The organism is Streptomyces sp. NPDC054847, from assembly GCF_053610925.1.
The window spans coordinates 1-43075 of sequence record NZ_JBSGZJ010000009.1 but is presented as its reverse complement, the minus strand read 5'-3'; the positions used below and the strand labels follow the sequence as shown (position 1 = coordinate 43075).

Sequence of the window (43075 nt, the reverse complement as noted above, 5' to 3'; positions counted from 1 at the left end):
ATTTACCTGTTCGTTGGGCCGCGTTTGGGCTGTGCACCCCCCACCCATGAGGGGGGGTAGGGCGGGGGGCTTTTGCCCCCGGGCCGGGAGCCGCGGTACTGGCAAGCCCGAGCGGAAGCTCAAGCGTTCCCTCTCCACACACTGGTACGCCTGGGCGATGGTCGCCCCGGTGACCGTCGTGATCGCCGTGATCATCGGCTACCCGCTGTTCCGCGGCATCTACCTGTCGCTGACGGACGCGAACGAGCGGAACGTCGCCCGGAGCATCGGCGTCAACGAGATCCCCGCCACCTACGAGTTCGTGGGCCTGGAGAACTACACGGAGGCCCTGACCGGAGACCAGTTCCTCGGCACGCTCGGCTGGACGCTGCTGTGGACGGTGGCGTGCGTCTCGGTCACCTTCGTCCTCGGCCTCGGCCTCGCCAACATGCTCAACCGCAGGATCGCCGGCCGCTCCTTCTACCGGATGCTGCTGATCCTGCCCTGGGCGGTGCCCGGCTTCGTCTCCGTCTTCGCCTGGCGCTTCCTCTACAACCAGGACAACGGACTCCTCAACAAGATCCTCGCGGGCGGCGGCATCGACGCCGTGCCGTGGCTGAACGACCCGACCTGGGCCAAGTTCTCGGTGATCGCCGTGAACGTCTGGCTGGGTGTGCCGTTCATGATGGTCGCCCTCCTCGGCGGCCTCCAGTCCATCCCGGGCGAGCTCTACGAGGCCGCCGAGATGGACGGCGCGAGCGCCTGGCAGCGGTTCCGCAACATCACGCTGCCCGGACTGCGTTCCGTGAGCACCACCGTGATCCTGCTGAGCACCATCTGGACGTTCAACATGTTCCCGGTGATCTTCCTGCTCACCCGGGGCGGGCCCGGCGAGGCGACGCAGATCCTGGTCACCCAGGCGTACAAGTTCGCCTTCGAGATCAGCCCGCGGGACTTCGCCCAGTCGTCCACGTGGGGCGTGCTGATCCTCGTCCTGTTGATGCTCTTCGCCGCGGTCTACCGGCGAGTCCTCCGCAAGCAGGGAGAAGTCTGGTGACCACCGCCGTGAACACGTCCCGACGCGGCCGCCGTTCGCCGCTGGCCTCCGTCGGTCTGCACGCCACACTGATCGTGGCCTCAGTGATCGCCGTCTTCCCGGTGCTGTGGGTCTTCCTCACCTCCCTCAAGCCGGCGAAGTACGCGATCACCACGGACTTCGTGAAGGAAACGACCCTCGCGAACTACACCGACCTGCTCGAGAACACCGAATTCCTCACCTGGTTCGGCAACTCGCTGCTCATCGCGGGCCTCACCACCGTCCTCGGCGTCTTCGTCTCCGCGACCACGGGCTACGCGGTCAGCCGCTTCCGGTTCCCCGGCAAGCGCGGACTGATGTGGACCCTGCTCATCACCCAGATGTTCCCCGTCGCGGTCCTGATCGTGCCGATCTACAACATCATGGCCACGATGGGGCTGCTCAACCAGCCGGTGGGCCTGGTCGTCACGTACCTGACCATCGCCGTCCCGTTCTGCGCCTGGATGATGAAGGGCTTCTTCGACACGATCCCGATGGAGATCGACGAGTCGGGCCAGGTCGACGGGCTCACCCCGTTCGGCACGTTCTGGCGGCTGATCCTGCCGCTGGCCAAGCCCGGCATCGCGGTCACCGCGTTCTACTCGTTCATCACCGCCTGGGGCGAGGTGGCGTACGCCTCCGCCTTCATGGTCGGCGACGAGAACCTGACGCTCGCGGGCGGTCTGCAGAAGTTCGTCAACCAGTACGGCGCCCAGTGGGGCCCGATGGCGGCGGCCTCCGTGCTCATCGCCATCCCGGCCGCGCTCGTGTTCCTCTTCGCCCAGCGGCATCTGGTGACCGGTATGTCCGCCGGTGCCGTCAAGGGCTGACCACTCGTATGAAGCGGCGACGCCGGTCCGCGCCTGATCCCCGGGCCGGCGTCGCACCCCACCCCATCACCTCCAGGGATGACATGACCCAGCACCTTGCTGCCCCCGCCGCCCCCACGTCCGGCACGCACACGGGCTGGTGGCGCGACGCGGTGATCTACCAGGTCTATCCGCGCAGCTTCGCCGACGGGAACGGCGACGGCATGGGCGATCTCGAAGGCGTGCGCAGCAGACTGCCGTACCTGAAGGACCTCGGTGTCGACGCCGTCTGGCTCAGCCCCTTCTACGCGTCCCCGCAGGCCGACGCCGGTTACGACGTCGCCGACTACCGTGCCATCGACCCGATGTTCGGCACGCTCCTCGACGCCGACGCGCTGATCCGTGACGCCCACGAACTGGGTCTGCGCATCATCGTGGACCTCGTCCCCAACCACTCCTCCGACCAGCACGAGTGGTTCAAGCGCGCGCTGCGCGAGGGACCCGGGTCCCCGCTGCGGGCCCGCTACCACTTCCGCCCCGGCAAGGGGGAGAACGGTGAACTCCCGCCCAACGACTGGGAGTCCATCTTCGGCGGCCCGGCCTGGACGCGTACCGAGGACGGCGAGTGGTACCTGCACCTCTTCGCCCCGGAGCAGCCCGACTTCAACTGGGACAACCCGGCCGTCGCCGACGAGTTCCGCTCGATCCTGCGCTTCTGGCTGGACATGGGCGTGGACGGCTTCCGCGTCGACGTCGCGCACGGCCTGGTCAAGGCCGAGGGCCTGCCGGACCTCGGCGGCACCGACCAGGTCAAGCTGCTCGGAAACGATGTCATGCCGTTCTTCGACCAGGACGGTGTGCACGAGATCTACCGCAGCTGGCGCACCATCCTCGACGAGTACCCGGACGACCGGATCGCCGTCGCGGAGGCATGGACGCCGACCGTGGAGCGCACCGCGAACTACGTGCGCCCCGACGAGCTCCACCAGGCGTTCAACTTCCAGTACCTCGGCACCCCCTGGGACGCCGCCGAGCTGCGCGCCGTCATCGACAGCTCGCTCGCCGCGATGCGCCCGGTCGACGCCCCCGCCACCTGGGTGCTCTCCAACCACGACGTCACCCGGCACGCCACCCGCTTCGCCAACCCGGCGGGCCTCGGCACCCAGCTCCGCACGGCCGGGGACCGCGAGCTCGGCCTGCGCCGGGCCCGCGCCGCGACGCTGCTGATGCTGGCCCTGCCCGGCTCCGCCTACATCTACCAGGGCGAGGAACTCGGCCTGCCCGACGTCACCGACCTCCCGGACGAGGTGCGCCAGGACCCGTCGTTCTTCCGCGCGGCCGGCCAGGACGGATACCGCGACGGCTGCCGGGTGCCGATCCCGTGGACCGTGGAAGGCTCCTCGTACGGCTTCGGCAGCGGCGGCAGCTGGCTGCCGCAGCCCGCCTCCTGGGGCGGGCTGAGCGTCGAGGCGCAGACCGGCGACCCCGGCTCCACGCTGGAGCTCTACCGCAGCGCGCTCGCGGTGCGCCGTGAGCACCCGGGCCTCGGCGCCGGGACGGCCGTGGAGTGGCTGGAGTCGCCCGAGGGCGTGCTCGCCTTCCGCCGCGACGGCTTCGTCTGCACCGCCAACACCACCGGTGCGACGGTCCGCGTCCCGCTGCCCGGCCGCACCCTGCTCGCCAACGAGACGGTGATGATCGTGGACGACATGGCGGAGCTGCCCGCCGACACCACAGTCTGGTGGGCGGTGTGACGATCCCGCTGCCTCGGGGCGACGGAAACGGCGCCCCGAGGCTCGCCGACCTCGCCCTCCAGGCGGAGGTCAGCGAAGCCACGGTCAGCCGGGTGCTGAACGGCAAGGCCGGCGTCGCCGCCGCCACCCGGCACAAGGTGCTGGCCGCCCTCGACGTGCTCGGTTACGAGCGGCCCGTGCGCCTGCGGCAACGCAGCGCCGGGCTCGTCGGCCTGATCATCCCCGAGCTGACGAACCCGATCTTCCCCGCGTTCGCGCAGGTCATCGAACAGGTGCTGGCGGGCCACGGCTACACGCCCGTGCTGTGCACGCAGATGCCCGGCGGTTCGACGGAGGACGAGCTGGTCGAGCAGCTCGAGGAACGCGGCGTCACGGGCATCGTGTTCCTCTCCGGGCTGCACGCCGACACGACGGCCGACCCCTCCCGTTACCTGAAACTGGCGGGCCGTGGCATCCCGTTCGTCCTGATCAACGGTTACAACGAAGCCGTGGAGGCGCCGTTCGTCTCGCCGGACGACCGGTCCGCGGCGCGGATGGCCGTGCGGCACCTCGTCGAACTCGGCCATGAGCGCATCGGTCTGGCCATCGGCCCCACCCGCTACGTGCCCTCGCTGCGCAAGGCCGAGGGCTTCACCGAGGCCCTCCAGGCGATGCTGGGGCTGGGCGCGGACGAGGCGCAGGGGTTCATCCAGCGCACGCTTTTCTCCGTCGAGGGCGGCCAGGCGGCCGCCGGCCTGCTGCTCGACCAGGGGTGCACCGGCATCGTCTGCGGCAGCGACCTGATGGCGCTCGGCGCCATCAGGGCGGTGCGGGCGCGGGGGCTCGAGGTGCCCGGGGACGTCTCGGTCGTCGGCTTCGACGACTCGCCGCTCATCGCCTTCACGGACCCGCCGCTCACGACGGTGCGTCAGCCGGTGCAGGCCATGGCGACGGCGGCGGTCGACGCGTTGGTCGAGGAGATCGACGGAAACCCGGTGCAGCGCACGGAGTTCGTCTTCCAGCCGGAACTCGTGGTGCGCGGCTCGACGGGCGCGCCGCGGCGCTGAGACGGCGCCGGGCAGACGCCGATCGGCCGGGAGCGCGTCGGCGGTAGGGGCGGTGCCGGGGCGCTTCGGCGGGAACTGACGGTGCGTGGCGGCGCTGAGACGGAGCCGATCGGCCGGGGCGCCGTCGCGGTCAGGTGAACGCGGCGGCGCCGTAAGGCGGGTCGGAAGCCCGGGGCCTGCCCCTGGTCGGGGCTGCGGCGGGGTCTGTCTGCGGCCCCGGGCCTCCAGCTTGTGGGGCATCGGCCGGTGAGTGGGGGTGGGGGGCCGGTACCCGTGACTCCGGGGCCTGTTGAGGCGTTCCGGCCCCTGAGCCGGTGACCGGCCCGGCCGGCCGGGCGCGTAGGGCCCCGGCACTGACCGGAACCCCCGGCCGACCGGACCGGAGTCATGGTTGAACGTAACACCGTTGCAATGGCTTGCGAAAGAGTTTGCGGCCAGGAAACAGTGGGTTTTCAAGCATGTCACCGGAGTCTGCCCGAAGGGTTGACCGGCGGCCGGACGGGCCATACGGTCTCGTCCGCAACGAGTTTCAGACTTCTTGCAGCAAGAAATCCCCAAGGCCTTGCGGGCACGGCGCGTTGCCGCACGAGGCTGACCCCTCGCATCCGCACCTTCCTGTGAGCCCAGGAGGAATCATGGCCAGCAGAACCGTGGCCGCGGCACTCGCCGTTGTGGCAGGAGCCGCCGTCGCCGTCACGGCCCCCAGCACCGCCCAGGCCGCCCCACCCGGCGACAAGGACGTCACCGCGGTGATGTTCGAGTGGAAGTTCGACGCGGTCGCCCGTGCCTGTACCGACTCCCTCGGCCCCGCCGGCTACGGATTCGTACAGGTCTCGCCGCCCCAGGAGCACATCCAGGGCAGCCAGTGGTGGACCTCTTATCAGCCCGTCAGCTACCGGATCGCGGGTCGTCTCGGTGACCGCGCCGCCTTCAAGAGCATGGTGGACACCTGCCACGCGGCGGGCGTCAAGGTCATCGCCGACTCCGTCATCAACCACATGTCCGCCGGTTCCGGCACCGGTACCGGCGGATCCGCGTACACGAAGTACAACTACCCCGGTCTGTACTCCTCGCCCGACATGGACAACTGCACCTCGCAGATCAACAACTACCAGGACCGCGGGAACGTGCAGAACTGCGAGCTCGTCGGGCTCGCGGACCTGGACACCGGCGAGGAGTACGTCCGGGGCCGGATCGCCGGATATCTGAACGACCTGCTGTCGCTCGGCGTCGACGGCTTCCGCATCGACGCCTCCAAGCACATGCCCGCCGACGACCTGGCCGCCATCAAGGCCAAGCTCGCGAACCCGGGCGTCTACTGGAAGCACGAGGCCATCCACGGCGCGGGCGAGGCCGTCTCCCCGAGCGAGTACCTCGGCAGCGGCGACGTCCAGGAGTTCCGCTACGGACGCGGCCTCAAGCAGGTCTTCACCGGCGGGAGCCTCGCCCACCTGAAGAACTTCGGCGAGGGCTGGGGCTTCATGGAGTCCGGGACGTCCGCCGTCTTCGTCGCCAACCACGACACGGAGCGCGGCGGCGACACCCTCACCTACAAGGACGGGGCCAACTACACACTGGCCCACGTCTTCATGCTCGCCTGGCCGTACGGCTCGCCCGACGTCCACTCCGGCTACGAGTTCACCAACCACGACGCCGGCCCGCCGAACGGCGGAGCGGTGAGCAGCTGTTACAGCGACGGGTGGAAGTGCCAGCACGCCTGGCGCGAGATCTCCTCGATGGTCGGCTTCCGCAACACCGCCCGCGGCCAGGGCGTCACCAACTGGTGGGACAACGGCGCCGACCAGATCGCCTTCGGGCGGGGCGACAAGGCGTACGTGGCCATCAACCAGGAGGGCGCCGCGCTCACCCGCACCTTCCAGACCTCCCTGCCGGCCGGCACCTACTGCGACGTGCAGAGCGGCAGGAGCGTCGCCGTCAACGGCTCCGGGCAGTTCACCGCCACGCTCGGCGCCGGCACCGCCGTCGCACTGCACGCCGGCGCGCGGGACTGCGGCGGCGGCTCGACCGATCCCGGACCGGTGAGCGCGGGCGCGTCCTTCGCCGTCAACGCCACCACGGTCGTCGGCCAGAACATCTATGTCACCGGCAACCAGCCGGCGCTCGGCAACTGGAACCCCGCCGGCGCGGTCAAGCTCGACCCGGCCGCCTACCCCGTGTGGAAGGCGGACGTGAACCTCGCCGCGGGCACGCCCTTCGAGTACAAGTACATCCGCAAGGACGGAGCAGGCAACGTCACCTGGGAGAGCGGCGCCAACCGCACCGCCACCGTCCCGTCCTCCGGCAAGGTCACGCTGAACGACACCTGGCGCAACTGACGCCACCCCCGTGCTGCCCCGCGTCCCTCCCCGGGCGCGGGGCACCGCACTCGCACCACAACCCACCCTCATCCAGGAGAGACCCGCCTTGATACGCCCCCGTGTCCCGCTGCGCCACATCGTGGCCGCCGCCGCGGCGACGGCGACGGTCGCGGCGCTCGTGACCGCCCTTCCGGCGGCCGCGGCGCCCGAACCGCCGAAGCCGCCGTCGGACAGATCGCTCGCCGCGGAGCCGGCCCGCCACGACCTCACCCGCGAGCAGTTCTACTTCGTCCTGCCCGACCGCTTCGCGAACGGCGACAGGAACAACGACCGCGGCGGACTGACCGGTTCGCGCCTCACCACCGGCTACGACCCCACCGACAAAGGCTTCTACCAGGGTGGTGACCTCAAGGGGCTCACCGAGAAGCTGGACTACATCAAGGGTCTCGGCACCACCGCCATCTGGATGGCGCCCATCTTCAAGAACCAGCCCGTGCAGGGCGAGGGGAAGGATGCGGGCGCCGGCTACCACGGCTACTGGATCACCGACTTCACCCAGGTCGATCCGCACTTCGGCACCAACGCCGACCTGGAGAGGCTGATCGACAAGGCCCACGCCAAGGGCATGAAGGTCTTCTTCGACGTCATCACCAACCACACCGCCGACGTCGTGGACTACAAGGAGAAGTCGTACGGCTACCTCTCCAAGGGCGCCTTCCCCTATCTGACCGAGGACGGCGTGCCGTTCGACGACAGCGACTACGCCGACGGCACCAGGCGCTTCCCCCGCACCGACGAGGACTCCTTCCCGCGCACCCCCGTCGTGCCGGGCGCCAAGAAGAACCTCAAGGTCCCCTCCTGGCTCAACGACCCGGAGATGTACCACAACCGCGGTGACTCGACCTTCGCCGGCGAGTCCTCCGAGCACGGCGACTTCGTCGGCCTGGACGACCTGTGGACCGAGCGTCCCGAGGTCGTCGAGGGCATGGAGAAGATCTATCAGCGCTGGGTCCGCGACTTCGACATCGACGGCTTCCGCATCGACACGGTCAAGCACGTCAACACCGAGTTCTGGACACAGTGGGCGACCTCGCTGGACGAGTACGCGGCGAAGCGCGGCCGTGACGACTTCTTCATGTTCGGCGAGGTCTACTCCGCTGACCCGGCCATCACCTCGAAGTACGTCACCCAGGGCCGTCTCGACGCCACGCTCGACTTCCCGTTCCAGGACGCGGCACGCACCTTCGCCTCGCAGGGCGGATCCGCCGAGAAGCTGGCGAACCTCTTCTCGCAGGACTACCGCTACACCACGGACAAGGCCAACGCCTACGAATCCGTGCCCTTCCTCGGCAACCACGACATGGGCCGCTTCGGCACCTTCCTGGCGCAGGACAACAAGGACGCCGACGACGCCGAGCTGCTGAAGCGCTACCGGCTCGCCAACGAGCTGATGTTCCTCAGCCGCGGCAACCCCGTCGTCTACTACGGCGACGAGCAGGGATACACCGGGGCCGGCGGCGACAAGGACGCCCGTCAGACGCTGTTCGCCTCGAAGACCGCCGACTTCCTGGACGACGACCAGATCGGCACCGGCCGCACCCACGCCGAGGACGCGTACGACACGTCGCACCCGCTCTACCGGCAGATCGCCGCACTCGCGAAGCTCACCAAGGCGCACCCCGCGCTGCGTGACGGCATCCAGCAGCAGCGGTACGCGCAGGGCTCGGTGTACGCCTTCTCCCGCACCGACGCCCGGGCGGCGACCGAGTACGTCGTCGCGGTCAACAACGCCACGGAGCCGAAGACCGTCCAGGTGCCGACAGGTTCGGCCGCCATGGACTTCACCGCGATCCACGGCGCCGACGGCACCGTCCGCAGCGGAGCCGACAAGAAGATCGAGGTGACCGTCCCCGCGCTCGCCTCCGTCGTCCTCAGGGCGGCCGGGCCGCTCGCCGCGCCCGCCGCCGTGCCGTCGATCACGCTCGAGGCACCGGAGGCCGGCGCCACCGGCACCGTCGAGATCTCCGCGGACGTCGACGGCGGGCAGCTGAACCGTGTCGTCTTCGCGGCCCAGACCGGCAACGGCAGGTGGCAGGTCCTCGGCTCCGCCGACCACGCCCCCTACAAGGTCACCCAGCACATCACGGCCCCGGCCGGAACGGCCCTGCGCTACAAGGCCGTCGTCGTCGACAGCTCCGGCCGTACCGCGAGTGCCACGGCCGCCACCACCAGCGGCGCCCCGGCCGTCGAGCAGCCGCCGAGCGCCACCCAGCGCGACTACGCGATCGTCCACTACAAGCGCGCCGACGGGAACTACGACGACTGGGGCCTGTACACCTGGGGCGACATCGCCGAGGGCGAAGGCACCACCTGGCCCGCGGGCAAGCCGTTCACCGGCCGTGACGCCTACGGCGCCTTCGCCTACGTCAAGCTCAAGCCCGGCGCCTCCTCCGTCGGCTTCATCGCCGTGAACAAGGACGGCGTGAAGGACACCGACGCCGACCGCAGCATCGATCTGTCCAGGACCGGCGAGGTCTGGATCGAGCAGGGCAAGCCGGAGGTGCGGAACACGGCCCCCGAGGGCGCCTACCCGCCCCAGGACACCGGCAAGGCGATCCTGCACTACAAGCGGGCCGACGGCGACCACGCCGGCTGGGGCCTGCACACCTGGACCGGCGCCTCGAACCCGACCGACTGGTCGAAGCCGCTGGAGCCGGTGCGGACCGACGCGTACGGCGCGGTCTACGAGGTGCCGCTGGCCCCCGGCGCCACGTCGCTCAGCTACATCCTCCACAAGGGCGACGAGAAGGACCTGCCGTCCGACCAGTCGCTCGACCTCAAGGCCCACGGCCACGAGGTGTGGCTGCTCGCCGGCCAGGAGAAGTACCTGCTTCCGCAGCCCAAGGGCGGCGGAGCGGCACTGGACCTGACCAAGGCGCAGGCGGTCTGGATCGACGAGAACACGGTCGTCTGGAACGGCAGCGAAGCCGCCGCCTCCAGCGCCCTGCTCTACTCGCGCGACGGCTCGATCGCGATCAAGGACGGCGCGCTCACCGGTGACCGCCGCGTGCTGCGCCTCGCGAGGACGGAGCTCACCGACGCGCAGAAGGGCAAGTTCCCGCACCTGTCGAAGTACACCGCCCACACGGTCGACCCGCGTGACCGCGACCGCATCCGGGAAGCGCTGAAGAGCCAGCTCGTGGCGGCCCAGTACGCCGCCAACGGAGCCGTGGTCACGGCCACCGGGGTGCAGATCGCCGGAGTTCTCGACGACGTGTACGCGGCCGGGGCCACCAAGGCCGACCTCGGCACCACCTTCGACCGCAAGGGCGTGCCGACACTGCGGCTCTGGGCGCCCACCGCCCAGCACGTCTCCCTCGAACTCGAGGGGAGGACCGTCGCGATGCGGCGCGACGAGGCGAGCGGCGTCTGGTCGGTCAAGGGCAGCAGGAGCTGGAAGGGGGACACCTACCGGTACAACGTGAAGGTCTGGGCGCCCTCCGTCCAGAAGGTCGTCACCAACAAGGTCACCGACCCGTACTCGCTGGCGCTGACGGCGGACTCGGAGAAGAGCGTCGTCGTCGACCTGGCCGACAGGTCTCTCGCGCCCAAGGGCTGGTCGACGCTGAAGAAGCCCGCGGCGGTGCCCCTGAAGGACGCCCAGATCCAGGAGCTGCACGTCCGCGACTTCTCCATCGCGGACGCCACCGCAGAGAACAAGGGCACCTACCTCGCCTTCACCGACAAGGACAGCAAGGGCTCGCGGCACCTGCGCGAACTCGCCGGCGCCGGCACCTCGTACGTGCATCTGCTGCCCGCCTTCGACATCGGCACCATCCCCGAGAAGAAGTCGGACCAGCAGCAGCCCGAGTGCGAACTGAAGGTCTACGCACCCGACTCGGAGGAGCAGCAGGCCTGCGTCGCCGCGGCGGCCGCGAAGGACGCGTTCAACTGGGGCTACGACCCGCTGCACTACACCGTTCCCGAGGGTTCGTACTCCACCGACCCGGACGGCACGAAGCGCACGGTCGAGTTCCGGCAGATGGTCAAGGCGCTGAACGAGGACGGCCTGCGCACCGTCATGGACGTGGTCTACAACCACACCGTGGCCGCGGGACAGTCGGACAAGTCCGTACTGGACAAGGTCGTGCCCGGCTACTACCAGCGGCTGCTGGCCGACGGCAGCGTCGCCACCTCCACGTGCTGCGCCAACACCGCGCCGGAGAACGCGATGATGGGCAAGCTCGTCGTCGACTCCGTCGTGACCTGGGCGCGTGACTACAAGGTGGACGGCTTCCGCTTCGACCTGATGGGACACCACCCGAAGGAGAACATCCTGGCGGTGCGCGCCGCGCTCGACGAGCTGACGCTCGAGCGGGACGGTGTGGACGGCAAGAAGATCATCCTCTACGGGGAGGGCTGGAACTTCGGCGAGATCGCCGACGACGCGCGGTTCGTCCAGGCCACCCAGAAGAACATGGCCGGCACCGGCATCGCCACCTTCTCCGACCGGGCGCGCGACGCCGTCCGCGGCGGCGGACCGTTCGACGAGGACCCGGGCGTGCAGGGCTTCGCCTCGGGTCTCTACACCGACCCGAACACCTCGAAGGCCAACGGCACCGAGGCCGAGCAGAAGGCGCGGCTGCTGCACTACCAGGACCTGATCAAGGTCGGGCTGTCCGGCAACCTCGCGTCCTACTCCTTCACCGACACCAGCGGCCGGACCGTCAAGGGCTCCGAGGTCGACTACAACGGCGCCCCGGCCGGTTACGCCGCCGTGCCCGGTGACGCGCTCGCCTACTCGGACGCCCACGACAACGAGTCGCTGTACGACGCCCTGGCCTTCAAGCTGCCGGCCGGCACGTCGCCGGCCGACCGGGCCCGGATGCAGGTGCTCGCGATGGCGACGTCGGCACTGTCGCAGGGTCCGTCGCTGTCCCAGGCGGGCTCGGACCTGCTGCGGTCCAAGTCGCTGGACCGCAACTCGTACGACAGCGGAGACTGGTTCAACGCCATCCACTGGGACTGCCGCGACGGCAACGGCTTCGGCCGCGGACTGCCTCCGGCGGCCGACAACAAGCCCAAGTGGGGCTTCGCGAAGCCGCTGCTCAGCAACCCGTCGCTGACCGTGGGCTGCGCCGAGATCGACGGCGCCTCCGCGGCCTACCGGGACCTGCTGAAGATCCGCACCGGTGAACCGGCCTTCGGCCTGTCCACCGCCGGGCAGGTCCAGTCGGCGCTGTCCTTCCCGCTGTCCGGCAAGGACGAGACCCCCGGCGTGATCACCATGCGGCTCGACGACCTGGTCGTGGTGTTCAACGCCGGTCCGCGGCAGCAGACCCAGCGGGTCGCGGCACTGGCCGGCGAGGACTACGCCCTCCACCCGGTCCAGCGCGCGGGCGCGGACCCGACCGTCAAGTCGGCCGCGTACGAGAAGGGTTCGGGCACCTTCACGGTCCCGGCACGCACGGTCGCCGTCTTCGAACGCGGCTGAGCATCTGCCCCTGATCCACTGATCCCCTGGTCCGGACTCCGGGCCAGGGGATCGCTGTGTTCCGGGGCGCCCTCACGACCGGGGCTCCGGCGCCGTGCCCGCGGCGGGCACGGCGCCGGGCGGGTTCCTGTTCCTCCATCCGTGTCGCTGTTGGGCCGAACGGGTGAGGGGGGTGAGGATGGACCCATGAGTAGGTACGAGAGGTACGACGTCACCGACGAGCAGTGGGAAGGTCTGGCCCAGGTCGTCCCGCTGCGCGGCCGCAACGAGTGGCCGTCGCGGGTCGACCACGTCACGGTCCCACGGGAGTACGAGGCCGCCGAGCACCGTCGTTTCATCGTGCTGCGCGTACAGGTCTTCGGTGACGCGCGCGAGGTCGCCGAGTACCTGGTCGCCGGGATGCCGGTGCTGCTGGACCTCACCGGCGCCGACACCGACGTCGCCAAGCGGATCCTCGACTTCAGCAGCGGTGTGGTGTTCGGACTCGGGTGCCAGATGCACCGGGTCGACCGGAACGTCTTCCTGCTCGCACCCGTCGGCACCGAGGTCGAGGGGGCCGCGGCCGCGGCCGTCCCTCATTCGTAGGAAGGTCCCTCAGGCGGAACGGTTCGGCGTGTCCAGGGCTGCGTACCGTCCCGATCATGGACACGAAAACGCAGGTCATGGACGTGAGAACGCCGATCGGGAGCCGAACGCCGGTCGTCGGTCCCCAGACGTCGCCCGGCCGCGGGACCAACGCCCGGCCCGCCGTCACGCAGTTACGGCTCTCCGCCTTCCGATCGCACCGTGCCGCCGTCTTCCCGCTCGGCCCCATGACACTCTTCGCGGGGCCGAGCGGCAGCGGCAAGTCCAGCGCGCTCCAGGCGTGCGAGGCGCTGGCGCTCCTGGGCGCCGGCCGCGACCTGGCCACGGCCTTCCCCGAGCCGGCCGAATGCGTCCCGGAGCGGGCGGTCGCCGACAGACAGGGGCGGCGCGGATTCCGTATCGGCTGCACGGTCGACGGCCCGGCCGGGCCGGTCCTGCTCGACCTGGCCGTGCAGACCGAGCCGAGCCTGCGGGTGGCGGGCGAACGGCTCACCGGCGGCGGCCGGACCCTGCTGACCACGGCACTGCGTGACCCCGCACGGTCCGTCGTGGAGGCGGCGTGGCACACCGCGGGCTCCGCGACCGTCACCCGTGGTCCGCTGCCCGACGACAGGCTCGGCACCGCGCTGCTGCCGTTGCGCGTCGCGGGGAGCACCGAGGCGCAGTTACAGGTGCTCGCCGCGGCCGAACAGGTCGTGGTGGCACTGCGGTCGGTTTTCGCCTGCGACCCCCGGCCGGAGCGGATGCGCCGGCCCGTGCCGGCGGGGGCCGGGCGGCTGCGCCGCGGCTGCGACAACCTGGCCGAGGTCCTGCACCGCACACGCAGCGAATGCGCCAAGCGGCACGCGAGGCTTGCGACGGCGGCACGGATGGGGTGCGCGGGAGCGGTGGCCGACGTCGCGGTCGAGGAACTGGCGGGCGGGCGGGTGCGTGCCCTGCTCGCGCGGGGCGGTGGGCTGGGTTCGACACCCGTGGGACGGCTCGGCGAAGGGGAGCTCAGGTATCTGGGGCTCGCCCTGGTGCTGCTCACCGGGCCGGGCGTGCTCGCCATGGACCAGGTGGCGGAGGTGCCCGTGGCCTACCAGTCGCTCACGGTGCTCGCCGACGGCTTCGACCGCAGCCTCGACCCCGAACAGATCCGCCAACTGGTGGCGCTGGGGGCGGAGATGTGCGCGCGGGGGCACATCAGGCTGGTGGGGACCGTCACGGACGCGTCGTGCGCGCGGGGGATCGACGGCGTGACGGTGGTAGACCTGGTGCCGTGACGAGAGACGACGGGCTGGATGTCGAAGGGCTGCAGCGCAGACTGGCCGGGTTCGCGGCGGCGCGCGGCTGGGAGCCCTACCACACGCCGAAGAACCTGGCCGTGGCGCTGAGCGTCGAGGCGGCCGAACTGGTCGAGATCTTCCAGTGGTTGACGCCGGAGGAGTCGGCGCGGGTGATGGAGGAGCCGGAGGGGGCGCACCGGGTGCGCGACGAGGTCGCGGACGTGCTGGCGTACCTGCTGCAGTTCTGCGAGGTGCTCGGGATCGACGCCCTTCAGGCGCTGTCGGAGAAGATCGACCGCAACGAGATCCGTTTCCCGCCGAAGTGAGAACCGGGGAGGAACAGCCGGTACCACCGGGCACGCAACGCTACTTCGTCACTCTCCGGAGTTGTTGACTTATCCACAACGGCCTTGCTGTCCACAGATTTCCGAATTCCCCTGGCTTTCCGGCTCAATGGGCTTCACTCTGGGTAATGAACTCAGTGAGCAGAATTTCGTACGAACGGGGGTGCGTACATGGATGCGGAACGGCTCGTCAGAATGTGCCGTCATGCGCTGGCCCAGAGCCGCGCGGTGCCGGAGATCGTCGCTGAGGCATGGCAGGCCCAGGCTCTCGCGCAGGCGATCGGCGCCCGTCTGGCGCTCGTCGGCCCGCCGGAACTGCGGGGCGAGGCCAGAGGCCTGAGCGAGATCGGCGGTCGCGGATGCGGCGTGCTCGACCATCCGATGGTACGCAGCGGCACCGTCCGGGCCACGGGACTGACCGAAGTGGCCGACCCGGAGGCCACGTTACTCGCTCTGAACGTGCTGCTCGGAGACGTCGGCATCGCACTCGTCGGCGTCGCCTGCGCCACGGACGACGAGGGGCTCTACTGGCAGTGCATCGAGACGATAGACGCCGCCGACGAGTCCAGCGACCGGGTACGCGGCATGCTGCGCCGGCTCGCCGAACGGGAACCGGACCGGCCGCCAGAAACCGTCCGCGGCCGCGCCGGGCCCTGACGCTCACAGGGAGCCTTCGGCCGCCGGGCCGGGAGTCCAGGGTGCAGGATGGAACCATGGATCTTCGAATCTTCACCGAGCCCCAGCAAGGGGCGAGCTACGACACCCTGCTGGCCGTCGCCAAAGCCACCGAGGACCTCGGCTTCGACGCCTTCTTCCGCTCCGACCACTACCTGAGCATGGGCTCCTCCGACGGGCTGCCCGGGCCGACCGACGCCTGGATCACCCTGGCCGGACTGGCCCGTGAGACCAAGCGCATCCGCCTCGGCACCCTGATGACGGCCGGCACCTTCCGGCTCCCCGGTGTGCTGGCGATCCAGGTCGCCCAGGTCGACCAGATGTCGGGCGGCCGGGTCGAACTGGGCCTGGGCGCCGGCTGGTTCGAGGAAGAGCACAAGGCGTACGGCATCCCCTTCCCGAAGGAGAAGTTCGCCCGGCTCGAGGAGCAGCTGGCGATCGTCACCGGACTGTGGGCCACGGAGGTGGGCAAGACCTTCTCCTACGAGGGCACGCACTACCAGCTGTCCGACTCGCCCGCGCTGCCCAAGCCCGCCCAGCAGAAGATCCCCGTGCTGATCGGCGGCCACGGAGCGACCCGCACCCCCCGCCTCGCCGCCCAGTACGCGGACGAGTTCAACCTGCCCTTCGCGTCGATCGAGGACACCGAGCGGCAGTTCGCCCGGGTGCGCGCCGCCGCGGAGAAGGCCGGCCGCGCCCCCGGCGACCTCGTCTATTCCAACGCGCTGGTGGTCTGCGTCGGCAAGGACGACGCGGAGGTGGCCCGTCGCGCGGCATCGATCGGCCGTGAGGTGGACGAGCTGAAGGCGAACGGACTGGCGGGCTCGCCCGCGGAGGTCGTCGACAAGATCGGGCGTTACGCCGCCACCGGCTCGTCCCGCCTCTACCTCCAGGTCCTCGTCCTTGACGACCTCGACCACCTGGAACTGATCTCGTCGCAGGTCAGCTCGCAGCTGAGCTGACCGGAGGGGGAGCACCGTGAAACCCGCCCGTACGCTCGCCGCCGCCATCGAGGAAGGCCCCGTCGTCCTGGACGGCGGCCTGTCCAACCAGCTCCAGGCACAGGGCTGCGACCTGACCGGCAGCCTCTGGTCGGCCCGGCTGCTCGCCGACGACCCGGAGCAGGTCGAGGCCGCGCACACGGCGTACGTACGGGCGGGGGCCCAGGTGCTGATCACCTCGAGCTACCAGGCCACGTTCGAGGGCTTCGCCCGGCGGGGACTCGGCCGGGAGCAGGCGGCCGGACTGCTGGGCCGCAGCGTCGGCCTGGCCAGGTCCGCGGCGGACGCCGCCGGCCATGAGGTGTGGGTCGCCGCATCCGTCGGACCGTACGGCGCCATGCTCGCGGACGGCAGCGAGTACCGCGGCCGGTACGGGCTCGGCGTGCGCGAGCTGGAGCGTTTCCACCGGCCGCGGATCGAGGCGCTCGCCGCCGCCGGTCCGGACGTGCTCGCCCTGGAGACCGTGCCCGACACGGACGAGGCGCGGGCGCTGCTCGACGCCGCCGAAGGGTGCGGCGTGCCGGTGTGGCTGTCGTACACCGGCGCGGGCGGCCGCACCCGCGCCGGGCAGCCGCTCACGGAGGCGTTCGCGCTCGCCGCCGGCCGTGACCAGGTCATCGCCGTGGGCGTCAACTGCTGCGACCCGCGCGAGACCACGGAAGCGGTCGCACTCGCCTCGGAGGTCACCGGCAAGCCGGCCGTCGTGTACCCCAACAGCGGCGAACGGTGGGACGCCGTCTCCCGGTCCTGGCAGGGCGGCTTCGGGTACGACCCGGGCATGGTGCGCGCATGGCGTGACGCCGGGGCACGCATGGCCGGCGGCTGCTGCCGGGTCGGCCCTCGCGAGATCGCGGAGCTCGCGCGGCTGCTGCGCCCTTGAAGCTCCGCGCCGGGCACGCCCGGTGGCGCCCCGGACACGGGCCGTCCCCTGACGAAAACCCCTGGTCGGGGCGGCCGATGAGGACGATACTCAAACGCGTGTTCCTGACGATCAGTACCACCGGCACCGTTGAACGCCCCGCGACCGACCTCGGATATCTGCTGCACAAGCATCCCGACAAGGCGCAGGCGTTCTCCACCTCGCACGGCACGGCGCACGTCTTCTACCCCGAGGCGTCCGCCGAGCGGTGCACGGCCGCACTGCTCCTGGAGGTGGATCCGGTGGCCCTGGTGCGGCGCGGCAAGGGCAAGGGCCGCGGCGGCGCCCCCGACTCGGCGCTCGCCCAGTACGTCAACGACCGCCCCTACGCGGCGTCGTCACTGCTGGCCGTCGCCCTGACCACCGTGTTCAAGAGCGCCCTGCGCGGCGTGTGCGCCGCACTGCCCGGGCGGGCGGAGGCCCCGATGCCGCTGCGTGTCGAGGTGCCCGCGCTGCCCGCCCGCGGCGGCGCCGAGCTGGTGCGGGCGCTCTTCGGGCCGCTCGGCTGGAGCACGGTGGAGGCCGAACCGGTCGCGCTCGACACGCAGTTCCCCGAGTGGGGCGACTCCCGCTACGTACAGCTGGTGCTCGAAGGGGAGCTGCGGCTCGCCGACGCGCTGCGCCAGCTCTACGTGCTGCTGCCCGTCCTCGACGACGCCAAGCACTACTGGGTCGCGCCCGACGAGGTCGACAAGCTGCTGCGCGCCGGTGAGGGCTGGCTCGCCGACCACCCCGAACAGAAGCTCATCACCAGCCGCTACCTGTCACGCCGCTGGGGACTGACCCGCCGCGCCATGGAGCGCCTCGAACTGGTGCGGCTGGCCGAGGCCGACGACCTCGACGTCGAGGACGTCGACAACGCGGTCGACGAGACCACCGACACGGAGGAGCGCCCCGTACCGCTCGCCGAGCAGCGCAGGGCCGCCGTCCTGGAGGCACTGCACACGGCCGGCGCGAGCAGGGTGCTCGACCTCGGCTGCGGCCAGGGCCAGTTGGTGCAGGCCCTGCTGAAGGACACGCGGTTCACGGAGATCGTCGGCGTCGACGTGTCGGTGCGTGCGCTGACCGTCGCGGGCCGGCGTCTCAAGCTGGACCGCATGGGCGAGCGGCAGGCGTCCCGCGTCAAGCTGATGCAGGGATCGCTCACGTACACCGACAAGCGGCTGACGGGATACGACGCCGCCGTGCTGAGCGAGGTCATCGAGCACCTCGACCTGCCGCGGCTGCCGGCTCTGGAGTACGCGGTGTTCGGCTCGGCCCGGCCCCGGACGGTGCTGGTGACGACCCCGAACGTCGAGTACAACGTCCGCTGGGAGAGCCTGCCCGCCGGACATGTGCGCCACGGCGACCACCGCTTCGAGTGGACCCGCCAGGAGTTCCGCACCTGGGCCGAGGGCGTGGCGGAGCGCCACGGCTACGGCGTACGGCTCGTGCCCGTCGGGCCCGACGACCCCGAAGTGGGCCCGCCCACGCAGATGGCCGTGTTCGAGATCACCGAGAAGGAGGCGAAGGCCGCATGACCAGCACGACACTCTCCGAAAGCACGACCGCACCCGGCCGCCGGCTCCCGGTGACCGACCTGTCGCTCGTCGTCCTCGTCGGGGCCACCGGTTCCGGCAAGTCGACCTTCGCGCGCAGGCACTTCAAGCCGACCGAGGTCATCTCCTCCGACTTCTGCCGGGGACTGGTCGCCGACGACGAGAACGACCAGAGCGCCAGCGGCGACGCGTTCGATCTCCTGCACTACATCGTGGGCAAGCGGCTCGCGGCCGGACGGCTCACCGTCGTCGACGCGACGAGCGTCCAGGCGGAGAGCCGCCGGCAGCTGGTGGGCCTGGCCAGGCAGTACGACGTCCTGCCGATCGCGATCGTGCTCGACATGCCCGAGGACGTGTGCGCGGAGCGCAACGCCGGCCGGCCCGACCGGGCGGGCATGCCCCGCCATGTCATCGCCCGCCACCGCCGCGAGCTGCGCCGTTCGCTGCGGGGCCTGGAGCGCGAGGGCTTCCGCAAGGTGCACATCCTGCGCAGCGTGGAGGAGGTGGAGAGCGCCGAGATCGTCCTCGAGCGCCGCTACAACGACCTCCGCCACCTCACCGGCCCGTTCGACATCATCGGCGACATCCACGGGTGCAGCTCCGAGCTGGAGACCCTGCTCGGCAAGCTCGGCTATGTGGACGGCGCCCACCCCGAGGGCCGTACCGCCGTCTTCGTGGGAGACCTCGTCGACCGCGGCCCCGACAGCCCAGGCGTACTGCGGCGCGTGATGGCGATGGTCGCCGCCGGCAACGCCCTGTGCGTGCCCGGCAACCACGAGAACAAGCTCGGCCGCTGGCTGCGGGGCCGCAACGTCCAGCACACCCACGGCCTCGCGGAGACCATCGAGCAGCTCGAGAAGGAGGACGACGCCTTCCGCGAGCAGGTGAAGGAGTTCATCGACGGCCTCGTCAGCCACTACGTGCTCGACGAGGGCAAGCTCGTCGTCTGCCACGCGGGCCTGCCCGAGAAGTACCACGGCCGCACGTCGGGGCGGGTGCGTTCGCACGCGCTGTACGGGGACACGACGGGGGAGACCGACGAGTTCGGACTGCCCGTCCGCTACCCGTGGGCGGAGGACTACCGGGGCCGTGCCGCCGTGGTCTACGGCCACACACCGGTGCCGAACACCTCATGGATCAACAACACGATCTGCCTCGACACCGGCGCCGTCTTCGGCGGCCGGATGACCGCACTGCGCTGGCCCGAGCGCGAACTGGTGGACGTACCGGCCGAGAAGGTCTGGTACGAGCCGGTCAGACCGCTCGTCACGGAGGCCCCGGGCGGCCGTGAGGGCCGGCCGCTGGACCTCGCCGACGTGCAGGGCAGGCGGGTGGTCGAGACCCGGCACATGGCGCGCATCGGCGTGCGCGAGGAGAACGCGGCGGCGGCGCTCGAGGTGATGAGCCGCTTCGCCGTCGACCCGCGGCTGCTCACATATCTGCCGCCCACGATGGCCCCGACGGCCACTTCCAGGGAGGACGGCTACCTGGAGCACCCGGCGGAGGCGTTCGCCCAGTACCGGTCCGACGGCATCGCCAGGGTCGTGTGCGAGGAGAAGCACATGGGTTCGCGGGCGGTCGCGCTCGTCTGCCGTGACGCGGACGCGGCGCGTGCACGCTTCGGTGTCGAAGGCCCCACCGGAGCGCTGCACACCCGCACCGGGCGCCCGTTCTTCGACGACCCGGCGGTCACGGAGGAGATCCTGGGACGCCTGCGCACGGCCGTCACCGACGCCGGGCTGTGGGACGAACTCGACACGAGCTGGCTGTTGCTGGACGCGGAGCTGATGCCCTGGTCGCTCAAGGCGTCCGGGCTGCTGCGCTCGCAGTACGCCGCGGTCGGCGCGGCCTCAGGGGCCGTGCTGCCGACAGCGACGGCCGCCCTGGAGGCCGCCGCCGCACGCGGCGCCGCCGTGGAGGGCCTGCTGGACCGGCAGCGCGAGCGCACCGCCGACGCGGCCGCGTTCACCGAGGCGTACCGGCGCTACTGCTGGACCACCGACGGGCTGGAGGGAGTGCGCCTCGCACCCTTCCAGATCCTCGCGGCCGAGGGCCGCTCGCTCGCCGCGGTCCCGCACGACGAGCAACTGGCCTGGCTGGACAAGCTGGTGGAGCACGACGCCACCGGCCTGCTCCAGGTCACCAGGAGGCTGATCGTCGACACGGGCGACGAGGCGTCGGTGCGCTCCGGTGTCGACTGGTGGCTGGAGATGACCGGGCGGGGCGGCGAGGGCATGGTCGTCAAGCCGCTCCAGGCTCTCGCGCGGGACGGCAAGGGCCGTCTCGTGCAGCCGGGCATCAAGGTCCGAGGCCGTGAGTACCTGCGGATCATCTACGGCCCCGAGTACACCCGGCCGCGGAACCTGGAGCGGTTGAGGGAGCGGTTCCTGAACCACAAGCGCTCCCTCGCGCTGCGCGAGTACGCCCTGGGCCTCGAGGCGCTGGACCGGCTGGGCGACGGGGAGCCGCTGTGGCGGGTCCACGAAGCGGTGTTCGCCGTGCTGGCCCTGGAGTCGGAACCGGTGGACCCGCGGCTGTGAGCCGCCGTTCCTGAGGGCGGGCGGCGCACGGACGATGCGGCCGCGACGGCCGTGTGACGGCCTCGGACGCCCGGCGGGCGCCCCGAGGCCGTTCGTACGTCGGGGGGCTCGTTCAAGAGGTACGGCTGAGGATCATGCGCCTGCGCGTTGATGAATGCGCCCCCTCGTGCCCCAGAGCTCCAGCGAGATCATATTGACCGACCAATGACCGGCCCATAGCGTCATTGCCCCGACGCAGTGTGACGGTTGGTCAACTCTGTGGCACGGAGTGCCGTGCGAGACCACTGCGCGGGAAGGAACGCCGGCGAAGGACGTGGTCCCCCGAAGGGCCAGCACATCCGCTGCGGGGGGCGAGTCGATGAGTCTGTTCGGAGGGGGCCGTTCGTTTCTCGACGCCCTCACTCCACAGGACCGCGCCACGCTCACCGCACTCGGAGCGCCCCGCGTCTACGCGTCCGGTGACGTCATGATCGAGGAGCGCGACACCAGCACCTTCGTGCTCCTGGTGCTCTCCGGCTGGGCCGTGGTCTCCGTGGGCACCGACCGCGGCGGCCGTCTCATCCTCGCCCTGCGCGGGGCCGGCGAGGTCGTGGGCGACCTCGCGGCCGTGGACCGCGGCCCGCGCAGCGCCACGGTCACCGCGCTCGGCGAGGTGCGCACCGTGGCCGTCTCCGGCGAGCGTTTCCGCAGCTTCCTCGCCGCCAGGCCGCAGGCGACGGCGCTGATCATGCGCCAGCTCACGGCCCGCCTGCGCAGCTCGGACGTGGAGCGGCGCTCACTGGCGTCCGGTTCCGTGCTCCAGCGGCTCGCCGCCCGCCTGGTCGAACTCGGCGGACGGGTCGGCCGCACCGACGGCGAAGGCACCGTCATCGACCTGCCCCTGCCGCAGCACGACCTGGCGGCGGCCATAGGAGCCACCAGGGAAGCCGTCGCCAAAGTGCTGCGGCTGCTGCGGGAACAAGGGGTCGTCCGCACCGCGCACCGGCGGCTGATCGTCACCGACATGGACCTGCTGCGGCTCCTCGCGCAGGGCCGCGAGCAACCGCCGCAGCGCGGACCGGGGAAGAAAAGCCCGCCACTTGTGTAAACGGCTACATCGCCCGTCGCACGACGCACCGAGTCTTGTTCCCGAGACGACAGCACCCAGGGGGTCCGAGTGAGCAGTGCAGCAGCCGTGAACAGACTGGTGGTCTTCGGGGACGCCTGCGGCTCGGGGCGCATGGGCCTCGACGCCAAGAGGCGTATGCGGGCCGCCATGTACGGGGCCTTCGCCGAGGCCTACGCCTCCGTGGGCGTCGAGGTGGACCGTGTCCACCAGGAGGACCGCGGCGACGGGATCCTGGCCGCGCTCGACCCCGGTGTACCGCCGACGCTGATGGTCGGCACCTGGCTCGACACGCTGTTCCAGAGCCTGCGCGAGCACAACGCGGGCAGCGCCGACCGCCTGCGGCTGAGGATCGGGATGAACGCCGGCCCCGTGCTCGACGACGGCAGGGGACTGGTGGGCCGTGCCGTGGACGTGGCGGCACGGCTCTGCGACAGCCCGGTCGCCAGGCGGACGATGGAGCTCGCCCCCGGCAGCGACCTGCTGCTGGTCGTCTCCGACTGGCTCTACGCCAACGTGGTGGCCGAGGGGGGCCGTTACGTCGAACCGGAGACGTACCGCAGCGCGCGGGTCCGTCTCAAGGAGACCGACGAGACCGCCTGGTTCCACATCCCCCGGTTACCCGCGCCCCCACTGCCCGAGGACCGGCCCGCAGCGGAGCCGGGCGCCGAGCACCGGAGCACGGGCGGCGCGGGCGGACCGGGGACCGAGACCGGCGGTGGGCCGGTACAGGGGGACGGCCCACCGCCTCCGGACCCGTCGGGGTCCCGCACCACAGGCACGAAGGGCACCACCGGCGCGGCCGGCACGAGGGACCGGGCAAGGACGGCAGGCACGACCGTCACCCACATCAACGCCCACGGCGACGTGGCCTCGTTCGAGAACAACGTGTTCCACGGTGAGGTGACCGGCATCCGCAAGGACCGCGGCCCGGCCGCCCCCGACGGGGACGGTGCCGCATGAGCAACGACCAGCCGGAAGCCCCGCCGCCCGACGCCCCGGCGGACGAGCAGAAGCCGGCCCCCGCACCCGACCGGAAACCCGCGGAACCGGACGCGGAGGCCGCCGCGCAGGACGCCGCGGAACCGGCTCCGGAACCGCCCAACCCCTTCGCCACGGCGGGCCGCAGCCCGATGGGATCCGCCGGCGGCACCGGCGGATCGGGCACCGCCCACGCGGCACGCCGGACCTTCGCACCGCGGCAGGCGGAGCGGGTCGTTACCTTCGGCGACGACGGCCAGTACTTCCACGGCAACTACTTCATCAACCAGTTCGGCGCCGGCACCGGCCCGGCCATGCTCGACGGCCCCGTCCCCGCGGAGGAACTGCGCCGGCTCGCCGGGGTCTACTGCGAGACCCCCGGATACGGCCGGATGCGGACCAGGCTGCGCGAGTGCGGGCTGCTGGTCCTGTGCGGAGAACGGGGGAGCGGCCGCACCGCCACGGCCCTCGCCCTGCTCTCCGAACTCACCGACAACCAGGTCACCCGGCTGGATCCCAGCGAGGCCGTGCACCGGATCTCCGGCGACATGCTCAAGGAGGAGTACGGGCACCTGCTGGAACTCCCGTCCGACGAGCTGCACCGGGAGGCCGGCCGGAGCACCCGCGGCGACGGCCGGGACGAGGGCCGCCACCCGGGCCGGCTCACGGAACTGCACCTGGACCGCTTCAGCAGGCAGCTGCTCACCGCCAAGGCGTTCGGCGTCGTCCTCGTGGAGAGCGGGGACCTGGCCGACCGGCTGCTGCGCGGCCGTTACGGGATGCAGCTGCGCCCGCCGGGGACGGAGGACGTGCTCCACCGCCATCTGCGCATCCAGCTGCTCGGCGAACCACCGGAGGCCCTCGACGCCTGCCGCGCACTGGCCCGCCGCGAGGACCTGAAGGGCGCGCTCGGACTCGACGAACTGCGCCCCAAGGAGGCCGCCGGTCTCGCGGAGCTGCTCGCCCGCCACTGGCGCGGCGAACTGGGCGACGACGAACTCCTCGACCGCTGCACCACCTTCGTACGGGCGCAGGCCCGCGCGTGGTTCGCCGGCGCCGACCGTCCCGGCACCCTCCCCGAGGCCGGTCCGGCCCTGGGCGCCGCGGCCTTCCGTATCGCCGTCGCCGTGTTCAACGGCTCGCCCTACGGCCTCGCCGCGGAGGCCGCCGAGCAGCTCGCCTGGGAGATGTCCGTCACCCTGGATCCCGAACAGCCCGTCGGACGGCGGCTGTTCGGCACCCATGCCGACGACCGCCCGGCCCTGGCCCGGGCGGTCGTGGAGGACGCGGAGTTCGACCTCGGTGACGCGCAGATCCCGGTGCGCGCCGTCCGCTTCCAGGGCGAGGCCCTCGCGACGGCCGTCCTGCGCGAGGTGTGGAACGGCTACCACAACGCGCGCGGTCCGGTGGTGCGCTGGCTGCGGACCCTGTGCGACGACCCGCGGCCCCAGGTGTGGGTGCGGGCTTCCGTCGCCGCCGGCGTGCTCTGCTCCTGGGACTGGGTCCACGGGGCGGGCGAACTGATCGGCCCGATGGCCGCCGTGGACAGCCCCGTCCAGCAGATGTCGGCCGCGACCGCGCTGGCGGAGGCGTCCAGGGACGCGTCCGTACGGCCCGCGGTCGGCGCGCTGCTGAAGGAGTGGGCCACGTCGGGGGACGAGGCACTGGTGACGACGGCCCTGCTGGCCCACGGGTACGGCATGGCCGCCGGTTCCGTCCGCGCCTCCCTCGACGCGCTGGCGAAGGCGGTCCGGGCCGGCGATGTGACGACGCTGTCCAACGCGGCGTTCAGCGTCACCCGGCTGCTGGCCGGCGCGGAGCCGGCCACGGTCGTCGCCCGTCTCGGCGCCTGGCTGCGCGGCGGACAGCGGGAGCTCGCCGACCTGGTGCTGCTGAGCGTGCTGGGCACGCTGACCACGCGCACCACGTATCTGTGGGGTCTCGACGAGACAGAGGCACTGGAGGAGCACGCCCGCCGGCCGCTCCTCGTGGCCCTGCTCGCCACCCATGAACCCCTGGTCGGCAAGCTCGCCGACCTGGTGAGCCTCACCCTCGGCACCGCCCGCTCCGGCGAGGTGGCGCTCGAGGCCCTCGGGCGGGTCCTGCGCCAGTGCGCGGACGACCCCGCCCAACTGGAGGTGGTCCGCGGCTTCCTTCCGCTGATCACCGTGGAACGCAGGGACCGCGACCGGGTGCGGCACCTGCTGGCCCGGCTGGTCCGGGACGAGGACGACCCCTTGGACAAGAACACCGCCCGCCAACTCTGGGACGCGGCGGCGGAAGGAGCGATGCGATGACCCCGTCAGGCGCCGGAGAACCGCCCGCCCAGCAGCCGTTCCGGCCCGACGAGCGAGCAGGCGCGGACGGGCAGGCCGGTGCCGCCGAGCCGCGCAAGGGGCCGCTGCTGCGGGAGTGCGTCCTGCCGTACACGCCGCGCAGCGGCCAGGTGGCGGCCGTGTACCTGTATCCCAACGGGGGCCACAGCGTGCTGTGGCCGAGCCGCAGGGAGGACCACGACAAGCCCTGGTTCGGCGGACCCCGCGCGGTCTTCGAGGTGATCCTCGGGCGCCATGTCACCGCCTTCGACCTCGCCCTGCCGGCGGCCGGCGACGCCCAGTCGTTCAAGACGCGCGCCGAGGTGCAGTGGGAGGTGGACGACCCGCGGCTGGTGGTCGAGAAGGCTGTCTGGGACGTACGCGAGATGCTGCACGGCGATCTGCTGTACGGGCTGCGCCAGGTGTCCCGGCGGTTCCGGCTCACGGAGGCGCAGCGCGCGGAGGAGGCCGTCCAGGCCGAACTGCGGGCCGGCCGGATGGATCTGGGCGCCGATCTCGGCCTGCGTACCCGGGTGCATGTCTTCATCGACCTCAGTGACCAGGTCAGGGACCGGGTCGCCGAGCGTGACGACGTCGCCTTCGAGATGGAGAAGGACCGGGCGCAGGCCGAGGCGGACCGGCGGAAGGACCGGTACGAGCGCGAACGTGTCGCGGAGCGCGCCGCCCGGCTGGAGGAGGTCCTGCGGCGCGGCGAGGAGGCCGAGATCACCCATCTGATGGCGAGCAACCCCGACAAGGTGTGGGAGATCCGCCAGGCGATCCGGCAGGAGAAACGGGAGGGCCAGGCCGACTATCTGCACCTGTTCAACCGGCTGCTCGACGCGGGAATGCTGGAACGGCACGACGTGGGCGAGCAGATGTACGAGGTGCTCCGGTATCTGCGGGACAACAGCAGCAGGGTGACCGGCAGGGTCACCGACCGGGTGCTCACGTCCCCCGAGGGGGGCCGGCCCGCGCTCACCCCACGCAGGGACGAGACCCCGGAGCCGAGGCGGCCGTTCTGGGACGAGGAGCCGGAGGACGCCGCCGGCCCGGCCCCCGACGACGGGCACGTCTACGAGCCCACCCGGGTGCAGTCGTCCGCGGAGCGGGACCGGGACTCGCGGCCGGCTGCCGGCTCGGGCGGCGCCCGCCCGAGCGCGGACTTCGACGACTGGGGGGACGAGTGAACGGCGGCGCACCGCCGGGCCCGGGCGCCGGTGCGCTTCCGGGCCCCGGCAGCGGGTCAGGCGCCGACCCCGGCGGCGACGTACGGTTCGTCGCCGAGCGGCTGCTGAACTCCGTACGCGAGGACATCGGCCGGGCCGACGCCAAGGCGGCGATCCTGCTCTCCGGAGCGGTCGCCGCACTGGCCGTCGCCTTCTCGCGCAACGAACTCCCGCTGCCGGCGTCCAGGGCGGCGGCAGCCGTCGTGACCGCCGGGCTGCTGCTCTACGCGGCGGGCGTGCTGATGCTCGTCGGCGTGATACTGCCGCGCACGCGGACCGGCGCGGACACCACCTTCCTTCGCGATCTCGCGGTCGGCACGCCGACCGATGAACTGCTCGTCCGGCTCTCGGAGTCGGGCGAGGACGTCGTGCGCTGGCTGGTCGGCCAGGCACGGGTGCACGGGGCGGTCCTGGCCGCCAAATACCGGTGGCTGCGCACGGGGGTCTGCACGCTGACCCTCGGCGCGCTGCTGGTCCTCTTCGGCGAGCTGTGGTGAGAGACGATGAGAATGTTCCGCAAGACAGGTGTGCCGGTGCTGGTCTGCGCACTCCTGATGCTTCCGGCCGCGGCGCCGGGACAGGCCGCCGGCCCCCTGGGCAGGGCGGCCGCGCCGGCGTCCGACGGGCCCGACCCGATCGACTTCGCGGTCGTCGTGGACCAGTCGGAGAGCCTGTCCGACGAGGACCTGGCACGTGAGGTGGAAGCCGCCTCGCTGATCACCCAGGGCGAGATCTCCGCACGTTCCCGCGCCGCAGTCATCGGCTTCGGAAGCTCGGAGAAACCGGGCCAGTCACCGGTCAGCGAAGTGTGCGCCCTGACCACCGCCGACACCGCGGGACGGCAGCGGCTGAGCGACTGCGTGCAGCAACTGGCCCACCGCGACGACAAGAAGACCGGACCGGGCACCGACTTCCCCGCTGCCGTACGGCAGGCCGTCGACCGGCTGGCGGAGAAGGGCGACAAGGAGATCCCCAAGGTCGTCTTCCTGCTCACCGACGGCCGCCTCGACGTCTCCGACAGCCCCGAATACGGCACCGACGAGGCGAGCCGCCAGGCCAACGGCGCGAAGCGCCTGACGGAGGAACTGGCCAGGGCGCGGCGGGAGTCCGTGCAGATCTGGCCGCTCGGCTTCGGCGACAGCATCGACCGGGCCGCGCTGACCAGGATGGCCGACGGCGGATTCCGAGGCGGCTGCGCCGACCTGCCCGACGCCGCCCCGAAGATGCGTGTGGTCGACAGCTCGTCGCAGATCGACAAGGCGCTCCAGGAGACCTTCGCCGCCGCCCGCTGCGCCCGCCTCGCACACGGCACGGTCGGCAAACCGCCCGCCGACCTGTCCGTCACCATCCCGCCCATCGCCACCGACGGCTCCCTCACGGTCAGCAAGCACGACCCCAAGGTCACCGTCACCTACTACGACCCCAAGGGCCGGCGGGTGCCGACCCAGGGCGAGTTCGACGGCTCCGCCTTCGAGACCAGCGGACAGGACGGGCCGGTCGAGGCGCTGCGGGTGAGGAACCCGCTGCCGGGCAAGTGGCGGATCCATATCGAGGCGCCGGAGGGCCACCGCGACCGCGAGGTCGCCGTACGCGCCATCTGGCAGGGCAGGCTCCGTTCCGCGGTCACGCTCAGCCCGGCCTCGCCCCGCCCGGGGGAGGAGGCCGTCGTCGAGGTCCGTATGCAGACCCGGCGCGGTGTGGTGATCACCGACCCTGAGCAGCTCAAGGGCATCCGGGTCTCCGCCCGGATGACCGGCGAGGGCTTCGACCCGGTCGTCGTACCGCTCGCGGACGGGGGCAAGAAGCCCGACGAGCGGGCCGAGGACGCCCGCTACGCCGGACGGTTCACCGTCCCCGCCACCGCCTCCGGGGAACTGCGGCTCACCACCGAGATGACCGCCCCCGGCATCACCAGCGACCGCCGGCCCCTGCACGCCCGCGTTTCGCACGGCACCCCGGTGCTCACCGCCGGGCTGAGCGTCGACCGCGGCGACGTCCACCCTGGGCAGACGGTCAGCGGCACGCTCGACGTCACCAACAACGACTCGGGACCGCACACCCTGCGGCTCTCCCTCGCCGACCAGCCGCCCGGATCCGCACTGCGCATCAGCCCGGCGACGGTGAACGCCGCACCCGGCGGCAGTTCCACCCCGTTCACCGTCACCCTCGGCCCGGACGTCCCCCTGGGCGAGCTGTCCGGACGGATCACGGTGACCGACCTCGGCGACGGAGGCCGGGTCGTGGACAACGTCTTCCTCGGGGTGCGCGTCACCGCCGAACCCACCCTGTGGGACCGGTGGTGGTGGGCCTTCAGCGGCGCGGCGCTCCTGCTGTGCGCGCTGGCCGCCGTGGTCGCCGTGCGGCGGCGGGCAGGGGCGAAACGGCGGGACCTCTCGGGCGTACGGCTCGAACTGCGGGCGGAGGGGCAGCGCCCCGACACGCTGACCATCAGGGCCGGCCAGAGCCCCGGCGGGGAGTTCCTCTTCTCTGTCGGCCGCTCCGGCGGCGGGGCACCGGCGCTGAGGCGCGGCGGAGGATCCCAGGCGTACCGTCTGCGGCGCACCACGGCCGGACAACTGCTGCTCAAGCCGCCCGGCGGACCGGAACGGGCCATCGGGCAGGGCCAGCCGGCCGGTCTGGCCGACGGGTTCGAACTCGTCGTCGGTGACGCCCGTACCGCCGCCGGAACGGGTCGGAGCGGCCGTGACGGACAGGGCCGGGGCCAGGGCGGCGGCCCCTTCGGCGGCCGGCGGGTGCCGGGACCTCGCGGCGCGCGGCCCCAGGGCTCCTCCGACCGCACCGCCCGCGGCGGACGGACCCGGGGCGACGCCTCCGCCGCCCCGCCGCGACGCGGAACCACCCCTCCCGACCCCAACTTCTGACCCACCTCTCGGCCACGAGCGCCCGTCCACGGCGGCGCAAGGGGAGACAGACATGAAGATCTACCAGCCCATGCTCTACGTCGGTCTGGGCGGCACGGGCGCCAGGATCGGCGCGGACCTGGAGCGCGGACTGCGCCGGGAGCTGTGCGGGCCCGACGGCAACAAACTGGTCACCGACGGCCGCCGGCTGCCGTTCCAGCTGCCGGACTGCCTGCAGTTCGTCTACGCGGACTTCAGCGAGTCCGAACTGGACCGGCTCCAGCCGGCCGGCCTCAAGGCCGGTGAGACCGCCGCGCACGCCCGCACCTCACGGATCATCCACGACCTGCTGCCCAGCGACTACGACAGCTCGCCCGAGGTGGCCCGGATGCTGCGGGTCGCGCTGCACGAGGAGACCCACCACTGGCTGCCGCCCCAGGAGCGGCAGCCCCGGGTCGCGCCCCTGCACACCGGGGCCGGGCAGCTGCCGACCGTGGGCAGGTCGGCGCTGTTCGCGACGCTGCGCAGCGGACTCGAGCCGGTGCTGCGCCAGTTGCGTGAGGCGATCGGCGCGATCAGCAACTCGCAGGGCGACCTGCGGGAGATGGGCGGCGGACAGATCCGCGGCTGCGACGTTTTCGTGGCGTTCTCCGTGGCCGGCGGCACCGGAGCCGGCATCTTCTACGACTTCATCCATCTGATCGGACACGAGTTCCGCAGGTCCAAGGTCAAGGGCGTCAAGATCTACCCGCTGGTCGTCATGCCCTCCGCCTTCCCGCCGGAGGCCGGCGGCGGCCGTGAGGCCGAACTCAACTCGTCCCGCGCCCTGGTCGACCTCTCCCGCCTGGTCGACGACCAGAACGTGCCCAGTGCCCGGTCCGACTTCGGCGACGTGGAGGAGCAGGGCTCGCTCGGCGTCCGCTACCCGGGCGAAGGGCTCGTCACGCTGCGCCCCTCGACGGTGCAGACCGCGTTCCTGTTCAGCCGCACCGCCGGCATCGAACCGGAGGACCTGCGCCGCTCCATCACCGCGATGGTGATGTCCCTCATCGGCACGGAACTCGGCGACGACAACAGCCAGGGCCGCACCGAGGGCGACTACCAGTCCTTCGCGGCGAGCTTCGTCAACAAGAGCGTGGAGCGCTCCAAGCCGTCCAGGTCGGGCATCGGCCACCGGTCCATGTCGACCAGCCTGGCCGCCTCACTGACCGTGCCGGTCGACGACCTCGCCGAGATAGTGGCGGGACGGCTGCTGGCGCAGGCCGTGCGGGCGATGGACGAGGAGGCACGCAAGCCGGCCGACGACGGCACCGAGCGGGTCCGCGACCTGTTCGACCGCTCCGCCATCGGCCGGCTGTGGACCAGGGAGGCGCCGGTGGTGGTGCCGCCCGACCCGCTGCCCAAGGGCACCAGGGCCATCATGCAGGCCCTGCGGAACCGGCTCGGCGACATGGACGACGCGCTCGGCAGGCTCCAGCGCGAACTGGACGCCGAGATCCCGCGGCTGGTCGAGGAGTTCCGGCCGGGCTCGGGCTGCCGCGAACTGCTCGGCGTGATCGACCCCTTCAGGCTGGAGAGGCTGCTCGCCGGACTGCCCGGCCATCCGCAGCGGGTCGCGGAAGCCGGGTTCGTCGGCATGCTGGACAACCGCAGGAACGACCCGGAACGCGGTGAGGGCGTGGACGTCCACCCGCCGCAGATCCCGCTGATCAAGCGGGCGGTCGGCGGGCTCGTACCGGCCCGCTGGGGCGACCCCGACGTGCAGAACGCCCTCGACGAGCAGGACGCCTGGTACCGGTGGCGGGCCCGGCAGAAGTGGCACCGCGGCTGGAAGGACCAGGAGTCGCGCTGGCGGCCCCCGCTGCTGCGCACCACAAAGGAGATCGGCGAGCTGGTCAAGGCGCTGCGCGGTCACGAGGAGGACGAGCGCAAGTTCTTCGCGGAGCGGCGCAAGGAGCTCTACCGCAAGGACCGCAAGGGCGTGCTGTACCTGCTCCCCCCGCAGAACACCCTCGCCGCCTTCTACGACGACGTGATCCGCCGGCTCTACCAGCACGAGGACCTGCCGGAGAACCCGGGCGCCGCCCGCCTGGTGGCCAAGCTGATCCGGCCCGACGACTGGATGCGGGCCCTGGAGTCCGTGCGCCGTTCGCCGCAGGCCGGCGTCAAGGAGATCAAGCAGGTCATCGAGCGGCGGGTCAAGGGACTGTTCGTGGAGTCGAGCGTGCTCGGCGACCGTCCGCTGCTGCCGTCGCTGGGGGTGCTGCTGCAGGCCGCGGCCGGTGACGAGGACGCCGCCGCGAAGGTGGACACCCGATGGCTGGAGCAGTTCCGCTCCCAGCTCGTCGGGCTGCTGCCGGTCGGCTTCGAGCCGGACGGCAGCGGCCCGCTCAAGGTGCTCATCGTGCACCCGCAGAGCGAGGCCGGCTCGGGCGCCGCGGCGTTCCTCAAGCGTGAACTGCGCCTGCCGTACGGGACGGTGCCCGAATTCCGGGCCGTGGACACGGAGTCGATCACGGTCGTGCTGTTCCGCAGCGGCATGAGCCTCACCGACGTCTCGGAGGTGCGGCACGTGCTGCGGCTGTGGGCGGAGGCCCGGGACGCCGCCGGCGTGGACGACTTCCTGCACTGGCGCCAGCGCCTCGGCTACCGCGACGACTGGCTGGCCAGCACCGAGGAGGACCGGCGCCGGATTCTGCACCGCATCCTGTGCGCGGTCTGGAACGGCCTCGTCGAGGTGAAGGGATCGCCCGACTCGCCCGAGCAGATCCGCATCCGCCTCCAGGAGGGCGGCGCGGCCACCATGACGCTGCGCCTCGAGGCCTTCGACAACAGCGTCTCCAGCTGGGCGGGACTGCTGCGGGCCTACGAGCAGTGGGCGCTGCTCGACGAGGGCCGGATCGTCGAGGAGGTGTGCGAGCGGCTGATGAGCGCCCAGCCGGTCGGTCTCGCCACCACACCGGAAGCCCCCTCGCCGCTGTTCCGCCGGCTGGTGCACGAGGTGGCGCCCCGCCAGCTCGCCCTGATCAAGGAGCTGAGCGGGCAGTTCGGCGCCGAGGACGAGGAATGGCTCGTCCCGCTGCGCGACTTCTGGGAGCAGACCTTCCCCGGCGCACTCGACATGCGCTTCCCCGGCGCCACCCGCCCCACCCGGCCCAACCTGCGCGCGCTCGACCAGCGCGTCGCGCAGAGCGAGGCCGCACGCCGCCAGGAGGACGCGCCGGTCCCGGGGCCGCGCAACGAACCGCGCAACGAACCTCGTAACGAGCCGCGCAACGAGCCGCGACCCGACCCGCGCACGGACCCCCGCCGCGAACGGACGTACGCGGACGGACAGGACGACGGCCACGGACGGGGCGACGTGGGCCACGGCCGACGGGACCCGGGCCAGGACCGTGACGCGTACCCCTACGACCACGAACCGGCCGCAGGCCCCCGCCGGGACGAGGACGCCGCCCGCACCCAGTCGCCGGGCCCCACCGACCCCTGGGACGAAGGCGAGTGGGGCCGGCACGGCCACGACCAGGACGGCGACCGATGGTGACCATGGAACAGAACCGCCCGGGCCGTGCCGTCGTCGTGGACCTGCGGCACGGGGCGCCGGTGACCGCGGCACTGAAGGAGACGGAACACGACCGCACGCGGCGGTTCCTCGTCATCGACGGCGCGGCGGACCTCGTGGACCACCAGCTCCGCTACGAACAGCTCTACTCCTACGGACCCGCACGGCTGCTCTGCCTCGCGACCGGTGCCCCCGGGCAGCGGCAGCTCCACCGGCCGCTGCCGCTCGGCCCGCCGGAGGCCGGTGTGCTGTGGCTGCCCGACACGCTCGTGGGCGCCGCGCCGGGGACCGACAGGTTCGACGCGTCGCTGCGGCCGCTGCTGGAACTCCTCGTGGAACCGGCCGTGTTCGACTGCGTCCTCGGCCAACTGGCGGACGTGCCGCACGGCGTCGCCGTGCCCGCCGTGCACGTACTGGAGCACGACCTGACGGAGGAGGCGCGGTCACGGGCCTGGCGGCAGGCGCTGGAGCACCTCACCGGCCAGGACCTGCCCGTATCCGTCACCCCGCCGGAGAGCGGCGCCGCGTCCGGCGGGACCCGGCAGGACGGCCTCAGTCCCGAACTGTCGCTCCTCCTCGGCCGGTCGGTACCGCGCAGCCTCGCCGACCGGCCGTGGCTGACCCCCGGTGGCCGGATCGACACCCGGCACGAGGAGTGCGTGGAGGCCCTGCACGACACCAGGGAGACCTACGAGGCGATCCGGGGCGCGGCAGGTCTGTTCGGCAGGGCCGGCAAGGAGGCCGACCTCCCCGCACGGTTCGAGGGCCTCGCCGACGCGCTGGCCGCGTACCGCACAGAGGTCGCGGGTGCGCTCGGCGACGGCGGCGGCGACCGTGTCCGCCCGGAGCAGCGCGGTCGCCTGCTCGATCGCGGCATCGAACTGACGGAGGTGCCGGAGGTGACCCGCGCGAGCGTGGGACCGGCGCTGCGTGACCACACGGAGCGCCTCCTCCGGCAGCGGCTGCCCCTGCGGTCCGTCGCGGCGACGCTCAACGCGCTCTCCGGCCGGTCGGCGCCGGCGGGCAGCACGGCGAGACTGCGCCGGCTCGACGAGACCTGTCCGCCGGAGCGGGTCGCGGAACTCCCGCTGCCGCCACCGTTCCTGATGCGCCGCCCGTGGGCGGCCGACGCGGGCCTGGCCCTGCTGATCTGCTGCGTCGCCGGGCTCTGGCCGGGAATCGGGTGGTTCGCCGGACCGCTCTGCGCGGCTGCGGGCGCGGCTCTCGCCGCACTGATGCTGCGGCGCCGTCCCGGTCGTTCCCGGGACGGGCGTCTGGACGGGGGCGGCGACACCCGCGCCCTCACCCGCCTCGCGGCGGGCGCCGTCGGCGGGGTGGCCGGGGCGTTCGCCGGCTCGGCGCTGTCCCTGCCGGTCTGGGCGGGCGCGATCGCCCTGGCCCTCGCGCCGACCGCGCTGGTGCTGCTGGCGATACGCGACTGGACGGCGGCGGTCGACGACTGGTGGGGGCAGACGGACTGGGCCTTCGCCGCGGGAGCCGTGGAGGGGGTCGACGAACTGCTGGCGGACACCGTCGTGCACGACTGGCTGCTCGCCGACGCCCGTTACCACTGCTCCGACGCGGCACGCGCCGTCGCCGTGCTGGTGGGGTCACTCGCCGACACCGTGGAGGAAAGGCTGGGCGCCGGTCCGTCCGTGGACCGGGCGCTGCCGGTGGACGAACCGGCCGGTCCCTCCGCAGGGCCGGCGGGCGGCTTCGACTGGGACAGCTGGGGCGACGCCGACGACGACCGGGCCGAACCGACCCTCCCGGACCCGGCCTCGCACACTGCCTTCTCGGACGACAGCACTGTTCACGGCCCGTCCGGAGCAATGGACTTCGGCCCGGATACGGGGCGGGGCCCCGGCGCGTACCTCGGCCCGGACCTCCGCCCGGGTTTCGGCGACGCCGCGCCCGGGACGGGTGCCGGCTTCCGCCCGGGCTTCGACGACGGCCACGCCGCGGACGCCGTCGCGGACCCGGCCGCCGGCGGCCGCCCCGTGCCGCAGACCGCCGGGACGCGACCGCACGCCGCCGAGGAACGACCGTCCGCGGTCGAGGAGCAGCCGCTCGCCCTGCGCAGCCTTTGGCCGTCCCGCTCCGACGGCGACGGCCCGCCCTGGCTCGAACGGGAGACCGGAGACGGCGGCCCGGAACTGGTCGACACGCTGGTCGGCGATCTGACCCACGGCGCTGCGCTGATCCTCGCCTCCCGCTGGGCAGCCGTGGAGCGTGAACCGGCGACCGCGGCCGGCGTGCCGCTGCGCCCACTGATGAACGAACTCCTCGACGAGGAGCACCGGAGGCTGATCAAGGACGCGGTCGCCGCGCCGCCCCCGTACGCCCCTGATCCCGGGAACCGGCCCGGCATCGCCGGTCTGCTCGGGGTCTCCTCCGACCGGGTGCGCCGCCTCCTGGCAGACGGCGGCACGGAGCACGCCGTCCCGCTGTGCGGGGCCGAGCACCGGCGGCTGCTCTCCAAGGACCCGCACGCGGCAAGGCGGTTCCGGTTCGCGCCGGAGGCCCTGCGGCGCGGGGCGGAGCCGGAGACCGGCCAGGACGCGTGGCCGGGCGCCGCGGAGGACGTCGTGTGGACGGCGGGCGGCAGGCACGCCGGGGTGCTCACGCTGATGCCGATGCGCCCGGACACGGTCAGGTCCGTCAGGGGAGAGGAGGGCGGAACGCGATGACCGTGCCGCACAACACGGGGGCGCCGGCGGAGGACGTGGAGGAGCTCGAGTTCTACACCCACCGCCAGGACCCCGTCCGTTTCTCGGTCCGCTTCTCCGACGACGTCCGTATGCCGGAGCGGGCGCCGCTGCTGGCCCGGCAGGTGACCCTCAGCAAGGGCTGGCGGGTGATCCAGTACCGGCTGCCGCGCTCCGCGCACGGCAGCGCCGACGCCTACGGCGCGCTCGAGCGGGAGGTCAGCGCGGCGGTCGCGGTGGAGCGGCAGCACGGGGCCGAGCCCTACAGCGAGCTGTTCACCCGCCTCGTCGGGTTCCATCTCCACGCCCCGGAACCCTTCGTCCTCTACAAGGTGCACGCCGGCCGGCCCGTCGCCGCCCGGCAGGGCGCGCTGACCGTGGCGGAACAGCACAAGGTGCTCAGTCAGCTGGCGCTCGCCGTGCGCCTGCTGGAGAACGTCCAGCTGGTGCACCGGGACATCAACCCCCACACGGTCCGCTGGGACGGCACCCATGTGCGGCTGGGCGAGCTGTACCGCACCCAGCGGATCGGCGAGCCCCGCGAGGCGTTCGGTGCGGCGCCGTGGGCCGCGCCGGAGCAGCGGGACGGCGCGGGCACCGCCGATCCGCGCGACGACCTGTGGTCGGTGGCCCGGCTCATGTACTTCCTGCTGTCCGGCCGCCCCGGGGACGCGACCGCGCCTCCGGAGGACCTGGCCGACTTCGGCAGGCTCGCTGCACTCAGCGAGAGCGGTTCGTTCGCTCCCCTGGCCCAGATGCGGGCGGCGCCGGCCGAGCTGATGCGCCTGCTGAACGTCGGCGATCCGCTGACGGTCGTCTCCTCCGCCCCGGACCCGCTCGGCCGCGCCCGCGCGGAGTTCGACGCCAGGCTCGCGGAGAAGCGGGACCGGCTCGGTCTCGCCGCCCCGGCGGACCAGGAGCAGGTGTACGTGGAACTGGTCGACCCTCCGCCCCGCCGCTCGCTGCGGCGGCTGCTGGGCGGCGGCCGTCCACCGGCTCCCAGACCGGCCGCCGAACCCCGGCACGACGGCCCCGTTGACGTTCCCCTGCCGACCCGGCCCCCGCTGTGCCCGCACTGTCTGCTGCCGGTGCACTACGACGAGACGCAGCTGTTCACGCTCGACAGCAAGAAGGAGCCCAGGAAACTCGACCTCAGCGCGGAGTACCGTCCGATGCACCGTCAGGACGCCCTGCGCCAGGCCTTCCAGATGTGCCCGCACGCGGACGAGAACCAGCCGCACCGGCTTCCCGTCCCCTACCTCACCAGCGGTGAGCCGCTCACCGTCGCCATGGTCGGCAGTTCCGCCGCCGGCAAGACCCATCTGCTGGCCGCCATGCTCGGCGAGATCGAGCAGGGCGGTCTCGAGCCGTACGGACTCAAGTGCCTGCCGCTCAACCCGGAGGAGCACCGCGAGTACCTCGCGGAGACGGTCCACCCGCTGCACCGCGGCGAGGTGCTGCGGCGTACGGGACAGGTGCGCTTCGCCGAATTCGCGGACGGCCTGCTGGTCACCGGGCACGGGGTGACCCGGCCCGTGGTCTTCTTCGACCTGGCGGGAGAGGACCTGGCGCAGAACAGCGACGTGACCCGGTTCCTCATGGGCGTGGGCGCGTTCATCTTCGTGCTCGACCCGCTGCGGGCCCTGCGGCTGCCCCAGCTCGACCCGGTGCGCGAGCGCACCGGACTCGTCCAGCGCGACCTCGGCGACGAGGCGTTCGCCACCGTGCTCGGCCGGATCCCGCGCACCGGCCCGTACATCACCGCCCCCGCGGCCGTGGCGCTGAACAAGAGCGACCTCGTCCGCTTCGACCCCTCGGTGGACCGCTGGCTGGCCCGCGGACTGCCGGCGGTCCTGGACGACAGCACCCTGCGCGCGGAGAGCCGCGACGTCCACGCCTTCGTCCGGCACCACGGCAGCCAGGCATGGCTGAAGCCGTTCGACGACTGCGCCCGCTGCACGCTGCACTTCGTGGCGGCGACCGGCGGCCAGGAGAGGGGCGAGACCTTCCCGCACGGCGTGCGGCCGCGCCGGGTCCTCGCCCCGCTGCTGTCCGTGTTCGCGATGTGCGGGCTCCTGCCCGGAGCCGAGTTGAGGGAGACAGGGGTATGACGTCACGTCACACCGGGACCGTGGACCAGATCGTCTTCCGCTGGGACGCCGCCAACCCGATGGGCAACACGGGCTTCGGCCCGGTCGCCTGGTCCGGCGAACGCAGCGACGTCGTACGGCTGTTCCGGCCCGTCACGCACCTGTTGAGGTCGGCGGGCCCCGGCACGGCCCCGGCGCTGGTGCGTCTGGTGAGCGAGGACTCGGCGACGGCGCTGCTGGTGCACCGTACGTCCGGGCGTGGTCTCGGAGGCCGCCAGGACACCTTGTGCCACGCCCTGTACGGGGCCGAGCCGAGCCTCGGCCCCGAGACCTGCCTCGGGCTGCACACCTGGGACTGGGAGGGCAGCGGCATCGCGCTCGGCGAGGTTCGCGGCGCGCTGGACCCGGTGCCGCTCGGCGCCCTCGAACGGTCGGCCCTCGAGGGCGGGAGGCGGCTGTCCGGCGGGCTCCGCCGGACGGAGGCCGAACTGACGACGGTCGCGGCGGAGGTGCTGCGTGACCCTGCCGCGCTGCACACCGTGCTGGACCGCGCGGGCGACGACGGGCCGTGCCTGCTGCTGTGGGCCCTGTACGGGATCTTCGGCAAGGTCCTGCCGCAGCCGTGGACGTTCGCGACGCACGACACGGCGGAGAGCCGCCGGATCAGGTTCATGTTCGTGAGCCGCTGGTCCAGTTCGCCCGACCAGGACGGTCCGAGGGTGCGCACGGACCCGCTCCAGGCGCCGGAGGGCCGGCCGCAGGAGGTGGCGGAGCGCCTGGTGCGCGCCTATCTGTACGCGGTCGAGCGCGGCGACGCGCACGAGTTCGAGCTCGCCGACGCGCTGTCGAGGGCGCTTCCCCGTGGCGCGGCGGTGAGGGACGGCCGTGCGCTGCTGGAGGCCTCGGAGGACGCCCTGGCCGCGCTCGAGCGCCGCGCCGGACGCGACCGGTCCGGGCCCCGCACGTACCGTCCGGAGCCGTCCGCGGCCGAGACGTACTACGCGAACGAGCCGTCCACGCCGGCGTTGTACCGCTCGGGGGAGGCGCGGGCGTCCGAGGCGTACCGCGCAAGCGAGACGCCGGCGTCCGGGTCGTACCGTACGGAGCCTCCGGCGTCCGGGGCGCACCGAGCGGAGCCGTCCGGGTCCACGGAGTACGGTGCGGAGCCGTCCGGGTCCGCGGGGTACCGCGCGGAGCCGTCCACCTCCGCCCCGGCGGCAACGCCGTTCGCCGCGTCGCCCGTTCAGGACATGCGACCGCCGGCGGCGCCGGCTCCCGGGCCGCCCGGGCGGCTTCCCGTCGTGCGCCCCACCTGGCCCGAGCCGGACGGGGAGCGGCGCCGGCGGCCGGTCCTCGGCCGTCGCTCCGCCCCCAGGGAGACCGGCTCACTGCCCGCGCGGCTGGCCACGTGCCGCGACGAGCGTGAACTCACCGACACGATCCGGGAGTCGGGCAACGGCGACCTGCTGACGGTGCTCGAGGGCGACCCCTCGTACGACGTGCTGACCCTGGTCGTGCGCCGGATCGTGGAGGGCTGGCCCGACTGGACCGCCGGTGAGCGCAAGCGCATGTGCGACGCGGTCCTCGGCCGACGGCTCTATCTCTCTCCCGGTGCCTCGGCGGCCCGGGGCGGCCCGGACGAGCCGGTCCGTGCCGCGAACGCGGCGTCGCTGTACCGATGGGCCGTGCGGCCGTTCGCCGCCGAACCGGATGTGGGGAACCGTCTGGAGAGACTGCTGCCCGAACTGTGCGGCGGGGCCGACCCGATCGGGCGCGGGGCGGCCGAGCAGATCCTCACCGGCCGCGGTGACCCCGGGATCACGCTGCCGGTGTGGCAGGCGCTGGTGCGCCGGTCGATGGCGTTGCCCGGGCCGCCGCCCGACCGGGTCACGCACGAGCCGCCGGAGCCTCCCGCCCGGCCGCCGGAGCGGCTCGAACACCGGTCCCCCGCCCCGGAACAGCCGTCCGGCCCCACGGAGCACCGGGACGGCCCGGAGTGGCCGGCGGGGTCCGCCGGTCGATCACCCGAGCCGCCCCACCGCCCGGAGCCGGCCCGCCGAACACCCGAGCCGCCCCACGGCCCCGAGCCGCCCCACCACCCGGAGCCGGCCCGCCGAACACCCGAGCCGCCCCGCCGCGAGCCCGAGCCTCCGGGCCGTGCCACCGCCCAGCCGCAGACCCGCACCCTTTATCCGCCCGGCGAAACGGTGCGGTCCGGGACCGACGGCCTCGGGCCGTCCCGAGGTGGGCACCGCTCGTCCGGTGTGACGGGCGGGAACGGGCGTGGATTCGTCCTCGCCCTCGGCGGATTCGGCGTGGTGCTGGTGGTCCTCATCGTGGTCCTCGCCGTGGCGTCCTGAAAGCCCCCGCGGCGGAACGGCGGCCGAAGCGCGACGGAAGAGCGGCCGAAGATCGGCGTACGGCGTGTGTCCCGGGGCCCGCACGGCCAGGATGGGGACATGGGATTCCATGTCGACTCCGAGGCCGGGCGGCTCCGCCGGGTCGTGCTGCACCGGCCCGATCTGGAGCTGAAGCGGCTCACGCCGAGCAACAAGGACGCACTGCTCTTCGACGACGTGCTCTGGGTGCGCCGCGCCCGGCAGGAGCACGACGGGTTCGCGGACGTGCTGCGCGACAGGGGGGTGGAGGTCCATCTCTTCGGTGATCTGCTGCGCGATTCGCTGGAGATCCCCGAAGCCAGGAAGCTCGTGCTGGACCGGGTCTTCGACGAGAAGGAGTACGGCCCGCTCGCCACGGACCACCTGCGGGCCGCCTTCGACGAACTGCCCACCGCCGCCCTTGTGGAGGCCCTGGTCGGCGGGATGACCAAACGGGAGTTCCTCGCGGGCCATTCCGAGCCGACGTCGGTGCGTTTCCATGTGATGGATCTGGACGACTTCCTGCTCCATCCGCTGCCGAACCACCTGTTCACCCGCGACACCTCGGCCTGGATCTACGACGGCGTCGCCATCAACGCGATGCGGTGGCCGGCCCGCCAGCGCGAGACGGTGCACTTCGAGGCGATCTACAAGCACCATCCGCTCTTCGTCGGCCCGGAGGCCGGCCCGTTCCATCACTGGTCGGAGGGGCAGGACGACTACCCGTCCACCATCGAGGGCGGCGATGTGCTGGTGCTCGGCAACGGCGCTGTGCTGATCGGGATGAGCGAACGCACGACACCGCAGGCCGTGGAGATGCTGGCCCGCGGTCTGTTCGCGGCCGGTTCGGCCCGCACGATCGTGGCCCTCGACATGCCGAAGCGACGGGCCTTCATGCATCTGGACACGGTCATGACCATGGTCGACGGCGACACGTTCACCAAGTACGCGGGCCTCGGCATGCTCCGCTCGTACACCATCGAACCGGCGGAGGGCGGGGGGCTCAAGGTCAGCGACCATCCGCCGGAGCGGATGCACGACGCCATAGCGGCCGCGATCGGCCTGAAGGACGTCCGGGTGCTGACCGCGACGCAGGACGTGCACGCGGCCGAGCGTGAGCAGTGGGACGACGGCTGCAACGTCCTGGCCGTGGAACCGGGCGTCGTCGTGGCCTACGAGCGCAATGTGACCACCAACACCCATCTGCGCAAGCAGGGCATCGAGGTCATCGAGATCCCCGGCAGTGAACTGGGCAGAGGCCGTGGCGGTCCGCGCTGCATGAGCTGCCCCGTCGAGCGGGATGCTGTATAGCAATGCAGGGCATCGTATAGAGTTCCACTGTCACCTCGTCCGTCACGCAGGAGCAGCCATCATGGCGATACATCTCGAAGGCCGCCACTTCCTCAAGGAGCTCGATTTCACCGCCGAGGAGTTCCGCGGTCTGATCGACCTGGCCGCCGAGCTCAAGGCGGCCAAGCGAGCGGGCACCGAGGTGCAGCGGCTGCGCGGCCGCAACATCGTGCTGATCTTCGAGAAGTCGTCGACCCGCACCCGCTGCTCCTTCGAGGTGGCGGCCGCCGACCAGGGCGCCTCGACGACCTACCTGGACCCGTCGGGCTCCCACATCGGCAGCAAGGAGTCCGCCAAGGACACCGCCCGGGTGCTCGGCCGGATGTTCGATGCCATCGAGTTCCGCGGCGACGGCCAGCAGGTCGTGGAGGAACTCGCCGCCCACGCGGGGGTGCCCGTCTACAACGGACTCACCGACGACTGGCACCCCACCCAGATGCTCGCCGACGTCCTCACCATGAAGGAGCACAGCGACAAGCCGCTGGAGGAGCTCTCCTTCGCCTACCTCGGCGACGCCCGCTTCAACATGGGCAATTCCTACCTGGTGACCGGCGCTCTGCTGGGCATGGACGTCCGGATCGTCGCGCCGAAGGCCTACTGGCCCGCCGAGGAGGTCGTCGCGCAGGCGCACCGGGCCGCGGCCGTGAGCGGCGCGAGGATCACGCTCACCGAGGATGTCGCGGAGGGCGTGCGGGGCGCCGACTTCGTCGCCACCGACGTCTGGGTGTCGATGGGCGAGCCCAAGGAGGTCTGGGACGAGCGGATCAAGGCGCTTGCTCCCTACGCCGTGACCATGGACGTGCTGCGCGCCACCGGCAATCCGCAGGTGAAGTTCCTCCACTGCCTGCCCGCCTTCCACGACCTGGGCACCAAGGTCGCCCGGGAGATCCATGAGCGGCACGGCCTGACGGAGCTGGAGGTCAGCGACGAGGTCTTCGAGTCGGAGCACTCGGTGGTCTTCGACGAGGCAGAGAACCGTATGCACACCATCAAGGCCGTCATGGTGGCCACGCTGACGGGCGTCACGGCCGGCGGGAGCACGGCATCCGTATAGTCTTGCCCCGAATTGGGTGATCATGCGAACAGCGGGCTAGTATGTCCGCCGTCAGTGGGGTCCGGGCTCGCACGCCCGGACCCCACTCGTACGTCTC

At 72.1% G+C, this 43075-nt stretch carries 26 protein-coding genes; all 26 read left to right on the top strand.

The window, feature by feature from the left end:
• Nucleotides 1–46: 46 nt before the first annotated feature.
• The 26 genes from ACWGH4_RS02565 to argF all read left to right on the top strand — a co-directional run bounded on the left by ACWGH4_RS02565 (nt 47) and on the right by argF (nt 42978).
• Nucleotides 47–1036, top strand: coding sequence for a carbohydrate ABC transporter permease (locus ACWGH4_RS02565; protein ID WP_453454662.1), 990 nt, complete (start codon nt 47–49; stop codon nt 1034–1036).
• On the top strand, nt 1033–1884 hold the full coding sequence (locus tag ACWGH4_RS02560; RefSeq protein ID WP_234020357.1) for a sugar ABC transporter permease: 852 nt from the start codon (nt 1033–1035) through the stop codon (nt 1882–1884). The genes ACWGH4_RS02565 and ACWGH4_RS02560 overlap by 4 nt, the downstream gene beginning before the upstream one ends.
• An 83-nt stretch (nt 1885–1967) precedes the next feature.
• Nucleotides 1968–3617: an alpha-amylase family glycosyl hydrolase gene (locus tag ACWGH4_RS02555; RefSeq protein ID WP_441264823.1), complete on the top strand. Its 1650-nt coding sequence runs from the start codon at nt 1968–1970 to the stop codon at nt 3615–3617.
• On the top strand, nt 3605–4663 hold the full coding sequence (locus ACWGH4_RS02550) for a LacI family DNA-binding transcriptional regulator (protein ID WP_453454659.1): 1059 nt from the start codon (nt 3605–3607) through the stop codon (nt 4661–4663). The genes ACWGH4_RS02555 and ACWGH4_RS02550 overlap by 13 nt, the downstream gene beginning before the upstream one ends.
• 635 nt (nt 4664–5298) lie before the next feature.
• The gene (locus tag ACWGH4_RS02545; RefSeq protein WP_453454657.1) at nt 5299–6999 is read left to right on the top strand and encodes a carbohydrate-binding module family 20 domain-containing protein; all 1701 of its coding nucleotides are present in this window, start codon (nt 5299–5301) and stop codon (nt 6997–6999) included.
• An 88-nt stretch (nt 7000–7087) separates the two neighbouring features.
• Nucleotides 7088–12475, top strand: a complete 5388-nt coding sequence (gene pulA, locus ACWGH4_RS02540; protein WP_453454655.1) for a pullulanase-type alpha-1,6-glucosidase — start codon at nt 7088–7090, stop codon at nt 12473–12475.
• Nucleotides 12476–12661: 186 nt separating this feature from the next.
• On the top strand, nt 12662–13060 hold the full coding sequence (locus tag ACWGH4_RS02535) for a cell division protein SepF (RefSeq protein ID WP_441264827.1): 399 nt from the start codon (nt 12662–12664) through the stop codon (nt 13058–13060).
• A gap of 56 nt (nt 13061–13116) precedes the next feature.
• Nucleotides 13117–14325, top strand: coding sequence for an AAA family ATPase (locus ACWGH4_RS02530; protein WP_453454653.1), 1209 nt, complete (start codon nt 13117–13119; stop codon nt 14323–14325).
• Nucleotides 14322–14654, top strand: coding sequence for a nucleotide pyrophosphohydrolase (locus ACWGH4_RS02525; RefSeq protein WP_189471773.1), 333 nt, complete (start codon nt 14322–14324; stop codon nt 14652–14654). Before ACWGH4_RS02530 ends, ACWGH4_RS02525 begins: the two co-directional genes overlap by 4 nt.
• Before the next feature lie 189 nt (nt 14655–14843).
• Nucleotides 14844–15329 carry a DUF6099 family protein gene (locus ACWGH4_RS02520; protein ID WP_453454651.1) on the top strand — a complete coding sequence of 162 codons (486 nt, stop codon included), beginning with the start codon at nt 14844–14846 and terminating at the stop codon, nt 15327–15329.
• A gap of 56 nt (nt 15330–15385) precedes the next feature.
• Nucleotides 15386–16309, top strand: coding sequence for an LLM class F420-dependent oxidoreductase (locus ACWGH4_RS02515; RefSeq protein ID WP_453454649.1), 924 nt, complete (start codon nt 15386–15388; stop codon nt 16307–16309).
• Nucleotides 16310–16325: 16 nt separating this feature from the next.
• Complete coding sequence (gene mmuM, locus ACWGH4_RS02510) at nt 16326–17228, top strand: homocysteine S-methyltransferase (RefSeq protein WP_453454648.1); 903 nt, start codon at nt 16326–16328, stop codon at nt 17226–17228.
• A 98-nt stretch (nt 17229–17326) separates the two neighbouring features.
• Nucleotides 17327–18787 carry a 3' terminal RNA ribose 2'-O-methyltransferase Hen1 gene (locus ACWGH4_RS02505; protein WP_453454646.1) on the top strand — a complete coding sequence of 487 codons (1461 nt, stop codon included), beginning with the start codon at nt 17327–17329 and terminating at the stop codon, nt 18785–18787.
• A complete protein-coding gene (locus ACWGH4_RS02500; RefSeq protein ID WP_453454644.1) occupies nt 18784–21345 on the top strand; it encodes a polynucleotide kinase-phosphatase in 2562 nt (853 codons plus the stop codon). The genes ACWGH4_RS02505 and ACWGH4_RS02500 overlap by 4 nt, the downstream gene beginning before the upstream one ends.
• A gap of 358 nt (nt 21346–21703) precedes the next feature.
• The gene (locus tag ACWGH4_RS02495) at nt 21704–22432 is read left to right on the top strand and encodes a Crp/Fnr family transcriptional regulator (protein ID WP_453454642.1); all 729 of its coding nucleotides are present in this window, start codon (nt 21704–21706) and stop codon (nt 22430–22432) included.
• A gap of 69 nt (nt 22433–22501) precedes the next feature.
• Nucleotides 22502–23413, top strand: a complete 912-nt coding sequence (locus ACWGH4_RS02490; RefSeq protein ID WP_453454641.1) for a hypothetical protein — start codon at nt 22502–22504, stop codon at nt 23411–23413.
• A complete protein-coding gene (locus ACWGH4_RS02485; protein ID WP_453454639.1) occupies nt 23410–25728 on the top strand; it encodes a hypothetical protein in 2319 nt (772 codons plus the stop codon). The genes ACWGH4_RS02490 and ACWGH4_RS02485 overlap by 4 nt, the downstream gene beginning before the upstream one ends.
• Entirely contained in the window at nt 25725–26936 is a 1212-nt protein-coding gene (locus ACWGH4_RS02480; RefSeq protein ID WP_453454637.1) for a hypothetical protein, read from the top strand. The genes ACWGH4_RS02485 and ACWGH4_RS02480 overlap by 4 nt, the downstream gene beginning before the upstream one ends.
• The gene (locus ACWGH4_RS02475) at nt 26933–27472 is read left to right on the top strand and encodes a Pycsar system effector family protein (protein ID WP_453454635.1); all 540 of its coding nucleotides are present in this window, start codon (nt 26933–26935) and stop codon (nt 27470–27472) included. Before ACWGH4_RS02480 ends, ACWGH4_RS02475 begins: the two co-directional genes overlap by 4 nt.
• 6 nt (nt 27473–27478) lie before the next feature.
• Nucleotides 27479–29857, top strand: coding sequence for a VWA domain-containing protein (locus ACWGH4_RS02470; protein ID WP_453454633.1), 2379 nt, complete (start codon nt 27479–27481; stop codon nt 29855–29857).
• Nucleotides 29858–29909: 52 nt separating this feature from the next.
• Nucleotides 29910–33380 (top strand): tubulin-like doman-containing protein, encoded by a 3471-nt coding sequence (locus tag ACWGH4_RS02465; RefSeq protein ID WP_453454631.1) that lies wholly within the window; start codon nt 29910–29912, stop codon nt 33378–33380.
• 2 nt (nt 33381–33382) lie between these two features.
• Nucleotides 33383–36088: a hypothetical protein gene (locus ACWGH4_RS02460; protein ID WP_453454630.1), complete on the top strand. Its 2706-nt coding sequence runs from the start codon at nt 33383–33385 to the stop codon at nt 36086–36088.
• Nucleotides 36085–38217, top strand: a complete 2133-nt coding sequence (locus ACWGH4_RS02455) for a hypothetical protein (RefSeq protein ID WP_453454628.1) — start codon at nt 36085–36087, stop codon at nt 38215–38217. Before ACWGH4_RS02460 ends, ACWGH4_RS02455 begins: the two co-directional genes overlap by 4 nt.
• Nucleotides 38214–40556 (top strand): hypothetical protein, encoded by a 2343-nt coding sequence (locus ACWGH4_RS02450; RefSeq protein ID WP_453454626.1) that lies wholly within the window; start codon nt 38214–38216, stop codon nt 40554–40556. Before ACWGH4_RS02455 ends, ACWGH4_RS02450 begins: the two co-directional genes overlap by 4 nt.
• A 99-nt stretch (nt 40557–40655) precedes the next feature.
• Nucleotides 40656–41885 (top strand): arginine deiminase, encoded by a 1230-nt coding sequence (locus ACWGH4_RS02445; RefSeq protein WP_441264845.1) that lies wholly within the window; start codon nt 40656–40658, stop codon nt 41883–41885.
• A 61-nt stretch (nt 41886–41946) separates the two neighbouring features.
• The gene (gene argF, locus ACWGH4_RS02440; protein ID WP_453454624.1) at nt 41947–42978 is read left to right on the top strand and encodes an ornithine carbamoyltransferase; all 1032 of its coding nucleotides are present in this window, start codon (nt 41947–41949) and stop codon (nt 42976–42978) included.
• The last annotated feature ends 97 nt before the right edge of the window (nt 42979–43075 follow it).

What these genes read in the sequence shown, in the direction of transcription:
- ACWGH4_RS02565 (WP_453454662.1), top strand. Translation starts at nt 47, where the DNA reads ATGAGGGGGGGTAGGGCGGGGGGCTTTTGCCCCCGGGCCGGGAGCCGC.
- ACWGH4_RS02555 (WP_441264823.1), top strand. Translation starts at nt 1,968, where the DNA reads ATGACCCAGCACCTTGCTGCCCCCGCCGCCCCCACGTCCGGCACGCAC.
- ACWGH4_RS02545 (WP_453454657.1), top strand. Translation starts at nt 5,299, where the DNA reads ATGGCCAGCAGAACCGTGGCCGCGGCACTCGCCGTTGTGGCAGGAGCC.
- ACWGH4_RS02535 (WP_441264827.1), top strand. Translation starts at nt 12,662, where the DNA reads ATGAGTAGGTACGAGAGGTACGACGTCACCGACGAGCAGTGGGAAGGT.
- ACWGH4_RS02530 (WP_453454653.1), top strand. Translation starts at nt 13,117, where the DNA reads ATGGACACGAAAACGCAGGTCATGGACGTGAGAACGCCGATCGGGAGC.
- ACWGH4_RS02520 (WP_453454651.1), top strand. Translation starts at nt 14,844, where the DNA reads ATGGATGCGGAACGGCTCGTCAGAATGTGCCGTCATGCGCTGGCCCAG.
- ACWGH4_RS02515 (WP_453454649.1), top strand. Translation starts at nt 15,386, where the DNA reads ATGGATCTTCGAATCTTCACCGAGCCCCAGCAAGGGGCGAGCTACGAC.
- ACWGH4_RS02500 (WP_453454644.1), top strand. Translation starts at nt 18,784, where the DNA reads ATGACCAGCACGACACTCTCCGAAAGCACGACCGCACCCGGCCGCCGG.
- ACWGH4_RS02495 (WP_453454642.1), top strand. Translation starts at nt 21,704, where the DNA reads ATGAGTCTGTTCGGAGGGGGCCGTTCGTTTCTCGACGCCCTCACTCCA.
- ACWGH4_RS02485 (WP_453454639.1), top strand. Translation starts at nt 23,410, where the DNA reads ATGAGCAACGACCAGCCGGAAGCCCCGCCGCCCGACGCCCCGGCGGAC.
- ACWGH4_RS02480 (WP_453454637.1), top strand. Translation starts at nt 25,725, where the DNA reads ATGACCCCGTCAGGCGCCGGAGAACCGCCCGCCCAGCAGCCGTTCCGG.
- ACWGH4_RS02470 (WP_453454633.1), top strand. Translation starts at nt 27,479, where the DNA reads ATGAGAATGTTCCGCAAGACAGGTGTGCCGGTGCTGGTCTGCGCACTC.
- ACWGH4_RS02465 (WP_453454631.1), top strand. Translation starts at nt 29,910, where the DNA reads ATGAAGATCTACCAGCCCATGCTCTACGTCGGTCTGGGCGGCACGGGC.
- ACWGH4_RS02460 (WP_453454630.1), top strand. Translation starts at nt 33,383, where the DNA reads ATGGAACAGAACCGCCCGGGCCGTGCCGTCGTCGTGGACCTGCGGCAC.
- ACWGH4_RS02455 (WP_453454628.1), top strand. Translation starts at nt 36,085, where the DNA reads ATGACCGTGCCGCACAACACGGGGGCGCCGGCGGAGGACGTGGAGGAG.
- ACWGH4_RS02450 (WP_453454626.1), top strand. Translation starts at nt 38,214, where the DNA reads ATGACGTCACGTCACACCGGGACCGTGGACCAGATCGTCTTCCGCTGG.
- ACWGH4_RS02445 (WP_441264845.1), top strand. Translation starts at nt 40,656, where the DNA reads ATGGGATTCCATGTCGACTCCGAGGCCGGGCGGCTCCGCCGGGTCGTG.
- argF (WP_453454624.1), top strand. Translation starts at nt 41,947, where the DNA reads ATGGCGATACATCTCGAAGGCCGCCACTTCCTCAAGGAGCTCGATTTC.